Below are 47,946 nucleotides of genomic sequence, written 5' to 3'. Positions count from 1 at the left end.
GTTGTCATTGTTCGCGACTTTCGCGACGGCGTGATCGGTTCCAAGTTCGCCTATGAAGGCTGTTTCATCGCGGAATTGAGATCGTCGCTTTGCCTTGCGCGCCGCCGCGTTTCGCCACGCGGCTGACCCTGCCCGACCCCATCGGGCTGACGGGGGACATGCTGGCCGCGCTCGACCGGCTGGTGCCACGGCTGTGCGGGCTTTTGCGTGACAAGGGCCGCGGGGCGCGCCGGGTGCGCCTGCAGGCCTGGCGCGTGGACGATACGATGCAGTGGATCGAGGCGGGGCTGGCCCGTGCCGCCGACGTGCCCGACCGCATCCGCCCCCTGTTGGCCCACAGGGTGGACGAGATCGAGGCGGGTTTTGGTATCGAGATGCTGCGGCTGGAGGCGGTGCAGACCGAACCGCTGCATCACCGTCCCATGACGGGCCACATGGAGGCGGCCGAGCACGCGCGTGCGCGCCGCGACCGGGGCATGGCGGTGGAGGACCTGATCGGCCGGATCGGCGGGCGCATCGGCATGGAGGCGATCACCCGCCGTCACCCGGTCAGCAGCCATATCCCTGAAAAAACGGCGCAAGTTCTGGCCGCGGCGTGGTCGGGGCCGGCGGATGGCTGGCCGGCCCCGCCGGCCCCTCGCCCCCTGCTCATCTGGCGGCCGGAACCGGTGATGGCCCCCGATCGTCCGCGCCTGTCGTCCGAGTTCCGGTGGCGCGGGCGCACGCATCGGCTGGCCGCCGCGCGAGGGCCCGAGCGCATCGCCCCGGAATGGTGGCTGGACGAACCCGACTGGCGCAGCGGCGTGCGCGATTACTGGCAGGTGACCACCGAGGGGGGCGAGGCGCTGTGGCTCTTTTACGCCCACGGTGCCGCCAAGAGTTCGGGCTGGTTCTGCCAGGGCCGGTTCGCATGACGCGCCAGCCCCGGCATCCGCCGCTCAGAACGGCTTGCGCCACGCCAGCGTGAGCGACCAGTCGCGCTTGAGCTGGACGCCGTTGACATGCTGGTAGACAGGCACGCCCAGCTCCAGGCCGATCTTGTGCCCTCTCAGCGGGCCGTCCTGCGGCGAGAAATCCGCCGCCGCATAAAGGGCGACGCTCTGGCCGCCGTAGTTGAGCGGGTCGGCCCCTTGCGTTGGCATCACGATGGCCGGGTCGATGCCGTCTATGTGGCCCGCGCTCCGTGCCTCGATCCGGCCTGAAAGGCTGACCCAGTCGGCCGTCCTGTGGCTGATCCACGTCGTGGCGGTGGCCGCGTTGCCCAGCGTGTATCCCTCCTCGTTGCTGCCGAGCCGGAGCGTGGCGGAAAGCTGGCCGCCCCAGTTGAGCCGCCCGCGGCCGTCCTGCCATGTCAGGGCAGGGTGCAGGTCGAACGTGCCCGAGCCAAGCTGCATTCCGTACGCCATCCGCCCAATCATGATCCTGCCGGACGGTGACAGCATCGGGCCGGTTTCCGTGATCGATCCGGTTGGCAGGCTAAGCCCCAGGCCCAGAAGCAGGCTGCGCCGTCCCTGCCTGATCGCGCGATAGCGTGCCGACAACCTGACATCGCCCCAGCCCTCGGAGTCCATGCCGTTCGCGCCGAGGACGGTCGGACCGACTGGCCCGGCGAAGGTGAGCGACGTCATGGATTTCCTGATCCACGGCGCCATCGCACCGACAGTCAGGCGATCGGTCACGCCGTACATGGCCCCCACCATGTGCATGGTGCCCGTCATCTCGGTCGGCACGACCCGCAGGGTGGGCGGTTGGCCCGGCCGGCCGGAGAATCGGTTGGGCACCGTCGTGGCGATGAAGGTCGGGTCGAGATCGGTCGTGCCGGCCCTGTTGCCGCCCATGGCCATGTGCCCGGCGCGATAGGTCAGCACGAACTTGCCCTCCGGCAGGATGTGCCGCCCTTTCACGCCGACGGGACCGTGCATGTGATGACGCATGCCGCCCATCCCGCCGCCGGGTTGCGACATGTTCGATTCCATCGGCATTTCGGCCGAGGCCGTATTGCCGATCAGCCCGGCGCCGAGCACCAGGGCGAAAATCATTCGGGTTTTCATTGGTCTGTCCCTTTTTTCGGGTCCCCTCGCATGAGGCCCGGTATCTGACGTGTTCGATTCGAGAGGGTCAGGCCGAAAGGGGAGGCGCACGCGCCGGGTTGCCCGGGACCGTGCGTGCCGGAACATGCGCGGTGAACGGGACGGGCTGGAGACGGCCGGTCCGCCCGGTCCGCGCCATGGGTATGGCCGGAACGGGATCGGCCAGCGCCAGCGTTATGCCCAGAAACGGGCAGGTGTCGGCGGCCGGTGCGTCCGGTTCCACCGGCGTGCCGTCGAACGAGACGTAATGGATCTGCCCGCCCGAGCATATCGCGATCAGCCCCGGCTGCGGCGCGGCCACCACGAGCGGCGCCGCGATCACGCGCAGGGCCACGATCACTGCCAGCAGCAGCGACACGATGCCCCCTGTCAGGTGCCGGGGCTGCCGAAGGCGTGCGAACATGTCCACGGTGGTTTCTATTCCCGTCCCTGTCGCCCTTGTGGCGGGGTCAGGTGGCAAGCGAAAGCGGAAAAAGTGCCGCAGCCGGTCATTTGGCGCGCCGCTCGCGCCACAGCGCGAAGAGCCCGGCCCCGACGATGAGCGCCGCCCCCGCCGCGACGTTTGGCCGGATCGTTTCGTCGAACACCAGGATCCCGAGCGTGCTGGCAAAGACGAGCTGGAAATACGCGAAGGGCTGCACCGCGCTGGCCTCGGCCAGTTCGTAGCACTTGATGAGGGTGAAATGCCCAAGCGCCCCGGTCACACACAATGCCCCCATCCATGCCCAGTCGGTCCCGGTCATCGGTTCCCAGAACCACACGCCCACGGCGGTCATGGCCACCATGCCGACCGTCCCTGTCCAGAAGAAGCTGGTCGCGGCGCTGTCCCGCAGGCCGACGTAACGCGTCAGCAGACCGTAGAGCGCGAACATCAGCGCAGCGATGAGCGGCACCACGGCCTCGGGCTGGAACACGCCGAACCCCGGTTCGAGGATGATGGTCACCCCGACGAAGCCCACGGCGATGGCCGCCCACCGGCGCCAGCCTACCCGTTCACCCAGCACCGGGCCCGAAAGCGCGGCGATAAGCAGGGGGTAACAGGCAAAGACGGCGTGGCTCTCCACCAGCCCCAGCAGGGTGAAGCCCAACACCATGACGCAGATCTCCGCCACCAGCAGCACGCCGCGAAACGCCTGAAGCCAGGGGATCGACGTGGCCGCCGCCGCGCGGATGCCGCCCGCCTTGCGCCCGGCCACCGTGATCACGAAGGCTGCAAAGAACCAGTACCGGATCATCACCACCATGTAGACGTTGTATTCGCCGGCTAGATGGCGCGAGATGCCGTCCTGCACCGCGAAGATGAAGGTGGTGGTCAGCATCAGAAGGATGCCGGCGCGCGTGCTCTGATCGGTCATGCGGGTCCTTTCACGGCGCGTGTCATGTGCCGTTTCCGGCCATAGCCCGGGCTCCGCGTGACTTCAAATCCCGCCGCCGCCAGACCGCGACGCACCCCACCGGCCGCCGTGTAGGTGGCCACGGTTCCGCGCGGTTTGGTGTGCGCGTACACCTCCGACATCAGGGCGGGTTCCCAAAGCTCGGGGTTGCGGGCCGGGGAAAAGCCATCGAGGAACCATGCGTCGGCGGCGCCGCCCCATCGCGGCAGGGTCTCGCGCGCATCGCCAGTGACCAGACGAAAGCGCAGGTCCGACAGGATGATCTCGTCGCGGCCCCAGTGCGGTGCGAGTTCCGCGGCCAGGAGCGCCAGCGCCGGAAACGCGGCCTGCGCGCGCATCAGCTGCGGCGGGGCCATCGGGTAGGCCTCGAAACTTGTGTAGCGCAACACGCCCGCTGTGCCGTTGTTGCGCCAGAGGGCAAGCGCAGCCAACAGGTTCAGCCCCGTGCCGAAACCCAGCTCCGCGACATGGAACCCGTCGGTGAACCTGTCGGGCAGTCGATTGCCGTCGAGAAACACGTGCGCCGTTTCGGCGAGCCCGTCCTCGAGGCTGAAATACGGGTCGTCGAAACGGCGCGACACGGGCACATCGCCGTTGCGCCAGGCTATGTCGGCTTGCCCTTCTGTGTCGTCGCACATTGTCCCTGCCCCCCGCGTGCCGATATACATGCAGGTCCCGCCATGCGATAGGGCGGGTGACACTGCAAGGGAGAGCGGCCATGGAGCGGCCGGACATCACCGTTCTCGGCGCGGGCATTTTCGGGCTGTCCATCGCCTGGAGCTGCCTGAAGAGGGGTGCGCGCGTCCAGGTGATAGACCCGCATGGCCCGGGCGCCGGCGCTTCGGGTGGTGTCGTGGGGGCGCTTGCCCCGCACGTGCCCGAGAACTGGAACGACAAGAAGGCGTTCCAGCTTGACAGCTTGCTGATGGCCGGGAAGTTCTGGGCCGGGGTCGAGGCGGCCTCGGGGATCTCGCCCGGCTATGCCCGGCTGGGCCGTTTGCAGCCGGTGGTGGACGACCGCGCGTTGGAACTGGCCCGCATCCGGGCAGAGGCCGCGCGGGATCTCTGGCAGGGCCGCGCCGTCTGGGAGGTGGTGGCCCCCCCGTGCGATGGCTGGACGCCGGCCACACCGACGGGGTTCGTGATCCGTGACACGCTTTCGGCGCGGCTGCACCCGCGCCGCGCCTGCCAGTCCCTCGCCGGGGCGCTGCGCGCCGGCGGGGCGATGATCTTGCGCGAGGGCGCGCCCGTCGGCCGGGTGGTCCACGCTACCGGTGTTGCCGGACTCCGGGAACTTTCGGAGCATGCAGGGCGCACGGTGGGCGGCGCGGTCAAGGGGCAGGGGGCCTTGCTGCATTTCGCGGCAGCTGACAGCCCGCAGATATTCGCGGATGGCATCCACATCGTTCCGCACGCCGACGGTACGACGGCGGTGGGGTCCACCTCGGAGCGTGACTTCGATGCGCCAGACACGACCGACGCGCAGCTTGACGAGGTGATCGACCGCGCCATGCGGGCGGTTCCGGTTCTGCACGGCGCGCGCGTGGTGGAGCGTTGGGCCGGCCTGCGCCCCCGGTCCCGGTCGCGTGCGCCCATGCTGGGGCCGCACCCGCTGCACGAGGCCGAGTTCATTGCCAACGGGGGGTTCAAGATCGGGTTCGGCATGGCGCCAAAGATAGGGCAGGTCATGGCGGATCTGCTGCTGGAAGGGCATGACACGATCCCCGACGGCTTCCGCCCCGGGGCATCGCTGTAAGGGGGCGCGATGTCATGATGCCGCGCCTTGCGATCGTGCTGGTTGTCGCTCTCGCCGCGCCTGCGGCGCGGTCGGATGTCTCCGCCCCGGCACGTGACGGCACCCCGAGGGTCTGGATCGCACTTTCCGGCGAGAGGCTGTCGCTCGACGGGGTTGAATACCGCCTGCGCGGCGTGACCTGCCCGAACCCCGGGACCATGGCAGGGCGGCAGGCGAAGGCGCTGCTCAACACCTTCCTGCGGGGTGGACATGTCGTTTGCGACCTGCGCGGGACAACCGCGTCCTGCGCAAAGGAAGGGCGCGACGCCGCGGCCGGTCTGGTCGCCAGCGGCCTCTGCGAGCCGCGCGTGGCGCCGGAACCCCCGGGCGCGGGGCGGACCGTCATGCGCGGGGGGCGGGTTTCCCCCCGCCGCCCCGACAGTGCCACGGAACGCAGGCAGGCCTGTGATCCCGTCGGTCCCGGGGTGCGCTTCCGGTCCGTTGCACGCGCGTTTGCATGCTCTGCCGGTGTGCCGTTCAGCCTGTGCGAAGGCGTGAACGGCCTGCGCAGGGCGGGCCGGATCGTCGCGCCATCGGGGCGTTACCGCGCGACCGGGGATATCGCACCGTCCTACCGGCCCTTCGACTGTCCGTAGCGGTGTTTCATCCGGCGGTCGCGGTCATGCATTGCCGCCCGTCCGGCCCCCGGACCCAGGCGGTGCCATCTGCTTTCCAGCACAGCGTGGCAGCCTCGGAATGCATCAGGGGCGCCGTGGCGCGGAAATCGAATGTTCTTAGCCGCCCGAGCTGCCGTTCGGCCATGAGCATCAGAAGCTGCGCCAGAAGCGGGCCGTGAACGACGAGACCGGCATAGCCCTCCACCTGCCGCGCATAGTCGATGTCGTAATGGATGCGATGCCCGTTGAAGGTCAGCGCCGAGTAGCGAAACAGCGTGGTGGTGTCGAACGTGACGGTTTCGGACGTGTCCTCGTCGGCCGGCGCGGCCTGCGGCACGGGCGGTGTGGCACCGGGATCGGGGTCCTCCTGGTAGACCAGATCCTGCAACTCGGTCAGCGCGCGGCGGTCCCCCTGATGGATCTCGTGGCGCAGCGTGACGAAGCCGAGGGCGCCGCTGCGCCCCTGCTTCCTGGCGGTCTTTTCCACCTGCGTGATGCGCCGGGCCGGCACCCCGGCCAGTAGGGGCGACTCGAAGCGCAGCTGGCCGCCTGCCCACATCCGCCGCGGCAATCCCATGTCGGGTATCATGCCGCCAACGCTGGGGTGACCGTCGCGCCCAAGACGGCGGGGCGGTTGCGGATCCCAGAAATAGAGTTGGTGAAAGAAGGGCGGCATCGGGTCGCCGTCCTCCAGCGTTGGATCCTGGCCCAGAGTGGCCTGCATCGCGCGGGCGCGGGTCACGTCGAGGCGGTCGGTCAGGGATTGCGCGGTGCCTGTCATGCGGGCAGGGTAAGCGGGACCGTGATCCGCCACAATCCGCAAATCCCGTGCCGCGTCTTCGATCCCTCGACCATCTTGTGCTGACCGTGCGCGACATCGCCGCCACGCTCGCGTTCTACCGCGATGTCCTTGGCATGGAGCCGGTGACGTTCACCCCGGCCGGCGGCACCCCCCGCCACGCCCTGCGGTTCGGCGCGCAGCAGATCAACCTGCACCAGGCGGGGGCGGAGTTCCTTCCGCGGGCGGCGGCGCCGGGGCCCGGCAGCGCCGATCTGTGCTTTCTCAGCGATGCGCCGCTGGCCGACTGGCAGGCGCATCTGGCCACCTGCGGGATCGCGGTCGAGGAAGGACCGGTTCCGCGCGCCGGGGCGACGGGGCCGATCACCTCGCTCTACCTGCGCGACCCGGACGGGAACCTGATCGAGATATCCAACCCGGTGTGAGGGTCAGGCCGGCTCGCCGAAGCTCTCGGCGCTGAAACGCTCGAACGTCAGCGTATCGCTCCAGTGGCCGGGGGGCAGCCCAGCCTTCTGCTTGAGCGCGGTGACGAAATCCCGCGGGTCCGGCAGGCTGTCCCAGACCATCGGGAGGAAAACCCCGCGACGCGGACCATCCGACAGCACGAGCCCGTCCCGGCCCGGGGACAGCCGCGACAGCAGGTCGGTCTCGGTCCTGACACGCAAGGGGGCCGCCGGCGACAGAGTGGCGATCTTGAGGGTCACCCGCTCCAGCTCGTCCGCGGCCATAGGGGCGAAACGCGGGTCGTGGAAACCGGCCTTGAGCGTGTTGTCCACCACGTCCGTGACAAGTGGCTGACGCGGCACGAGCGAGCCGATGCATCCCCGCAATGCGCCGTCCTTGAGAAGAGTCACGAAGGCCGCGCCGTGGCCTTGCAAGGGATGGCCGAAATCCCCAACCGCGACCGATGTCGAGGCGCCCCCGGACAGACGCGCGGCGAGTGCCTGCCGCCCGGCCCGCAAGAGGGCGGCGCGATGCTCGTCGCCAAGAATCTCGTCCCTGCCGGTGTAGAGCGCCCATGCCCCGTACCCCACCGTTCGCGACGTGTCGCCGGTCACCTCTGCGCTGTTTGCCATGCCGAGCCGCTGCACGCGCAGACCGCGGCCGAAACCCGATTCCATGAACCCGCGGATCGCCGTGGCGCCGCAGGCATGCGCGCCGCCGATCCGATCATGATCGCCCGTTTCGATCAGGCGGGCGGTTTCCGCGTCATGCGCGTGCGCTGCGTCCCGCGTCAGGAAATGGCTCAGATCGCTGGACAGCACGAAGAGCGGCGGCGCCGTGTCCATGCCCGTCAGCGCGTCGACGATCTGCGCGACCTGTCCCGGCGCGGCACGCCCGATGACAAGGGGCACGACCATGGCGTCCGGATGCAGGGCATTCAGAAAGGGCAGCTGCGTTTCCACGCCATGCTCGCGGTCATGCGCGGCATCCTCGACATGGGCGAGACCGCGATCCGCCAGCGCACGCCGCGCGGCGGCGTCTATCCGGACATCGAACCCCGGCATGGCGTAACGGTCCTGCGACGGCATGGCGACGCCTTCGAAGGCGTGTTGGTGCGCTGGCGACAGCACCACGACCTGCCCCGGCGCCGCGTCGCGGCTTGCGGCCCACGCGGCGCCGGCCAAGCGCCCCGAAAAGGGATAGCCGGCATGCGGTGAAATGATGGCCCTTGGCGCAGCCGCGCCGGGCGCGGCCCCCGCGAGATAGCCCTTGACGGCCTCTTCCAGCTTTTCAGCGGTGGCTGGAAAGAACCGCCCGGCAACGGCCGGGTAGCGGGTCGATATGCGTGATGGTCTGTTCATTGTCTCGAGCGATACCTACATAGGAACGGACTATGGCGAAACAAAGCCCGGATTCGAATGCACCCTGCACGATACTGGACCAAGGAGGTCGACGGCCGCCTGAAATGCACCCTCTGCCCCCGTTTTTGCACCCTGCGCGACGGGCAGCGCGGCATGTGCTTCGTGCGGATGCGGCAGGGCGACGGCATGGTGCTTGACACCTATGGCCGCTCTACCGGTTTCTGCATCGACCCGATCGAGAAAAAGCCGCTCAACCATTTCCTGCCGGGAACGCCCGTGCTGAGTTTCGGAACGGCGGGCTGCAACCTCGCCTGCAAGTTCTGCCAGAACCACGAGATTTCCAAGAGCCGCGAGGTGGACAGCCTCGCCCACGAGGCAAGCCCCGAAACCATCGCCGGTGTGGCAGCGGGGCATGGCTGCGCCTCGGTCGCGTTTACCTATAACGATCCGGTGATCTTTCACGAGTACGCGCTCGACACCGCCCAGGCCTGCCGCGAGGCAGGGGTCAGGACGGTCGCAGTAACGGCCGGTTATGTCTGTGATGCGCCGCGGCGGGAATTCTTTCCCGCCATGGACGCTGCCAATATCGACCTCAAGGGGTTCACCGCGGAGTTCTATCGCAAACTCACGGGATCGGACATTGCGCCGGTATTGGAAACCATCGCGTACGCCGTGCACGAAACCGATTGCTGGGTCGAGTTGACGACCCTGCTGATCCCCGGCGAGAACGACGGCGATGCCGAGATCGAGGAATTGAGCCGGTGGGTGCTGGAAAGCTGCGGCGCGGATGTTCCGCTGCACTTCACCGCGTTCCATCCCGACCACAAGATGCTGTCGCACCAGCGAACGCCGGTCGAGACGCTGCTGCGCGCCCGTCGGATCGCGCGCGCCGCGGGGTTGAACCATGTCTATATCGGCAACGCGCATCACGCGCCGGCGCAGTCGAGCTATTGCAGCGGCTGCGGGGAAATGGTGATCGGGCGCGATTGGCATGAATTGTCGGAATGGCGGCTCGGCACGACCGGCGCCTGCACTGCCTGCGGCACGTCCTTTCCCGGTGTCATCGCGGGGCCGCCGGGGAACTGGGGCCGCCGCCGCCAAGCCGTGCGCATGGGGGCGCCTAGGTGACGCGCGCGCGCAGCGCGTCCATCTTGTTGCTCAGCACCTTCCGGTAGCGGTCATTGCCCAGATTGCCGTCGGCGTCGAATTCATCTGCCGCGGACGCCACGCACAGCATCGGGCCGGGCAGGATATCGGGCTGCAGCGGCACGAGGCAACTCATCACCATGAACTGCCCGGTCTCGCCGCCCGTGCGCCCTGCATTGGCGGACATCACGACCGTCGGCTTGTTCTTGAAGGTGGCGCCGCTGACCCGGCTGATCCAGTCGAACGCGTTCTTGAGCACGCCCGTGATCCCCTTGTTGTATTCGGGCGAGGAAATCACCACGGCGTCGGCGGCCCTAATCTGCTCCACGAGGGTATGGACCTTTTCGGGGATGCCATGGGCGTCCTCGAGGTCGCCGTCATAGAGCGGCAGGTCCAGGTCGGCCTCTGTCACTTCCGCCGGGCCAAAGGCGCGCACGGCCTCGCGCAGGAGCAAGCGGTTGTAGGATCCTTTCCGCAGCGAGCCGGAAATCGTGAGGAGTTTCGGGTCAGCCATTCGTTTCGTCCCTTTGCCTTCCTTTCCCTCCCATCAATGTGGAGGCGGCAGAGGCAATGGCAACCGCGCACACCGCACAGCGTGTGTGCGATGCCGGTGTCCGTTGGGCATCGGGCCGGTATGACGTGACCTACCAGTCTGTCGGCCCCTTGTCGGCGAAGGCGTCCACCAGAAAGTCGATGAACGCGCGCACCTTGGGCTGCGTGAAGCGGCCGGGCGGGTAGACGGCGTAGATGCCCTGTACCTCGTAGGGCAGATCCGGGATGACGTCGACGACCTGCTCGTCCTTCATCGCCTGCGCGTAGAGGAAACTGGGAAGGTAGGCGATACCAAGGCCGGAAATCGCGGCGTTCAGCAGGGACTGCCCGTCGTTGACCGACAGGCCGCCGGCGGTCCTCACCTGCCGCTTTTCGCCAGACGGGGCCGTGAGTTTCCACACCGAGCCGCCGGATTGGCTCGAATAATGCAGCAGCTTGTGCTCGTTGAGGTCATCGATCTTGGACGGACGGCCGTATTTCTGGATGTAGGCGGGGCTGGCGATCATGCGCTTGGTCGTTTCGGTGAGCTTGCGTGCGCGCAGCGTGCTGTCCTCCAGCTCGCCGATGCGGATCGCCATGTCGAAGCCTTCCGAGATCAGTTCGACATAGCGGTTGTTGAGCACCATGTTGACGGTGATGTCGGGATAGTCGGCAAGGAAGTGGCCTATGATCGGGCTGAGATGGTTCACCCCGAAATCAGTGGCCACGGAAATGCGCAGCAGGCCCGACGGGTCGGACTGCATCGAACTGACCAGCGCGTCGGCCTCGCCCGCATCGTTGAGAACCCGAAGGGCACGGTCATAGTAGGCCAGTCCGATCTCGGTGGGGCTGACTCGCCGGGTCGTGCGGTTCAGCAACCGCGCCCCGAGCCGCGCCTCGAGCGACGAGACGTGCTTGGAGACAGCGGATTTCGAAATTCCCATCTTGCGCGCCGCGTCGGTAAACCCGCCTTGGTCCACCACGGTCGCAAATGCCTCCATCTCGGTCAGGCGATCCATACTCGATACCTCTGTGCGTGTCGAACTTGGGCGGTTATCCCGCCAAATTCGGGCACAACTGCGGCGGCTGACCGACAATATCTGGGTTTTCCTTTGCATCGTTCGTGACACGGAAACGGTGGCGCCGCGCGCGCCGCCGTAAACATGATGCGGCCTGCCGGGTCACAGCATGGCGGCCACGCGCGTGCCCTGGTCGATGGCGCGCTTGGCGTCCAGTTCGGCCGCGACATCGGCGCCCCCGATCACGTGCACGTCGCGCCCCGCGGCTTCGAGCGCGTCCGCCAAGGACCGTTCGCTCAGCTGCCCGGCGCACAGCACCACGGTGTCCGCCTCGATCAGGCGGGGGTTTTCCCGCGACTCGCCGAAGCTGATGTGCAGCCCGTCGGCGTCGATGCGTTCGTAGTTGACGCCGGGGATCATCTCGACCTGTTTCATCCGTAGCGACAACCGGTGGATCCAGCCCGTCGTCTTGCCAAGCCGCTTGCCCGGTCGTTCGGCCTTGCGCTGCAACAGCGTGACCTGCCGGGCGGGGGGGTCGGGCCGCGGGCCTTCGGGGCACAGGCCGCTGCGGTGCCGGGCCGGATCGCACACGCCCCATTCCGCCTGCCATTCATCCAGTTTCACCGTCGGGCTTGTTCCCTCGTGGACAAGGAATTCCGCCACGTCGAACCCGATGCCGCCGGCGCCGACGATTGCCACGCGGGGTCCGACCGGGGCCTTGCCGCGCAGGACATCCGCGTAGCTGAGCACGTTGTCGCCGTCCTGCCCGGGGATGCCCGGATCGCGCGGCAGAACCCCGGTGGCGACGATCACCTCGTCGAAGCCGTCGAGCCGTGCCGGCGTCACGTCCTGCCCCAGCTTCAGGCGTATCCCGTGTTCGGCCATCATCGTTTCGTACCATGACACGAGGCCGTGGAATTCCTCCTTGCCGGGGATCTCGCGCGCCATGTTGAGCTGGCCGCCGATCCGCGTGTCGCGGTCGAAAAGCGTCACGTCATGGCCACGCGCTGCCGCCGTCATCGCCGCCGACAACCCCGCCGGGCCGGCGCCGACGACGGCGACCGTCTTGGCCGCGGCGGCGGGTGTTATCGTCAGTTCCGTCTCGTGACAGGCGCGCGGGTTCACGAGGCACGTGGAAATCTTGCCGCTGAAGGTATGGTCGAGACAGGCCTGGTTGCAGGCGATGCAGGGGGCGATCGTGTCGGCGCGGCCTTCCATCGCCTTCTTCACGAACTCCGCATCGGCGAGAAAGGGGCGGGCGAGATTGACCATGTCGGCCGTGCCCGAGGCGATGATGTCCTCGGCAAGTTCCGGCGTGTTTATCCGGTTGGATGCGATGACCGGAATGCCAACCTTTCCCATCAGCTTGCCCGTCACCCAAGTGAAGGCCCCGCGCGGAACCGAGGTGGCGATGGTCGGCACCCGCGCCTCGTGCCAGCCGATGCCGGTATTGATGATCGACGCGCCGGCGCGCTCGACCTCCTGCGCCAGCCGGATCACCTCGTCGAAGGTCGAGCCGTCTGGCACGAGGTCGATCATCGACAAACGGTAGATCAGGATGAAATCCGCGCCGACCGCGGCGCGGGCGCGGCGCACCACCTCCAGCGGCAGGCGCATCCGGTTTTCATAGGAGCCGCCCCAGCGATCCGTCCGCTGGTTGGTGTGTTTCACGAGGAACTGGTTGAGGAAATACCCCTCCGACCCCATGATCTCGACCCCGTCATATCCGGCCTCGCGCGCGCGGGCCGCCGCGGTGACGATGTCGCTTATCTGTTTCTCGATGCCGTCCTCGTCCAGCTCTTTTGGCGGAAAGGGCGAGATCGGGGATTTGACGGGGCTTGGACCAACGCAGTCCGGGCTGTAGGCGTAGCGGCCCGCGTGCAGAACCTGCATCGCGATCCGCCCGCCGGCATCGTGCACGCGGTCGGTGACGACGCGATGGTTCGCGATATCCTCGGCGGTGTAAAGACCCGCCGCGCCGGGAAACACGCCGCCCTCGGGGTTGGGTGCCATGCCGCCGGTGACCATCAGCCCGACATCCGCGCGGGCGCGCGTGGCGTAGAACTCGGCGACGCGGTTCCAGTCCTTCGTTTCCTCCAGCCCGGTGTGCATCGACCCCATCATGACGCGGTTCTTCAGCGTCACGTGGCCCAGGTCGAGCGGGGCGAGCATGTGGGGATATCGGGTCATTCAGGCCTCCGTCTTTGCGGAGGCATGATGGAGCGTGAAGCGTCCCTTGTCACCCGGAACGCCGCGTTAGCCGGGCGCGTTCGCGCTACTCCTGAAGCGATTCGACGTAATAGGTCAGCGCGAGCTTGCGCGCCTCGATCACCTCTTCGCCCATGATACCGGGGTAGTCGCTTCCAGATACGGCTTCCCGGCGGAAAACACTGCCCCAGACGGGCATCTTGATGCCGTGCGCCTGAACCTCGCGCTCGCCGCTGATCGTGGTATAAACCAGCTCGAACGGAAAGACGCCGCCGTTCATCTCCGACAGCTTGCGCAGGCTCGGCGGAGCCGCGTTGAACAGCGCCGCCACGGCCCCGTCGCCCTTGCCCGTCGGGCCATGGCAGGCCACGCAGTTCTCCTCGTAAAGGCGCTTTCCGAACGCCGTTTCCTGCGCCGTGACAGACGACGCGACGACCAGCGCGACAGACGAAAGCGCCGCGATGCGCGTGATTGCATCAATTCGAGGTGTCATGGCCGAACTCCAGTCTCCTGACCAAGCCTGTCTTCAAGGCTAGGAAACGAATGGATAACCGGCATTAACCCACGGCAAGCCGCGTCGTGCGCGGCGTCAAATGTCCTTCGCCAGCCTGAGCGCATCGTAGATCGCGGCGTGGGTGTTGCGGGATGCGACCGCGTCACCGATGCGGTAGAGACGAAAGCCCCCCGGACCGCCGGAGAGGGTCTGCGGCGCGCCCGCGACGAGCGCCTCGTAATCGACCGCGCCGAGGTTCTCGGACAATGGCTTGAGCTCGAAATAGAGGTCGTCCAGCGGGGTGATCCCGTGGTTGACCACCACCTGGTCCACCTCCCGCGCGCGCCGCTCCTCGGTGTAATCCGATCCCACGACCGCCTTCAGCCGGTTGCCGTCGCGTTCCACCCCGAGAAGGCGCCACGTGACCGTGAAGGTCACGTCCCGTGCCTGTAGCTTGCGCACGAAAGGCACGAAGGTGATCCCGGCCACCTCGGGCGAGGTGGCCTGATAGGGGCTCATGACCTCGACATTGGCGCCGGACTCGGCCAGCTTCTCAGCCGCCTGCAGCGCGGCGAAATCACCCGCGTCGTCAAAGACCAGGACGTTCTGGCCCGGTTTGGCATCGCCCGACAGGATGTCCCATGTGGACACCACGAGCTCTCCGCCCGTTTCCAGCGTATCGGTGTTGGGCAGGCCGCCGGTTGCGAGGATCGCCACGTCGGGGTCCAGCGCCAGAACGTCCTCCTTGCCCGCGAAGGTGTTGTAATGAAAGGCAACGCCGTGTTTCTCGCACTGCGCCACGCGCCAGTCGATGATCCCGCTCATGTCGGCGCGGCTCTTCGTCCGGGCTGTCAGCCGCACCTGTCCGCCCGGGCGGTCGGCGGCCTCGAACACGGTCACGTCATGGCCGCGCTCGGCGGCCACGCGCGCGGCTTCCAGCCCGCCGGGGCCGGCGCCGACCACGACCACGCGCTTGCGTGTCTGTGCCGGGGCGATCTCGTTCGGGATGGTCCGTTCGCGCCCCGTGGCGGGGTTGTGAATGCACAGCGCCGCCTCGCCCTGGTAGATGCGGCCGAGGCAATAGGTCGCGCCCACGCAGGGGCGTATGTCGTCCTCGCGTCCCTCTTCGATCTTCTTCACGATATGTGGCTCGGCGATGTGCGCGCGGGTCATGCCCACCATGTCCAGCAGCCCCTGTGACACCGCGTGCCGCGCGGTGGCGACATCGGCTATCTTGGCGGCATGCAGGGTGGGCAGGCCGACCTCGTGCCGCAGCCGGCCCGCGAAATCCAGATGCGGAGCAGAACGCATGCCCTGAACGGGGATCACGTCGGCCAGCGCGGCGTCGGTGTGGACGCGGCCGCGGATGACGTTGACGAAATCGGCCAGACCCTCGGCCTTGAGCCGGTTGGCAAGGGCGACGCCCTCCTCCACCGGTATGCCGCCGGGGGCGTCCTCGTCCGCGACCATGCGGATTCCGAGGACCAAATCGTCGCCGACCCGCGCGCGGCAGGCGCGCATGACCTCCATGGCAAAGCGGATACGGTTCTCGAAATCTCCGCCCCATGGCGCGCCCTGCGCGTTGGTGAGCTGGCTGATGAATTGATCCATCAGGTGGCCGTAGCATTCGATCTCGATCCCATCGAGGCCGGCATCCCGCATCCGTTCGGCAGCGTCGGCGTAGTCCGCGACGATGCGGGCGATGTCCCAGTCCTCGGCCACCTTCGGAAAAGCGCGGTGTGCCGGCTCCAGTCGCGGCCCGGCCCCCACCGACGGCAGCCAGTCGCCCGTGTCCCACCGTGTCCGGCGGCCCAGATGCGTGAGCTGTATCATCACCTTGCAGCCGTAGTCATGGCAATCGTCGGTGAGCTTGCGCATCCAGCCCACGACCTCGTCGCGATAGGCGAGGATGTTGCCGAAGGCGGGCGGGCTGTCGCGTGACACCACCGCCGAACCCGCGGTCATGGTCAGTGCCACGCCGCCTCGTGCCCGTTCCACGTGGTAGGCACGATAGCGGTCCTTTGGCATGCCGTCCTCGGTATAGGCCGGTTCGTGCGCCGAGATCATCAGACGGTTCTTCAGCGTCAGGTGCCTGAGCTGGTAGGGCTGGAGCAGCGGATCGGCCGACATGGCATCACCTCGTTGACGCGGCCCAGTCCCAGTACATGTCGCGCACGCGCCGCGTGACCGGGCCGACCTGGTATCGGGTTTCATCGAAGGCGGTGATCGGGGTGACCTTCATCATGTTGCCCGACAGGAACACCTCGTCGGCATCATGGAAATCCTCGAAGGTCATCACGGTTTCGTGGACGCGCACGCCGTCGGCGCGCAGGTTCTCGATATGGCGCGCGCGTGTGATGCCCGACAGGAACGTGCCGTTGGGGACGGGCGTGAACACCTCGCCGTCCTTGACGGCGAAGACATTGGCGGTTGCGGCCTCGGCCACGTTACCGAGCGCATCGGCCACCAGCGCGTTGGAAAAGCCCTTGTCGCGTGCCTCGGCCAGCATGCGGGCGTTGTTGGGATAAAGGCAGGCGGCCTTGGCGTTGACCACCGCGTCCTCCAGCACCGGGCGGCGGAAGCGAGTGCGCGTCAGCGTCGCAGCAGCATCGGGCGCGGCCATCGGGATTTCCTCCAGGCTGATGGCAAAGCCTGTCCGGCCGTCCTCCTTGGGAACGATGGCGGACATGCCGCCGTCGATGGCCCAGTACATCGGGCGGATGTAGACAGCCGACTCCTTCGGGTACATCTTTAGCCCCTCGTGGATGATCCCGACCATTTCATCGACGTTCACCGTCGGGGTGACCATCAGCGCCCGGGCCGAGGCGTTGACGCGCGCGCAGTGCTTGTCGAGATCAGGGGTCAGGCCATGCGCATAACGCGCCCCGTCGAACACGTTGCTGCCCAGCCAAGCGCCGTGATCGGCGGCGTTCATGACGGGGATATCCCCCTCGTGCCACGTGCCGTCGAAGTAAGTCTTGATGTTCGTGCCTGTCGGCATCCGTCGCTCTCCCTCGGAATCCCGGCGCAGCCTAGGGCGGGCGCGCGCGGGCGTCCAGCCTCGGTTTCGGGGGGCACGCCCGTCAGCATGCCCCGGTGTCGGGCTCCTGCTGGGTGATGCAATGGATGCCGCCACCGCCCGTGGCCAGAGTGGTGATGTCGACCATGCGGACGCGACGGCCGGGCAGGTGTTCCTCGAACAGTTCGCGCACGAGCCCGTCCTCGGGCAGGTTGTAGCGCGGCACGATCACGCCGTCATTGCACAGATAGGCGTTGACGTAGGAATCGCAGAAATTGTCGCTGTCCGTTTCGAAATCGAAGGCGTCGGGAATGTGCACCAGTTCCAGCGGACGGCCTCGCGCGTCCGTTTGCCCCTCCAGCGCGGCGATGTTCGCGGCATGGATGTCGCGCCACGGATGGTCGGGGCGGTCGTTGCCCTGCACCATGACGAGACCGGGGGCGAGGAACATGGCGATGCCGTCGACATGGCCATCGGTTTCGGTTTCCTCGGCATTCCCGGGCAGCCATATGACCTTGTCGCCGCCGAGCATCTCCTTGAGCTCGCTCTCGATATCCTCGATTGACCAGCCCGGGTTGCGGTTGGCATTGGGAAAGCAGCTTTTCGTGGTCAGGATGGTGCCCTCGCCGTCCACCGCGATGCCGCCGCCCTCGGCGACGAGGCCGGAGTCGAAGCACGGCAGGCCGACGGAGTCGAGAATCGCCCCCGCCACGCTGTCGTCGCCGTCATACGGGCTGTACTTGCCGCCCCACGCCGTGAAGCGGAACGATGCGCCGGCGCGGTGGCCCGCGCCATCGGTCAGGAAACAGGGGCCCGCGTCCCGGGCCCAGCTGTCGTCGATCGGGTGCACGAGCGTTTCAATGTCCGAGCCGAGCATGTCGCGCGCCTCGGCCTCGTCGTCTGCGCGCACGACCATCGTCACCGGTTCGAATTCGCGGACGGCATGGGCCACGTCCGCGTAATTCCGCCGCGTCGCCTGCATGTCCTCCCATACCTCGTCGCGGCAGGGCCACATCATCCATGTGCGCTTGTGCGGCGTCCACTCGGCGGGCATGAAGAAGCCCGATTGCCTTGGCGTAGGTTGGTCCGTCATGACCGCCTCCGTGTCTGTTGCCGCGTTCACCCGCGCAGGAGCCTAGCCGATAGGTGCAGGGGTGACCAGAAGACAGGGGGCGCGTGCAAGAACGGTCCTTTCCTTGCCGCGGCGGGTCGGTGAGTGCGCGCGCCGGCCCGGGCGGCGGCCGCCGGCGTCACTCGATCAGCCGGCGCGCGGATTTCCAAGTTTTCCTGACGGTCGCGCGCAGGTTCGTCTGCCCGTCCCGGTGGGCGCGCGCGTCCTCGGGCGAGACGGGGCCGGTGAGTTCCAGCAAGGTGGCCATCTGCCCGCGCAGCTGGCGCAGCTGGTCTTCGGTCAGGTCCTCGGGCCGTATCCCCTCCAGCGTCTGGATCGCGTTGCGCAGCAGGGCGCTGAGCCGCGAATAACCGATCAGACGGTCCCTGTCGCCCTTGAGCGTGTCTATCAGCGCCATGCTTGCCAGCGCGGTGTCGCGGGCATGTCCGGGGTCGCCGACGATGGAAAGCAACCGCTCGGCGGCGGCCGGTTCAAGCGGCCGGTTCTCGCCCTCGCGCTGGCGTTCGACGATGCCGTGATCCTCGGCAAGCGTGCGCAGCACCCAGTTCTTGATTGCCTGCGGGGCCGGTTCGGTAAAGGGAAAGTAGTGCATGATCTTGCGGTCGAGCCTCTGTCGCGCCTTGATCATCGCGAACCCGATGCGCTGCCACGCATCCGACAGGTGTGGCTTGGGCGTTGCCTCCAGCTGTGCCTGAAGCGCGACGAACGCCTCCTCGTGATCGGCCACGAGCGCGAAGTGACGCGGCTCGCCGATCCAGTCGAGATACTCCTCGGCCAGTGTCAGCTGGGCCAGTTCGCGGTCTATCTCGGCCGGGTCGGTGAAGCGGTAGGCCTCGATCACCGCGTCGCGGTTCATGTCGGTGACGTGCTGGCGCAGCTTCAGTCGGCGGTTGATCCAGCCGTAATCGAGTTTGAGATCGGGGGCCATCTGCAACGCCGCCTCGATGAACTCGATCTGGTGCTCGGTCAGGTCGCCCGGCAGCACGGCGGCCCGGACGCGGGAAAAGCTGTCATACTTGCCGGCGTCCCGGTCCAGCAGATCCCGCATCGCCGCAAGCCGCCGGTTGCCGTTGAGCACCACGCCGTCCTTGCGGATGAGCAGCGGGTCGGTCTGCCGGCCGTAACGTTCCAGCTCCGCGTAGATCGGGCCGCCGGGATCGCGTGCCTTTTCGATCAAAAGGGTGTGCAGCATCGCCTGCACCTCGGCGCTTTCGGCACGCGCCCTGAGGTCGTCGATCGTGGTTTCGCGCTGGCGCGCGGCCTCGGCGAGTTCTGACATCACGCGCCCGTTGTCCGCGCGGTAGACGACCCAGCTCTGGTCGAGCTCGACCACGGGAACCTCGATGTATCCTGTGTCGGCGGGGACGAACTGTGTCACCTCCCCGGCGGTCTCCAGCGCGTGCCGGATCGCCTCGGTCCGGTCCTGTCGCGACGGGACTTGCTGTTCCTGGTCCGTCATCGTGGCCACCCCCGCGCTCGAACGTCACGACTGTAAACCTAGAGACGGTGTGGCGGTGCCGCAAGGTTCGCAGGGCACGCGTACCGTGCCCCGTGCAGCGGATGACGGAACCTGGTCCTCGCCGGCATGCCGTTTCGTGCAACATCGTTCCGCGAACGTCCGCCAGAAAAGTCAGCATGGATGCGGGGTGCATGTTACGCTGTCGCCAAAGGCCGGTTTTTACAGGGAGGCAGACATGGTCAGTGATGGAGTGCGCACGACCCGGGGGCGCGGACGGCTTTTCGACAGCGTGCTTGACACGATCGGCGACACGCCTTCGATCCGCGTCAACAATCTCGCCCCGGAAGGGGTGGAGATGTACGTCAAGGCGGAAGCGTTCAACCCTGCGGCCTCGGTCAAGGACCGGCTGGCAATCGGCATCATCGAACGGGCCGAGCAGACCGGGGCGCTGAAGCCAGGCCAGACCGTGGTGGAGGCGACGAGCGGCAACACCGGTATCGGCCTGGCGATGGTCTGCGCGCAGAAAGGCTATCCCCTGGTCGTCACGATGGTCGAGACGTTTTCCATCGAGCGGCGGCGCCTGATGCGGATGCTCGGGGCCAAGGTGGTGTTGACGCCCAAGGCCGAGAAGGGTTTCGGGATGTATCGCAAGGCCGTGGAACTGGCCGAGCGCAATGGCTGGTTCCTTGCCCACCAGTTCGAGACAGAGGCCAACGCCGACATCCACGAGGCCACCACCGCGCAGGAAATCGTGGGTGATTTCGATGGTCATCGGCTGGATTGTGTCGTGACGGGGTACGGCACCGGCGGCACTGTGACGGGCATCGGCCGCGTTCTGCGCAAGCAGCGCCCGGAGACGCGGATCGTGCTGTCGGAACCGGCCAATGCCGCGCTGATCGGCAGCGGCACCCCGCAGGAGCGCAACGACAGGGGCGAGCCGTCGGCCAGCCACCCTGCCTTCGAGCCGCACCCGATACAGGGCTGGACGCCCGATTTCATCCCGCTGGTGCTGCAGGAAGCGATCGACGAGGGATATTACGACGACCTCATCCCCGTGGCCGGGTCCGACGGCATCGCGTGGGCGCAGAAACTTGCGGCGCAGGAGGGGATCTTTACCGGCGTCTCGGGCGGGTCCACCTTTTCCGTGGCGATGCAGCTTGCCCGGACGGCGGAGCCGGGAACCGTAATCCTCGCCATGCTGCCCGACACCGGGGAGCGATACATGACGACGCCGCTCTTCGAAGGGATCCCCGAGGGCATGACCGAGCAGGAGCGGGAAATTTCCCGTTCCACGCCCGGCTACCAGCTGGACTGAAGCGGGTCATCGCGCCGCGCCGGCCCCCAGCCCGAGCCGGCAGAGTTCGGTGTCGAGCGCGGACCAGTCCGCGACCTCCAGCCTGACCGGCAGTGTCAGCACCTTCTGGCGGAAACCGGTCGGAAGCCGCACGGCGTCCTTTTCCGTCGTGACAAGCTGTGCGCCCAGAAGCCTGGCCTCGTTTTCAAGGCGCGTCATCAAGGCGGGGGTGAGCGGCTGGTGATCCTCCAGCGCCTCGGCACGGGCGAGATCCGCGCCGAGGCCGCGCAGCGTGGCAAAGAACTTTTCCGGATACCCGATCCCGGCAAAGGCCAGCGCCCGAGTTTCCGACCAGTCCATGCCGGTTTGCAGCGGGGCCAGCCGGCCGGTTAGCATCGGCACTGTTATCCTGTCCCGCCAATCCGCCGCGAACCGTGCCTGCGCGGCGTCGGCACCGATGGAAAGCACCATGTCGGCGCGTGACAGCCCGGCGCAAACCGGCTCGCGTAGCGGGCCGGCGGGCACGCAACGCCCGTTGCCAAAGCCCTGCACGGCGTCGACGACCACGACCGACAGGGTCTTGGCCACGGCGGGGTTCTGGAACCCGTCATCCAGCACGATCACGTCGGCACCCGCGGCCACGGCCCGGCGCGCGGCGGCGGCGCGGTCCTTTCCGACGATCACCCGCGTGAACGCGGCGATCAGCAGGGGCTCGTCGCCAACATCCCTGTAACCGTGGACGGCCGGGTCGACTTCCACCGGCCCGTCCAGCCGGCCGCCGTGGCCCCGCGACACCACCACCGGCGACACGCCGCGATCTTGCAGGCGCTGGACGAGGGCGATCACCGTCGGGGTCTTGCCGGTGCCCCCGGCATTGAGATTGCCGACACAGATCACCGGCACGCCGGGCCGGAATTCCGGCGCGCGGCCGACACGGCGCGACGTGGCGCGGGCGTAAACTGCGCCGAGCGGCGCCAGTATCCTTGCCAGCACCCCGGGACGGTCGGGTGGATTGCTCCAGAACCCCGGCGCGCGCATCACGAAGCGGCCCGCGTGTCGAGCGCCTCGTTCACGACATCGACCAGCCGGTCCATGACCGCCGCGCCCTGCGTGGCCACGTCCCACGCCGCATGGGCCATCGCCGCGGACTGGTCCGGCGGAATGATCGACTGCACCGCCTGCGCAAGCGAAGCGGCATCCCGCACGATGCGCGCTGCCCCGGCCTCGGCAAAGCGGGAATAGGCGGGCAGATACGCCCGCACATTGGGGCCGTAAACGATGGCCGACCCGTGGGCCGCGGGTTCGTTGGGGTCGCTGCCATGCGCGCCCTCGCACAGCGACCCGCCCATGAAGGTGATCGGCGCGATCCGGTACCACAACCCCAGCTCTCCGGCCGTATCGGCGAGGATGACCTGTGTCGAGTCGTCGGGCATCCCGCCCTCCGACCACGTGACATACCTCAGCCCGGCGGTGTCGAGTGCATCGTGGAATGGCTGCGTCTCGCCGGGGTCGTCCGGCAGGATCACGAGCAGCACCCTGTGGGACATGCGCATGACGCGGGCATTCGCCGAAAGGACGGTGTCGATCTCGTCCGTCCGCAGCCGCGCGGCCAGCCAGACCAGCCTGCCGCGCAGAATACCGGCGAGTTCCTCGCGGTCTTCCTCCTTGTAGGGTAGCGGCTTGGATTCCTCGCGCAGCGTGCCGGTGACCACGATGGGCGTCTCGCGCAGGCCGATACGACGCCTCAGGTAGGTCTCGGTGGCTGTGTTGCGGGCCAGCACCATCGACACGCGCTTCAGCGCCTGTCGCGACGCGTCGGGAAGCCAGCGCCACCCGGGACGTGACAGGTGCGCCTCGTCCGCATCGACAAGGTAGAGAGGAATGCCCTGCCGGTGCGCGAGCGTCAGCAGCCCTGGGCGCAGGGCGCCACCGGCCCAAAGACAGATGTCCGGGCGCCAGTACGAGAGAAAGTCATTGCCGTTCGAGCCCGAGTCGTCGGGGAGGGGGGCCACGATGACATGCGTCGGCTGCGTCTCGCGCGGTTCCGCGCCCTTGTCGGATGTCAGCAGCACGTGCAACCCGGGGCGCAGGGCGACAAGCCGTTCGGCCAATTGCGCGGCGGCGTCGGCATGGCTCTGCTGCGTGGCGTGGAACCACACCAGCTCTCCCGGCGGGCGCGGCCGGTCCGGCGTCGCCCCGGCCCCTGCCCTGTTGCGGCCGGGCGCGAGGCGTGCGCCGAGGAGTCCCGCGCGCCCCATCGGTCTCAGCCGAATTCCTCGGTCGGAGAGGCGGCGGCCTCTTCGTCGCGCAGGCGGTGGAGGTGGGCGATGAAGTAGCGCATGTGCGCGTTGTCAACGGTGCGCTGTGCCTCGGCCTTCCACGCGTTGTAGGCGCTTTCGTAATCGGGAAAGATCCCGACGATATGCAGGTCGTTCACATCCTTGAAGACGTTGCGCGAGGGGTCTTTCAACTCCCCGCCGAAGACAAGGTGGAGCCGCTGGGCCATTGGGTGTCCTTTCGCGGGTGGAATGTCGGCGCGCAGGGTATTCCTTTGCCCCGCGGGGTCAAGCACGCGCCGGGCGGTCGGGCCGCGCAGCTTGACGGGCGATGAGAAACCGGCCAGTCAGTGAACGTCAGCCGGAGACCACGTGGATGCGCAGACCGTTCCTGATCCTGCAATTGCGGCCCGAGACCGAGGCGGCCGATGACGAGTTCGCCGCGATCCTGCGCAAGGGCGGGCTGGAGCCGGACGAGACCCGGCGCATCCGGCTGGACCGGCAGGGATTGCCCGGCGACCTTCGCCTCGACGAGCATGCCGGCGTGATCGTGGGGGGTGGCCCCGGCTGCGTCAGCGACCAGCCAGAGGAGAAAACCCCGCTCGAGGCCCGGATCGAGGCCGATGTGCTGTCACTCATGCCCGCCATCGTCGAGGCGGATTTCCCGTTTCTTGGGTGTTGTTACGGTATCGGCATCCTCGGCAGGCACCTTTCCGGCGACGTTAGCAAACGGGCCTACTCCGAACCTGTCGGCACGTCGGCCTGCGAGGTGATGGCCGAGGGCAAGGAGGACCCGCTGCTGGAAGGCGTGCCGACAGCCTTCGATGCGTTCGTGGGCCACAAGGAGGCGTTACAGGCCCTGCCACGTGGATGCCGCCACCTTGTCCGGTCCGATGCCTGCCCCTACCAGATGGTGAAATACGGCCAGCACGTCTATGCCACACAATTCCACCCCGAGGCCGATGCCGACGGGTTCGAAACACGGATTCGCATCTACCGAAACAAGGGCTACTTTCCACCCGATACCGCGGACGAGCTGATCGCGATGTGCCGCCGTGCCGACATTTTCGCCCCCGAGATGGTTCTGCGCAACTTCGTCAGGCGGTACGGGTAGGCCGTACGCCGACCCGGTATCAGATACGCAGGAACGGCTGGGCCATGCGCGGCATCCACGACCGGAATTTCAGCGGCGCATCGGTGGCTGCAAGGCAGATGCAGTCGGCGCCGATGTCGGCCACGGGCGTGTGATCCACCTCTTCGTCGGCAACCTCGATGTCGCCGGGGCCGAAATGATCGATCTCGTCATCGAAAGCCCCCTGCAGCACGAGGGTCAGCTCTGTTCCCGCGTGTCCGTGATCTGGCACCGCGGCCCCTGCGGGGATGTACAGAAGCCGTGCGGTGGCATCGGGGGCGGTGGGCAGGATGGCCTGCTTGACCCCCATGCCGATGGGGCGCCAGCGCACGGCATCCAGATCCCCGCCTACGTACTCCTGAACGGGCGAGGGCAGCACACCCTTGGCCCGGGGCGCTGCCGGCCGTGCCGTGGCGGCCTGCCCGCCGCCCGCCTCGATCATGGCCAGTGTTGCCTCCAGGCTGCCGTCGGACATATCGGTGGCTGGCGCAGCTTCCACGAGGGCGCCGCCCAGCGCGTCGAACGCGCCAAGCCGGGCGCGGCACTCGTCGCACATCGAGATGTGCACAGCCACCGCCAGGCTGAACGCCTCCGGCAGCGTGCCTGCGGAATAGGCCATCAAAAGCCCGTCGGTCAGGTGGTGCTTTATCGTGTCTTGTTTCATCGTCGTCTACTTCATCGCGTGGCGGAGCCGGTCGAGTGCCAGCCTGATTCTAGATTTGATCGTGCCGAGGGGAAGGCCCGTCTCGGCGGCGATTTCGCTGTGGCTCAGATCACCGAAATACGCCTTTTCGATCAGTTCCTTCTGTTTGGGCGGAAGCGCCGTTATGGCATCCTCCAGCTTCCTGCTTTCCTGTTGCAGGGCCAGGATGTCCTCCTGGTCGGGCTCGTCCTCGGGCCCCCAGGGCAGATCCTCGGGTTCCGGGCGCTTCATCTTGCGCAGCGCGTCGATCTTCCGGTTGCGCGCGATCGTGAAGATCCACGTGGCCGCGCTGGCGCGCGCAGGGTCGTAGAGATGCGCCTTTTGCCACAACGTCGCCATCACCTCTTGCGCACATTCCTCCGCGAGCCCGGCATCCGCACCCGATCGCATCAGGAACGCCTTCACGCGCGGCGCGAAATGCCGGAACAGCGCCGCGAACGCCTTTCTGTCCTGGTGGTCGCGGATGCGGATGATGCATTCCGACCATTCCACGCCCTGATCGTCTGTTTCGTCCTTCACAGTCACCGGATCCGATACCGTTCGTTGCCGCCGCCCCCGGGTAACATGACCGGTTGGACGAGGCGAGACCAGCAGGTCATCGAACGGTGCGTCACCATTGTACATGATCGAGATACGCCCGGCGTTCACGGCCGGATCACAGCAGGGCAACAATTTTTATTGTCATCCGATCCCTTGCGGGGTGCGTAACCACCCCGATTGCAACAACAAGAAGCGGGTCAGTCGAATAATGCCGTTTGAAAGTGCCGCGCCGATGCGCAAGCAGATCGCCGTGATTGGCGCGGGGGTTTCGGGGATGGGGGCAGCTTATGCGCTCGCGCCGACACATGATGTTACGCTGTTCGAGTCGGAACCGAGGCTGGGCGGTCACGCGCGGACCGTCATGGCCGGCAAGCGGGGCGACCAGCCGGTCGATACCGGGTTCATCGTCTTCAACTACGCCAACTATCCCAACCTTTCGCGGATATTCGACGAGCTCGATGTTGCGGTCACGCAAAGCGACATGAGCTTCGGGGCGTCTGTCCGGGGTGGCCGGGTCGAGTACGGCCTGCGCGGCGCCGGGGCATTTTTCGCGCAGAAGCGCAACGCCGCCAACCCGTTCATGTGGGCGATGCTGCGCGACATATTCCGCTTCAACGCCCGTGCTGTCGAGATGTCCAGCGCGCATCCCGACCTCACCATCGGTGCGTTTCTCGATGCCCTTGGCATGGGCCGGTGGTTCCGCGACTATTACCTTTTGCCCCTGACGGGCGCGATCTGGTCCACCCCGACGCGGCAGGTCGAGGCGTTTCCGGCACAGGCGATGGTGCGTTTCCTGCACAACCACGGTTTGCTGAGCTATGACGGGCAGCACCAGTGGTATACCGTGGCCGGGGGCTCGACTGCATATGTCGAGCGTTTGGGGCGGGCCCTGCGCGCCCATGGGGCGCAGGTGCGGCTGGGCTGCCCGGTTCAGGCGGTGCGGCGTACCGGGCAGGGTGTATCGGTGCGGGTGCCCGGCGCCGACTGGCAGCATTTCGACGAGGTGATCTTTGCCACCCATTCCGACGTCACCCTGTCGCTGCTGGCCGACCCTTCCGAGGCGGAGCGCCGGGCGCTCGGGGCGGTGCGATACCAGCCCAACGACGTGGTGCTGCATGCCGACACGTCCGTGATGCCGCGCCGCCGGGCGGTCTGGTCGTCGTGGAATTACTCCGAAAGCCCGGCAAAGCGTGACGGCCAGATCGACATCACCTACTGGATGAACAGCCTGCAGCCCATTCCGCGGGATGATCCGCACTTCGTGACGCTCAACTCCAACCGCCCGATCCGCGAGGAGCTGATCTATGACCAGGTCACGCTCAGCCATCCGGTCTACGACCTTGCCGCGCTCGAAGCGCAGCGAACGGTGCGGGAGATGAACGGCGCCCGCGGCACATGGTTCTGCGGCGCATGGCTGCGCGACGGATTCCACGAGGACGGTCTGTCGACCGGGCTGGAGGCCGCCGAGGCGATCCTTGCGCGCGACACCGTCGCACTGGCGGCGGAATGACGTCTGTCGATCATATCCCCGGCCACACATGGCACGGCCGCAAGGGCGCGGTGGACAACGCGTTCCGCTACGGCATCGACTACGTGCTTCTGGATGCAGAGGCAGATGTGCAGGGGCCGGCCGGGTTCGGCCGCAACCGCCGCGCCCCGGTGTCGGTGCGTGATGTCGATCACGGCGGCCCGCCCGGCGCGGGGCGTGGCGCGGCGTGGGTGCGCGAGGTGCTCGCGGCGCGCGGCCTGCCGGCCCCGGCGCGGATAGAACTGCTTGCGCAGCCGCGTGTCCTCGGCCACGTGTTCAACCCGGTCGCGTTCTGGATTTGCAGGGACGAACAGGGCGACGTGCCGTTGGTGATCGCAGAGGTGACCAACACCTATGGCGACCGACATTCGTATCTTTGCCACCGTGACGACCTCGCCCCGATCACGGCCCGGGACAGGCTGACGGCGGACAAGATCTTTCACGTCTCGCCGTTCCAGAGGATCGAAGGTCGTTACCAGTTCCGATTCGACCTGCGCGCCGACAGGATCGGCATCTGGATCGACTTCACCGGCGGAAACGGTGGCGTGACGGCGACGCTCGTGGGCCGACGCAAGCCCCTGACGAGCCGGGGTTTGCTGACGGCCTGTTTGCGGCGGCCGTTCGGGTCCCGCCGGGTGCTGGCGCTCATCCACTGGCAGGCGCTCAAGCTTTGGTGGAAAGGCGCCCGGTTCCGCGCCCGTCCCGCCCCGCCGACGCAACAGGTCAGCCGATGAATGCCGCGCCCCGTCTTCCCGCCTTTGCGGTGTTCGCCGCCATGCTGGCGGCGGCTGGCCTGCCACTCTATATCCATGCGCCCAAGTTCTACGTGGATGCGCATGGCGTGTCGCTCGGCGCGCTCGGCACGGTTCTGTTCGGATTGCGGCTTCTGGATGTCGTGCAGGACCCCCTGCTGGGGAGGCTCGCCGCGGCATTGCAGGCGCGGCGGGGCGTATCGGTCGCCATCGGGGTGTGCGTCATGGCGGCGGCCATGGTCGGCCTGTTCGCGGTCACGCCGCCGATCGCCCCGCTTGCATGGTTCGCGGTCATGATGACGCTGATCTTCTCTGGATTCAGCTATCTCACGATCTGTTTCTATGCCGAAGGCGTTTCCTCTGCCGGACGAATGACGGGGCAGGGGCACCTAAGGCTTGCACGCTGGCGCGAGACCGGGGCGTTGCTGGGCATTTGCGCGGCTGCTGTCGCGCCGGTTCTGATCGGCGGTTACGGCATATTCGCGCTGGCCTTCGCCGTGCTCGCGGCCGGTGCCGTGCTCGCGATGCGGCACGAGTGGCGCGGTGCGCGGATCGGCGGCGGCGCGGGTTTTTGGGAGGTTCTGGGCGATCCGGTCGCGCGGCGGCTGCTGCTGGTTGCTCTGGTCAACGCGGCGCCGGTCGCCGTCACGTCGACCCTGTTCCTTTTCTTCGTGGAAAGCAGGTTGCAGGCGCCGGGGCTGGAGGGTCCCTTCCTGCTGATCTTCTTCCTGTCGGCGGCGGCCGCCGCCCCCGTCTGGGGCCGACTGGCCGAACGGGCAGGGGAACGCCGCGTTCTGCTATGGGCCATGGTCATGGCGATCGCGGCCTTTGGCTGGGCCGTTGCGCTCGGCGCGGGCGATGTCTGGGCCTTCGGGATCATCTGCGTGGTGTCCGGCGCCGCCGTGGGCGCGGACATGACCCTTTTGCCTGCCATGTTCGCCCGACGGATGGAGGCGGTATCGCCCGGGGCGAGCGAGGCTTTCGGGCTGTGGTCCTTCGTCTCCAAGTTCACGCTGGCGCTGGCGGCGGTGACGCTTCTGCCCCTGCTGGAGGCGGGTGGTTTTCGCGCGGGCGCAGACAATTCCGCCGGTGCGCTGTGGCTGCTGAGCCTGCTCTATGGCGGGCTGCCCTGCGTGCTGAAACTGATGGCGATCGGGTTCCTGGCCACGACGCGTTTCGGAGAAAGGGGTGTGCCCGCATGACGTGGCTTTTATGGTTCGTGTTCGGGGTTTTCGCCGCGCTGGCGGGGGTGGTGGTCTGGCAGCGCACCGCCGGTTTCGCGGCGCAAACGACAGCCGACTACGCCGGGCAGGAGCCGCGGATCGACTTGCGGGCCCATCTGCGCGGGCCGATCAAGTGCGAGGGGGTCATTTACGGTCCGCTCGGGCGCGTCGCCTCGCGTTTCGTCGGGGACTTCGAGGCAGAATGGGACGGCAACCGCGGGATCATGCGCGAGCATTTCCTCTATGACAGCGGCAACACGCAGGATCGGGAATGGCGGCTCGAGCTTGGTAATGACGGGCATATCCGTGCCGACGCGGACGATCTGGTGGGAACGGGGCTTGGCCAGCAGGAAGGTGCGGCCGTCAAGCTGAGCTATCGCATCCGCCTGCCCGAGGAGGCCGGCGGCCACGTGCTTGGCGTGACCGACTGGATGTATCTCGCGCCGAACGGGGTTATCGTGAATCGCAGCCAGTTCAGGAAGTTCGGCATAAAGGTGGCCGAGCTGGTGGCAACGATGCGGCGGGTGGATACGGTTTGACGGGGTTTGCGGGCAAACGCTATTGGCTGGTCGGGGCGAGCGAGGGGCTCGGCGCGGCGCTCGCGGCGCGGCTGAGCGCGGAAGGTGCCGACCTTGTGCTTTCCGCGCGCAACCGTGACCGTCTCGAGCAGTTGGCCGAGAATCTTCCCGGCCAGGCCGGTGTCGTCACGATGGATGTGCGCGACGACGACAGCGTTGCACAGGCCGTGCAGGAGGCGGGCGATGTCGATGGCATCGTGTTTCTCGCCGGCGTCTACTGGCCGATGTCGGCCAAGCAATGGGACCTCGATCACGGTGTGGCTATGGCCGACGTGAACTTCACCGGCGCATTCCGGGTGCTGGGCCGCGTCGTGCCGCGCATGGTCGAGCGTGACGCGGGGCATGTCGTGATCACCGGATCGCTGTCGGGGTTCCGCGGCCTGCCCGGCGCCGTGGGGTACGGCGCGTCAAAGGCCGGCGTCATGTCGTTGGCCCAGACCCTGCGCGCGGATCTTTGGCGTACGGGGGTGCGGGTGCAGCTCGCCAATCCCGGTTTCATCAAGACGCGCCTGACCGACAAGAACGACTTTCACATGCCCTTCCTGATGTCGCCCGAGCGGGCCGCCGACGAGATGATGGCGCTGATGCGCAGCAAGACCGCCTTTGACCGGCATTTCCCGCGTCTTTTCAGCCTTGTCTTCCGCTTGTCGCGGGTTCTGCCAAACTGGGCCTACTACAGGCTGTTTGCGTAAGATCAAGGTTTGCCCTTAACCTTGGTGGCAAGACTGGCCGTCGTACATGGGAACGGGAGACACGCGATGCTCGACATAAGCACATACAAGATCGCGCAGGTCATCCTGATGGCACGGGAACTCGACCGCGCCGAGGGAGAGTTGCGCGGTTTCATCGACAGGCTGACCGAGGAGGAGCAGGCCAGCCTTGTGGCGCTGATGTGGATCGGACGGGGCAGTTTCGGCGCCGACGAGCTGGAAGAGGCCAAGAGGACGGCGGCGGAGGAGGCGACCACGCCGACGGCCGATTACCTTCTGGGTTCGCCGCATCTTTCGGATCACCTCGAGAACGGGCTGGACGAGCTGGGTATCTCGGTGGTGGAGGAGGAAGACGATCTGGTGCGCCGGGGATGAAACCGGCGCGCGCAAGCGCGGGACCGTCCCGGACATGACAGGCGATCTGGAATGCCGGGTCTCGGATATTTCGCTTGCGCCGGGGCTGACCTGGTGCGCGGGGTGGTTCGCGTTGTGCAGGCTCGATCCCGGGACACTGGCCATTGGCGAGCCGGCCTATCACCAGAAGACGTGGTGCTATCTGCTCCGGGATGGCGAGGAGGCTCTTCTGTTCGACACGGGGTCGGGTCGGCGCCCGATCGCGCCGGTGCTGGCGCGGCACGCGCCGTCCCGTGTGCGGGCGTTTCCTTCGCACATGCATTTCGACCACCTCGGCGGCGCCGAGGCAGCGGGGCCACTGCTGGTCGCGGATCTGCCGTGTCTGCGCGCGGCCGAGCGCGACGGGCGGCTTATCCCGCCGGAGACCATGCATCTTGGCCATTACGAGGGCGTGGCACCCCCCGTTCTGCGCGTCGCGGGCCGGGCGCGGCCGGGTGATTTCCTGCGTATCGGGGCGCGGCGGGTGCAGGTGCTGCATACACCCGGCCATTCGCCGGACTCGGTCTCGCTTTGGGAACCGGCGCGCGCCCGCCTATACGCGGCGGATTTCCTCTATCCCGGCGAGCTTTACGCGCATACGCCGGGGGCGTCCCTGCCGGACTACCTGGATAGCCTGGAATACCTGTTGGACCTGTTGCCCGAAGAGGTTGAAATCCTGGGCGCCCACGGTGTGACCGAGGGCGGGGCCGATGACGTGCCGCGATTGGGGCGCGCGGATCTGGTGGGGTTGCACGACGCTGTTGCGGCACTGCTGGAAACCGCACCGCGGGACGGTGCGTGCCCGGTCAATGCGCGCATGACGCTCCTGCACTCGGCCGAGAGCTTCACCGCGTCACCGGGCAGGCACGGCCCCTAGAGGTGATCCACGACCTGTAGATGTTGCGCCAGCCGGTCGACCTCTCCCAGCAGGCGCTTGACGAGTTTCGGGTCGTGCGGCGCGGGGGTGACACCGGCGGGGATCTCGTGGTGCTGCACCGCCTCGACCACCATCGAGAGCGGGATCGACACCAGCCGTGCCATGGCCGTGCCGCGCGCGTCGCCCCAGGCATCCATGACATAGGTCTTGTGCCAGACGGTGCGGCCCTCGCGCTCCGCCTTCAGCGACACGCACAGCACGACGCGGTCCGGTTCGCCATCCTCATAGGCGTTCTCCTGCCAGAACTGGTCCGACATTTCCCGCAGCCGCGCCTCGCCGGCCTCGCCCTCCAACGTCTCGATCTCGGCAAAGACATCCGCCCATGCCTCTGACCAGCCGTTCAGCCTGAGCGTGCCGCGCACGAATTCCTTGACGCGCCAGGAAGGGTCGAAGCGGTAATCCTCGATGAAGGGGATGCTGTCGCGGTTCGGATAGACCTCGAAGGTCTCTGGCTCCGGCAGCGGCGCGGTGTAGCTGGAAATGGCGTCCCACGGCCGGGCGACCTCCAGCTCGGTGAAGTTGCGGATCGACCGCGAGGGCGAGCGCAGCGCCTTGAGAACGCCGAGCGGCGACCAGCTGAACTTGTAGCGGAAGGGGTTTGGATGCTTCGGGATTCCCCCGCAATAGGACGTGAAGGAAAGGTCGTTTTCGGGGTCGTAGGCATCCGAGCTGCGGTAATCATCCACCAGGTGATGCGCCATCAGGTGGTCGATGCCGGGGTCGAGCCCCACCTCGTTGACCGCGCAGACCCCGCGCAAAAGAGCCTTGGCATGCAGCTCGCGCATCTCGGGCGAGATGTAGGAGGACGAGACGAAATGCGCCCCCTTGTTGATGCACATCTCTGCCAGCGGCACGTGCCAGTCGCCGGGCAGCATCGACACCACCACGTCGCCCTCCTGCGTTTCGGCCGACAGCGCGTCGAAATCGAAGACGGCGATCCGGTCGGTGAGATCGCCCACCGCCTCGCGCGCCTTTTCGACGGTCCGGTTCCAAACCTTGACGTCATGGCCCGCCCCGATCAGGCGGCGCAGGCCGGGAATGGCCGAAAGGCCGGTGCCGCACCAGTGGATCGTCATGCTCATACCTCCTCGATGTGTTTGCGGAAAGTTGCCTCGGCGCGTGCCCAGACCCCCGAATCCAGCTTGTCCAAGCGCATCAGCGAGGGCAAGAGCTGCGCCGCGAAGTCTTCGGACGACTCCCGCGGCAGCAGCGAGGGCAGGTTGTCGATCGCCATGATGTCGAGCGGCGGATCGTCATGGACCCGCGTCACCGGCGCGGCCCAGCTGGTGGCGTGGTCGTATACCGGCACCGGGTTGTAGTCGCTGTCGGGATCGCAGGCAATGTCGCCCACCACGGTCAGACGGCGCTCTGCGGTCAGCGCAGGGGACGGCACGAAGACAGGCGTGCCCGGCCGGGCGAGAATGCAGTTGAAAAAGATGTCGTGGGCGAGGATTTCCGGAAAGGGGCCGCCGTGGCGCGTTTCGTCGATGTCCCACCGTGTCGGCGCGATGCCCATGGCCTCGCAAAGGTCCGCGGCACCGGTGCCGACCCGGCCGAGCGCACCGATCACGATCGCCGTGGGCCGTGCATCGCCCGCCGCGTCCAGGTCGCGGCGCAGTTCGGACAACAGCGCCTCCTTGTCGGGCCATGTCGCCACCGGCGGGCAGATCCCGCCCTGCCGCTGTGCGGCCCATGCCTTGAGCGAGACCGCTGCGCCGGCATAGCCCGCCCAGTAGCCGAAGGCCGCCACGCGCCGACCGTCGCCGTCGGTGAGGTATTCAAGGTCGTAGAGCGTGCCGCCCCCGGCCTTGAACCGCTCCAGCAGCCGCCGCCCGGTGTGCTGACCCTTGTACGCGTGGCCGAACATGATGTGCCGATGGGGCAGGGGCGTGCCGTCATCGGGCAGTTCCTTGAGCCCCAAGATGATCGCGTCACGCGGCGCGTCGGGCCAGCTGCCGGCGGGGGCGATATCGCAGCCCGCCGCGGCATAGTCGCCCGCCGGCAGGATGCGCGTGGCGCTTTCCTCCACCGTCACCCGGACCCCCCGGGTAACCAGTGCCCCCGCCCCCTCGGGCGTGAGGCCTGTCCGCTCCTCGTTCGGGCGCTGTTCCGCGCGCACCCACAGATGTGTCATGGCCGTCTCCGTCAAATGAATGTTCGCGCATGCGCCCGGTCGGGCGCGTCGAGGTGCGGCGTGGCGTTGAACGTGCCCACCATCAGCATTCCGTGGACGTATTCCAGCCGGTGCAGCGAGCTGTTCATGACCTGCAGCATCACCTTGGCCATGCCGCCGTTCTCCAGCCCGAAGGCATGGCGCATGACCATTCCGATCACACCGCCGGAGGTGACGACGAGCACCCGTCCGTGCCCGTCGCAGAGCTCCTCGATCAGCGCCGTCACACGGTCGGCGAAATCACCGAACCGTTCCGGCACGCCGTCGATGGCATCGCGCGTCCAGTGGTCGATCACCTGGGGCAGGTAGCGGGCGAATTCACTGGCGTCCCGCGGCGCGGGAATACCGTGCTGCGCCTCCATCGCCGCGGACAGCGAGAAATAGTTCAGCTCGTTCAGCCGCGGGTCCTGCACGTTTATCCGGTAGCCCATGGCGTGCGCGGTGTCGGCCTGGCGGGTCAGCGTGCCGGTGATGACACGGTCGAAATGCGGGTTCGTGGCACGGAAATGCGCGCCCAGCCAGCGCGCCTGTTTCCGCCCCAGATCCGATAGCTGGTCATAGCTGGCCTCGTCCGCGGCATGGCTGTTCGCCTGCCCGTGTCTCACCAGTACGATTTCCGCCACGCTCGCCCTCATCCGCAGTTCGGGCGGCACACTAGCGCCCGGCGTGCCCAGTTGAAAGCGGTATGCGGCCCCCGTGGCCGGCGGGATGTAACCGATTGGAAACGCCGTGCCGCGATGGTGGCGCAAATCCGCATGCAGGTGTCGGGATTGGTGGACCCCATCGTTTGACTAGATGGTGTAACATGTCCGGCAAAGGAGGCGCGCCAATGTCCGAAACGATCCGATTCACACTGGATGGCAAGGAAGTCGAGGCCGAGGCAGGGCAGACGATCTGGGAAGTGGCCAATGGCCGCGGTCTGAAGATCCCGCATCTGTGCCACAAGCCCGCGCCGGGCTATCGCCCCGACGGCAACTGCCGGGCCTGCATGGTCGAGATCGAGGGCGAGCGCGTCCTTGCCGCCTCCTGCATCCGCGAGGCCAAGGACGGCATGGTCGTCAGGACCGATACCGAACGCGCCGAGAAGTCGCGCAGAATGGTGATGGAACTCCTTCTGGCCGACCAGCCTGCGCAGGAAGAAGCGCACGACAAGTCGAGCCATCTGTGGGACATGGCGGCGCTCAACGGGGTGGCCGGCAGCCGCTTTCCGGCGATGGAGAAGGACCGGGTTCCGCTGCTGGACGACAGCCACGTGGCGATGCGCGTCAACCTCGATGCCTGCATCCAGTGCAACCTGTGCGTCCGGGCCTGCCGCGAGGTTCAGGTCAACGACGTGATCGGCATGGCTGGCCGCGGGCATGACAGCTTCCCTGTGTTCGATTTCGACGACCCGATGGGCGAGAGCACCTGCGTCGCCTGCGGCGAATGCGTTCAGGCCTGTCCCACCGGCGCGCTGATGGAGGCCACGGTCGTCGACGACAATCAGGTCGGCGACAGTGCCGATTACGACCGCGAGGTCGAGAGCGTCTGCCCGTTCTGCGGCGTGGGTTGCCAGGTCAGCCTCAAGGTCAAGGACGACAAGGTAAAGTATGTCGACGGCATCAACGGGCCGGCAAACGAGGGGCGCCTCTGCGTCAAGGGGCGGTTCGGCTTCGACTACATCCACCATGACCACCGCCTGACCAAGCCGCTGGTCCGGCGCGCGGACGCGCCCGCCAAGGGGCTGAACGTGGACCCGTCGAACTGGCAGGATTTCTTCCGCGAGGCGAGCTGGGACGAGGCGCTGGATGCCGCCGCGCGCGGCCTCAAGCGGCTCAAGGATGACTATGGCGGAAAATCGGTGGCAGGCTTTGGCAGCGCCAAGTGCACCAACGAGGAGGCCTACCTGTTCCAGAAGCTGATCCGTCAGGGCTTTGGCCATAACAACGTGGATCACTGCACGCGGCTGTGCCATGCCTCCAGCGTGGCCGCGCTGATCGAGAACGTGGGCTCGGGCGCCGTGACGGCGACCTTCAACGAGATCGAGAACGCCGACGTGGCCATCGTGATCGGCGCCAACCCGGTGGAGAACCACCCCGTCGCTGCGACGTATTTCAAGCAGTTCACCAAGCGCGGCGGCAAGCTGATCGTGATGGACCCGCGCGGCGTGGGCCTGCGCCGCTTTGCCACCCACATGCTGCAGTTCAAGCCGGGCACGGACGTGTCTATGCTGAACGCGGTGATGGCCACAATCGTCGAGGAGGGCCTCTACGACCAGCAGTACATCGAGGCATTCACCGAGAACTGGGAGGCCGAGAAGGAGCACCTCGCCCAGTTCGCACCCGAGAAGATGGAGGATATCTGCGGCATCCCGGCCGAAACGCTGCGCGCTGTGGCGCGCGATTTTGCCGGGGCGAAATCGGCGATGATCTTCTGGGGCATGGGCGTGTCACAGCACATCCACGGAACGGACAATTCGCGCTGTCTGATCAGCCTCGCGCTGATGTGCGGGCATGTGGGGCGTCCGGGCACCGGGCTGCACCCGCTCAGGGGGCAGAACAACGTGCAGGGCGCCTCCGATGCCGGGCTGGTGCCGATGTTCCTGCCCGACTACCAGTCGGTGACCGATGACGGGGTGCGGCACGCCTTTGCCGAGGTCTGGAATTCCGGTGACTTCAGTGACGAGAAGGGACTCACCGTCACCGAGATCATGGACGATGTCCATGCCGGCAACATCCGCGGCATGTACATCCTCGGCGAGAACCCGGCCATGTCGGACCCGGATGTCGACCATGCCCGCGACGCGCTGGCCAAGCTGGACCATCTGGTGGTGCAGGACATATTCCTGACCGAGACCGCGAACTATGCAGACGTCATCCTGCCGGCCTCCGCCTTCTTCGAGAAGTCGGGCACGGTGACCAACACCAACCGGCAGGTACAGATGGGCCGGCCGGCGGTGTCGCCGCCGGGCGAGGCCCGGCAGGACTGGGCGATCACCGTGGAACTGGCGCGGCGGCTGGGGCTCGACTGGCGCTATGACGGCCCGGCGGACGTGTTCGCCGAGATGAAGCTCAACATGAAGTCGCTAGACAATATCACGTGGGAGCGTCTTGAGCGCGAGAACGCGGTCACCTATCCCTCGACCTCGCCCGAGGACCCCGGGCAGGCCATCGTGTTCGGCGACGGGTTCCCCCGGCCGGAGGGGCGCGCCCGCTTCACCCCCGCCAGCATCATACCGCCCGACGACGTGCCCGACGCCGATTACCCGATGATCCTGACCACGGGCCGGCAGCTGGAACACTGGCACACCGGGTCGATGACGCGGCGGGCCAGCGTTCTGGACGCCGTGGAGCCCGAGGCGAGCTGTTCCATGCATCCCTCGACGCTGCGCCGGATGGGGGTGGAGCCGGGCGGGCGCGTGCGGCTTGTCACCAAGCGCGGGCAGGTCGAGATCATGGTGCGCGCCGACCGCGCGGTCGCGCCGGACATGGTGTTCATGCCGTTCGCCTATGTCGAGGCGGCGGCGAACATCCTGACGAACCCTGCCATCGATCCCTACGGCAAGATTCCCGAGTTCAAGTTCTCGGCCGTGCGTGTCGAGGTGGTCGATCCGGCGGCGGTCGCGGCCGAGTAGGGGGGCGTCACCGCCACGTGACGTCCCCGAGAAAGATGTATCCCGCGCCGTAGATCGTCTTGATCAGGCGCGGGTTCTTGGGATCCTCGCGCAGCTTGGTGCGCAGGCGGGAAATGCGGACATCCATCGCCCGGTCAAAGCTCTCGCCGGCCGCCCCGCCGAGGGCCTCCTGCATCGCCTGTCGCGAGATGAGCCGCTTGGGGCGTTCGAGGAAGAGCCGCAGCACTTCGCCCTCGGCCTGGGAAAAGGGTGTTTCGGTTCCGCTCTCGTCTTCCAGCGCATAGCGGTCGAAATGGGCGGTCCAGCCGTTGAAACGGGCGGTGTCGCCGGTGTGCGCGGCGGCTGTGTCTCTCCGCAGGCGGGCACGAATGCGGGCCACCACCTCGGCGGGATCGAACGGCTTGATGATGTAGTCGTCGGCGCCCAGTTCCAGCCCGGTCACGCGGTCCTGCACCTCGGCCCGGCCCGAGATGATGATCACCGTCGCCCCCTGCTCCAGCGCCAGCCGGTGCACCAGCGTCAACCCGTCGCGGTCCGGCAGCGAGAGGTCGACAAGGCAGATATCCGGCCGTGTCTGGCGGATCGCCGCCTCGAACTCGGTCGCACGGGAAAAGGCCATCGTGCGAAACCCCGCCTCCGACAGCGCGTCCGACAGCATCGCGCGGATTGCCGGCTCGTCATCGAGGATGGCGATCAGGGGCGCGGTCACGATCCGCCCCCGTCCAAGGTGGCCGAACCGAGGATGCCGGCAAGTTCCGCCGCGGCGAAGGGTTTGCGCAGCACTGGAACGCGCGCGACGGCCGCCTTGTGCAGCGGGTCGTCGGGCGGCAGAGAGGTCATCAGACAGGCCGGTGGATGGTCGCGGGGCAGGGTTTCGAGCAGGTCGAGCCCGGTTTCGTTCCCCTCAAGGGAAATGTCCGACAGGATCGCGGAAATCTCGGGCAACTGCGCGATCAGCATCCGCGCCTCTTCGACCGTGGTGGCCTCGATCACGCTGTGGCCGGAGTCCCGCAGCATTCCGCGGATCGTGTCCCGCAGGTCGGGGCTGTCCTCGACCAGCAGCACGAGGCCCGGCCGCTTTTCGGCCTCTGCCTGCCTGAGCGGAAGGCGTATCGTCACGCGCCCGCCCGTGTCGGAATTGCCGAGGTGCACGCGCCCCCCTGCGAGCTTCGTCATGTCGTACACCATCGCCAGCCCCAATCCAGAGCCTTCGCCGCCCTTGGTGGTGAAAAACGGCGCCAGCGCGTTTTCCAGCGCCTGCGCGGAAAATCCCGGCCCGGTATCCTCTACGGTGAATTCCAGCCAGGTGTCGCGCACCGCCCGCGCGGTGAGCGTGATCCGCCCCGACGCGCCGCAGGCATCGCGCGCGTTGATCACGAGGTTCAGAAGCGAGTCCTGCAACATGCCGGGGTCGAGCCGGTAGGCGGCCGCCGCCGTCAGGTTGTTGACCGACAGGCGGACACCTTCCGGCATGGTGGACAACGCCATGGTTTCCAGATCGCGCAGGAAAATGCCCAGGTTCGTGGGCCGCGGCTCGTGTTCGCGGGGGCCGGTCATCGTCGCGATCCGGTTCAGCAGGCTGCCGCCCCGCCGTGCGGCCGAAACGGTGCCGGCGATCAGGCCGCCGGCCTCGTCCGGCAGATCGAGGCGTTGCAGCTTGGACTGCATGCCAAGGATGATGGTCAGCAGGTTGGAAAAGTCGTGCGCAAGCCCGCTGGTCAGCTGCGCGGCCATCTCGCGGCGCCGGGTCTGCTGCAGGGCGGCGCGCGTCTGGGCCTCTTCGGTGACATCCATTGACAGGATATAGACACCGCCCTGGTCGTCGTCGGGGGTAAAGGCCACGCGAATCCGGCGCGAGCTGGGGTCGTGCGTGAACTCGAAAACCGAGGGGCTGCCGGAAAACGCGGCGTCGAGACGCTCGCGGATGGCCGCGTATGCCTCGGGCCCGAGCGCGTCCTCGATGGGCAGTCCCACGATATCCGAGCGCGAGCCGGGCATGATCGTGCTCAGCCGCCGGTTGGAATAGGTGTATCGCCGATCGGCCCCGACATGGGCAATGTGGGCGGGCATCATCTCGGTCGTCAGGCGGGTACGTGCCTCGGACGCGGTAAGACGGCGCTGCGCCTCTTCCAGCGCCGTGATCGTCGCCTCCAGTTGGCGGTTGGTTGCGGCGAGTTCCTCGGAATGGCTCAGCAGCTGGTCGGACAATTCCTCGGACCGGGCGCGAAGGAGCGTCTCCTGCCGCTTGACCCGCGTGATGTCGGTGTAGACGGTCACCCACCCGCCCTCGGGCAGCGGGGAGCCCTCGACCGAGATGGTGCGCCCGTTGGCGCGGGTGCGCTCCATGTAGTGCGGTCTGAACGCCCGCGCGGTTTCCACCCGGGCGCGGATCGCCTCCTCGATATCGTCAACCGGGCCATATTCGCCGCGCGTGACAAGGTGCCGGATCGTGTCCTCGAAGCGCGCCCCCGGCGTCACGAGCATGTCGGGCAGGTCGAACATCTCCTGGAAACGGTGGTTGCAGACGGCAAGCCGCAGGTCGCGGTCGTATATCGACAGGGCCTGCTGTATGAGGTTGAGGCCCGCCATCGTCATGGCGGCGGTATCTGTTGTCTCGCGGGTCATGGTCCTCAACTCCTCGTTCATGGCTAGCACCGCCCACGGGCGTCGAAAAGGGGGCTTGGCGGTGTTACAATTCGTTGGATTCACGCAATCATCAGGAAAGAGTTGACGGCGACCGTTCCTCTCACGCTCTATTGAAGGCGTGACTCGCCTCAGGGCGATCTGTTCGCACCGCGAACAAAGGGAGGAGAAAACTTGGCCACGTCGTCACAGGCGGCGGATGGACTGGCGTCCATCCCGGCGCTGTTGCAGCGCAACGCGAGCCGTTACGCAGATCGCCCAGCCTATCGCGAAAAGGAGTTCGGCATCTGGCAATGCTGGAGCTGGGCGGACGCCGAGAAAGAGATCGAGGCGCTTGGGCTGGGGTTCCTGAACCTCGGTGTGAAAGAGGGCGATTTCATCGCGATCGTGGGCCGCAACAGGCCGCATTTCTACTGGTCGATGGTCGCCGCGCAGTCGGTGGGCGCCATTCCCGTGCCGCTCTACCAGGACGCCGCGGCCGAGGAGATGGCCTTCGTGATGGAGCATTGCGGCGCGCGCTTCGCCGTGGTCGAGGACCAGGAACAGGTCGACAAGCTGATCGAGATACAGGATGAGCTGCACCAGCTGGAGCACATCATGTACGTCGATCCGCGCGGCCTGCGGAAATACGATCACCACAAGCTGCACCGCTTCACCGACATCCAGGAACAGGGGCGGGCATCCTACTACGAGTTCATCGAGGACCTGACGGCGCGGCGCGAGAAGCTGGACTATGCCAGCACCTGCGTGATGCTCTACACCAGCGGCACCACCGGCAAGCCCAAGGGCGTGGTGCTGAGCAACCGTAACATCATCGAGGCCTCCAAGTCCTCGGCAGAGTTCGACAACCTGACCGAGCACGAGGAGGTGCTGGCCTACCTGCCGATGGCATGGGTGGGCGATTTCATATTCTCGATCGGGCAGGCGTACTGGTGCGGCTTTTGCGTCAACTGCCCCGAGAGCCCCGACACGATGCAGACAGACCTGCGCGAGATCGGGCCGACCTACTACTTCGCGCCGCCGAGGGTGTTCGAGAGCCAGCTGACCAACGTGATGATACGTATGGAGGATGCTGGCCGGGTGAAGCAGTGGCTTTTCCACCATTTCATGGACCACGCGCGCAAGGTCGGTCCGGCGATCCTCGATGGCAAGAGCGTCAGCGGGTGGGACCGTCTCAAGTACGCACTGGGGCATGTGCTGGTCTACGGACCGCTCAAGGATACGCTCGGCTTCGGGCGGGTGCGGGTCGGATACACCGCCGGCGAGGCGATCGGGCCGGAAATCTTCGAGTTCTACCGATCGCTCGGCATAAATCTCAAGCAGCTTTACGGCCAGACCGAGGCCAGCGTCTTCATCACGTTGCAGCCTGACGGCGAGGTGCGCAACGACACGGTGGGTGTCCCCGCCCCGGGCGTCGAGGTCACCGTGGATGAGAACGGCGAGGTCTGGTACCGCGGCGCGGGGGTGTTCGAGGAATACTACAAGAACGCCGAGAGCACGCAGAAGACCAAGACACCGGATGGCTGGGTGGCTACGGGCGACGCCGGCTTCTTCGAGGAGGGCAGCGGACACCTGCGTATCATCGACCGCGCCAAGGACGTGGGCAAGATGGCCGATGGCAAGATGTTCGCCCCGAAATACGTGGAGAACAAGCTCAAGTTCTTCCCCAACATCCTCGAGGCGGTGGTCTTTGGCAACGACCGGTCGGAATGCACCGCTTTCATCAACATCGACCTCAACGCGGTGGGCAACTGGGCGGAGCGCAACAACATCGGCTACGCGTCCTACCAGGAGCTGGCCGGCCATCCCCGCGTGCTGGAAATGATGCGCGAGCATGTCGAGGAAGTGAATGCCAGCCTCGCCGAGGACCCGATGCTGGCCCATTGCCAGGTGCACCGCTTCGTCGTGCTGCACAAGGAGCTGGATGCCGACGACGGCGAGATCACCCGCACGCGCAAGGTGCGCCGCGGCGTGGTGTCGGAAAAATACGAGGACCTGATAACCGCGCTCTACGATGGGTCGGAGGAGGTCTCCACCACCACCGAGGTGACCTACGAGGACGGCCGCAAGGGCCATATCAGCGCGACGCTGAAGATTTGCGAGGCGAAGGTGGTGCCTGTGGACGCGCCGCGCAAGGAGGCGGCGGAATGATGGCCATGACATACAAGGTGCCGATGAGCTTTCGACCACTCGGTCTTTGGGCAATAGCTTTGATAGTTATTGGGGCGCTGTGGGCGTTGTATGCCCCGAATTGTCTAGGCACGTCATTTTCATATGTGGCCATTTTTGGAGCGGGCGTATTTTGCTTTATTTTTGGCACTTTCTTTGGACTAGGCGCATCGGGTTCAAACGGAGATCAACTCATTGGCACCAGCCGCAGTGAACAGGACTCCGGTTACTCTGACATTCTCCGGAGCAATGTTTGGTTGACTATGATTTATGCATTTCTGTTCGGCTGGGTGGGATTGATTATGTCACTAATTACGGTCGGTTCGGGGTGGATGCTCGGCATCCTAGCTTGCTTTAACGTTTTGCCGGAGCTCGGTGACTATCGTTGCATTGAATGTCAGGGGATGAAGTAAATGCTTGACGCCTCAGAAGGCTACACCACCGAGGACGGCCGCACCATCGGCGGCGTGGTGATGGAGATGAAGAACATCACCCTGCGCTTCGGCGGGGTGGTGGCGATCAAGGACATCTCGTTCGACATCCGCGAGGGCGAGATCCGCGCGATCATCGGGCCGAACGGCGCGGGCAAGTCCTCGATGCTCAATGTCATCAGCGGCTTCTACAACCCGCAGGAGGGCGAAGTCTGGTACAAGGGGCAGAAACGCCCGCCGATGAAACCCTACCAGGTGGCGCGGCAGGGAATCGCACGCACCTTCCAGAACATCGCCCTGTTCGACGGGATGAGCGTGCTGGACAACATCATGACCGGGCGCATCCGTCACATGGAGGCGGGGCTGCTTGCACAGGCGATCTGGAAGGGCAAGGCCGAGCGCGAGGAAGTCGAGAACCGCGAGGTGGTGGAAAAGATCATAGACTTCCTCGAAATCCAGAACATCCGCAAGACGCCGGTGGGCCGCTTGCCTTACGGCCTGAAGAAGCGGGTGGAGCTGGCGCGCGCACTGGCCGCAGAGCCGTCCATCCTGCTGCTGGACGAACCGATGGCGGGCATGAACGTCGAGGAGAAGGAGGACATGTCGCGCTTCGTTCTGGACGTGAACGACGAGTTCGGCACCACCATCGCCCTGATCGAGCACGACATGGGCGTGGTGATGGACCTCAGCGACCGCGTCGTGGTGATGGATTACGGCAAGAAGATCGGCGACGGCACGCCGGACGAGGTGCGGGGCAACCAGGCCGTCATCGACGCCTATCTGGGGGTGGCGCATGACTGAGGTGAACCGCGCGCCGCGGCTGAAATAGGAGGATGCACATGCCTGAGCAGTTGCTATGGGGAATGGAGGTGTTCCTGAACGGGCTGATGGCGGGTGTGCTCTACGCGCTCGTGGCCCTCGGCTTCGTGCTGATCTTCAAGGCCAGCGGCATCTTCAACTACGCGCAGGGGGTGATGGCGCTCTTCGCGGCGCTGACGCTGGTGGGTATCATGGAGGGTCAGGTGCCCTTCAGTCACCTGATCAACGCCATCTTCGGCACCGAGATCCATCATTTCGGCTGGCACGTGCCGGCGCTTCTGGCGATCGTTCTGACGATGGGGGTGATGGTCGTGCTGGCTTGGCTGATCAACAAGCTCATCTTCCAGCACCTTGTGAACCAGGAGCCGATCATCCTGTTCATGGCCGCGATCGGGCTGGCCTATTTCCTCGAGGGGTTCGGCGACATGATGTGGGGCGCCGACATCAAGGAACTCGATGTCGGGCTGCCACAGGGCATCAACGCGACCATCGAGGAAGTGACCTACCAGATCTTCGGCTACGGCTTCTTCATCGACAATCTCGACCTCGTGGCGACGGGTGTGGCGGCGCTGCTGGTCATCGCGCTGGTGATCTTCGCGCAATACACCAAGCAGGGCCGTGCGATGCGCGCCGTGGCCGACGACCACCAGGCGGCGCTGAGCGTGGGCATCTCGCTCAAGTTCATCTGGGTGATGGTCTGGTCGCTGGCGGGGTTCGTGGCGCTGGTCGCAGGCATCATGTGGGGCACCAAGTCGGGCGTGCAGTTCTCGCTCTCGCTGATCGCGCTCAAGGCGCTGCCGGTGCTCATGCTGGGCGGCTTTACCTCGATCCCCGGCGCCATCGTCGGCGGGCTGATCATCGGGGTGGGCGAAAAGCTTTTCGAGTTCTGCTTTGGCCAGGGGGCCTGTTTCGGCTGGTCCCTCGGTGGGGCCACGGAGAACTGGTTCGCCTACGTTCTGGCGCTGATCTTCCTCGTCTTCAGGCCTCAGGGGCTCTTCGGCGAAAAGATCATCGAGAGGGTGTAAGGCATGATCCACAAATCGCGCATCGGTGTCGTCTGCATTGACTGCCAGACCGCGGACCTGACGGGGGCGATGGCGTTCTGGTCGCGCATGCTGGGCATGGATGCCGAGCTTGACGAGCGGGGGAAATACGCGATTTTGGGCGGACATGCGGGGCACCCCAAGGTCCTTTTGCAGGCCGTGGACCATGCGCCGCGCGTCCACCTGGACATCGAGACGGATGACATGGAGGCCGAGCGCGACCGGCTTGCCGATCTCGGCGCGGTGGAAGTTGCCCGCATCAACGAATGGATCGTCATGGAGGCGCCGACCGGGCATCGCTTCTGCCTCGTCGCGCCGCAGGGCGACGACTGGCCCGGCGACGCGGCCGAATTCGGGGGAAAGGGCGGATGACCAAGCTCGTCGCCATCGTCAACGTCGTGGCCTGGGCAGGGTTCTGGGCCTTTGGGTACCTCGCGCTGTCTGCCGAGGTAGACGACACCGCCCAGATGGTGACGGCCGCGGTTCTGGCCGCCCTCGGCGGGGGCGTCGGGATGCTCGCCTATTTCTGGCTGGTGCGCCATTCCGAGGCGACGGGCTATGCCAAGGCGCCCAACCGCGCCGTGAAACAACAAGACGAAGAAACCGGGGAGGAAAGCTGAGATGTTCTATCGCGAGGCCGGTGATTTCAAGACATCCTATGTCGCCGACGGCCAGACCTTCCCGATCAAGTTCGACCGCTACCGTTACTATGCGGTGCTTGTCGCGGCGTTCGCCGTGGTGCCGTTCGTCATCAACGACTACTGGGTGAACGCGGTCTTCCTGCCCTTCCTGATCTATTCCATCGCCGCGATCGGCCTGAACATCCTGACCGGCTATTGCGGGCAGGTGAGCCTTGGTACCGGCGGTTTCATGGCCGTGGGGGCGTATGCCTGCTACAAGCTGATGACCGCGTTTCCCGACGTGAACATCTTCTTTCACGTGATCCTCGCGGGGGGCGTGACGGCAGGGGTCTGCCTGCTCTTCGGTTTGCCGAGCCTGCGGATCAAGGGTTTCTACCTCGCGGTGGCCACGCTGGCGGCGCAGTTCTTCCTGGTGTGGCTGTTCAACCGCGTGCCGTGGTTCTACAACTACTCTGCCTCGGGCCAGATCACGGCGCCCGAACGCACGATATTCGGCTTTCCCGTCACGGGCGCCGAGACAGCGCCGTGGGTGGCCTATCTTTTCTGCCTCGTCTTCACCGTGGCCAGCGCCATCGTCGCCCGCAACCTCACCCGCGGCATGGCGGGGCGGAAATGGATGGCGATCCGCGACATGGACATCGCCGCCGAGATCATCGGGGTCAATCCGCTGAGGGCCAAGCTCTCGGCCTTCGCGATCTCGGGCTTTTTCGTGGGCATCGCCGGGGCGCTGTTTTTCGCCGTCTACCTCGGCGCCGTCGAGGTGGGCGAGGTCTATGGCATCAACAAATCGTTCCTCGTGCTCTTCATGGTGATCATCGGCGGGCTGGGCTCGATCTTCGGCAGCTTCGCGGGCGCGGCCTTCCTCGTGTTGCTGCCGGTTCTGCTCAAGAACGTGCTGGTGGGCACGCTCGGCTGGCCCACCGACCTCGCCGCGCATCTGGAATTCATCATCGTCGGCGCGCTGATCATCATCTTCCTCGTGGCCGAGCCCCACGGGCTGGCACAGCTTTGGCGCGTGGCAAAGGAGAAGCTGAGACTTTGGCCCTTCCCGCACTAGGGACGGGCGAGGGTAAGGGGCGCGCCGCCCCCGAAAAGAACCGTCGGAGAAACCAAGGGAGGATATGAACCGATGAAACTGAAACTTCTCACAGCAGCCGCTGCGGCCGTGATGGCTGCCGCACCGGCGCTGGCGGAACTGAAGATCGTGGATACCAGTTACCGCACCGGCCCTTACGCCGCGAACGGCATCCCGTTCTCGGACGGCTACCAGGACTATTTCACGCTGCTCAACGAACGCGACGGCGGCATCGGCGGGGAAATGATAAACCTCGTCGAGTGCGAAACCGGCTACAACACCGAGAAGGGCGTGGAGTGCTACGAATCCACCAAGGGTGGCGGGTCGCTCGTCTACCAGCCGCTGAGCACCGGTATCACCTACCAGCTGATCCCCAAGGCCAGCGCCGACGGCATCCCCCTTCATACCATGGGGTATGGCCGCACATCCGCCAAGAACGGCGCGGTGTTCGAGTGGGTTTTCAACTACCCGGCAAATTACTGGGACGGGGCGAGCCACGCGATCACCCACATTCTCAACGAGAATGACGGCGATATCAGCGACAAGACGGTTGCGCTGGTCTATCACAACTCGGCCTACGGCAAGGAACCGATCCGCACGCTTGAGAAACTCAGCGAGAAGCACGGCTACGACCTGACCCTGCTGCCCGTCGATCACCCCGGGCAGGAACAGAAGTCGCAGTGGCTGCAGATTCGCCGCGAGAAACCGGATTACGTCATCATGTGGGGCTGGGGCGTCATGAACCAGGTGGCCATCCAGGAAGCGGTGAACATCCGCTTCCCGATGGAGAATTTCATCGGCATCTGGTGGTCTGGCTCCGAGAACGACGTCAAGGCCGCCGGCGCGGATGCCGATGGCTACAAGGCGCTGACATTCCACAATCTGGGCTCCGACTACCCGGTATATGACGACATCCAGGAATACGTCGTCGACACCGGGAACGCCGCCGGCGCGGGCGACCAGATCGGCACGGTGCTTTACAACCGTGGCATGTACGCGGCGATGCTGGCCGCCGAGGCGATCAAGACCGCGCAGGAGATGCACGGGGTATCCAACATCACCGCCGCGCAGATGCGCGACGGCATGGAAAACCTTGTCATCACCGAGGAGAAGATGGCCGCGCTCGGGCTGCCCAACTTCGGTCCCGAATTCGAGGTGACCTGTGAAAACCACGGCGGCGAGGGCTACGGCGCGGTATCGCAGTGGAATGCCGAGGCGGGCGAGTTCGAACTGATCACCGACTACTACCAGTCGGACCAGGAGATCATCCAGGAACTGGTCGCGGAAGACTCGATGAACTACGCCGAGGAGAACGACATCGACCTGCGCTGCGACTGACCGCGGCGTGAGACCCCCGGCCGCGGCACGAGCGGCGGCCGGGGGGAACGAGTATTTTTGGCAAGATGAAGACCGGGCACGGCCACGCGCCGCCCGCCCCGCCAGGAGGCACGGGAATGCTGGATGCAGGACGGACCGAGGAGACGCTTCTCGAGGTCAACAACATAGAGGTGATCTACAACCACGTGATCCTCGTGCTGAAGGGGGTGAGCCTCTCGGTGCCCAAGGGCGGGATCACGGCGCTGCTTGGCGGCAACGGCGCCGGCAAGACCACCACGCTCAAGGCGATCTCCAACCTGCTGCATTCCGAACGTGGCGAGGTGACCAAGGGCAACATCCGCTACCGCGGCGAGAGCGTGCAGGACCTCGCCCCGTCCGACCTGGTCAAGAAGGGCGTCATCCAGGTGATGGAGGGGCGTCACTGTTTC

Annotated in this window: 48 protein-coding genes (1 of these 48 running past the window's edge); 24 read left to right on the top strand and 24 right to left on the bottom strand. The window is 66.5% G+C overall.

All coding sequences use genetic code 11. The annotated features are described in order from the left end of the window. Positions 1–89 precede the first annotated feature (89 nt). Positions 90–914, top strand: a complete 825-nt coding sequence (locus tag ACH13J_RS02730) for a hypothetical protein (RefSeq protein ID WP_397541773.1) — start codon at positions 90–92, stop codon at positions 912–914. Positions 915–938: 24 nt separating this feature from the next. Here ACH13J_RS02730 and ACH13J_RS02725 read toward each other — a convergent pair whose 3' ends face one another. The 4 genes from ACH13J_RS02725 to mnmD form a co-directional block, all read right to left on the bottom strand. Further along, positions 939–2,051, bottom strand: coding sequence for a transporter (locus ACH13J_RS02725; protein WP_397541772.1), 1,113 nt, complete (start codon positions 2,049–2,051; stop codon positions 939–941). A 67-nt stretch (positions 2,052–2,118) separates the two neighbouring features. Continuing rightward, on the bottom strand, positions 2,119–2,493 hold the full coding sequence (locus ACH13J_RS02720; protein WP_397541771.1) for a hypothetical protein: 375 nt from the start codon (positions 2,491–2,493) through the stop codon (positions 2,119–2,121). 85 nt (positions 2,494–2,578) lie between these two features. Then, positions 2,579–3,445, bottom strand: a complete 867-nt coding sequence (locus ACH13J_RS02715; RefSeq protein WP_397541770.1) for an EamA family transporter — start codon at positions 3,443–3,445, stop codon at positions 2,579–2,581. Continuing rightward, complete coding sequence (gene mnmD, locus ACH13J_RS02710) at positions 3,442–4,122, bottom strand: tRNA (5-methylaminomethyl-2-thiouridine)(34)-methyltransferase MnmD (protein WP_397541769.1); 681 nt, start codon at positions 4,120–4,122, stop codon at positions 3,442–3,444. The genes ACH13J_RS02715 and mnmD overlap by 4 nt, the downstream gene beginning before the upstream one ends. 80 nt (positions 4,123–4,202) lie before the next feature. Between mnmD and ACH13J_RS02705 the strand changes: the two genes are divergently transcribed. After that, entirely contained in the window at positions 4,203–5,240 is a 1,038-nt protein-coding gene (locus ACH13J_RS02705; RefSeq protein ID WP_397541768.1) for an FAD-dependent oxidoreductase, read from the top strand. Positions 5,241–5,254: 14 nt separating this feature from the next. Then, a complete protein-coding gene (locus ACH13J_RS02700) occupies positions 5,255–5,875 on the top strand; it encodes a hypothetical protein (protein WP_397541767.1) in 621 nt (206 codons plus the stop codon). Between the two features lie 7 nt (positions 5,876–5,882). On the opposite strand, the gene ACH13J_RS02695 is transcribed toward ACH13J_RS02700, so the two are convergent. Then, positions 5,883–6,677 carry an acyl dehydratase gene (locus tag ACH13J_RS02695; protein WP_397541766.1) on the bottom strand — a complete coding sequence of 265 codons (795 nt, stop codon included), beginning with the start codon at positions 6,675–6,677 and terminating at the stop codon, positions 5,883–5,885. 47 nt (positions 6,678–6,724) lie between these two features. On the opposite strand from ACH13J_RS02695, the gene ACH13J_RS02690 reads away from it, so the two are divergent. Continuing rightward, entirely contained in the window at positions 6,725–7,120 is a 396-nt protein-coding gene (locus tag ACH13J_RS02690; RefSeq protein ID WP_397541765.1) for a VOC family protein, read from the top strand. A gap of 3 nt (positions 7,121–7,123) precedes the next feature. Here ACH13J_RS02690 and amrB read toward each other — a convergent pair whose 3' ends face one another. Next, positions 7,124–8,500 (bottom strand): AmmeMemoRadiSam system protein B, encoded by a 1,377-nt coding sequence (gene amrB, locus ACH13J_RS02685; RefSeq protein WP_397541764.1) that lies wholly within the window; start codon positions 8,498–8,500, stop codon positions 7,124–7,126. A gap of 57 nt (positions 8,501–8,557) precedes the next feature. Between amrB and amrS the strand changes: the two genes are divergently transcribed. Then, on the top strand, positions 8,558–9,628 hold the full coding sequence (amrS, locus tag ACH13J_RS02680; RefSeq protein WP_397541763.1) for an AmmeMemoRadiSam system radical SAM enzyme: 1,071 nt from the start codon (positions 8,558–8,560) through the stop codon (positions 9,626–9,628). Here the strand turns inward: amrS and ACH13J_RS02675 are convergent. The 8 genes from ACH13J_RS02675 to ACH13J_RS02640 form a co-directional block, all read right to left on the bottom strand. Further along, positions 9,621–10,160 carry an NAD(P)H-dependent oxidoreductase gene (locus ACH13J_RS02675; protein WP_397541762.1) on the bottom strand — a complete coding sequence of 180 codons (540 nt, stop codon included), beginning with the start codon at positions 10,158–10,160 and terminating at the stop codon, positions 9,621–9,623. The two genes, amrS and ACH13J_RS02675, sit on opposite strands and share 8 nt — an antisense overlap. A gap of 130 nt (positions 10,161–10,290) precedes the next feature. Then, on the bottom strand, positions 10,291–11,196 hold the full coding sequence (locus ACH13J_RS02670; protein WP_397541761.1) for a LysR substrate-binding domain-containing protein: 906 nt from the start codon (positions 11,194–11,196) through the stop codon (positions 10,291–10,293). 162 nt (positions 11,197–11,358) lie between these two features. Next, a complete protein-coding gene (locus ACH13J_RS02665) occupies positions 11,359–13,386 on the bottom strand; it encodes an FAD-dependent oxidoreductase (RefSeq protein WP_397541760.1) in 2,028 nt (675 codons plus the stop codon). Between the two features lie 85 nt (positions 13,387–13,471). Continuing rightward, positions 13,472–13,897 carry a c-type cytochrome gene (locus ACH13J_RS02660; protein ID WP_397541759.1) on the bottom strand — a complete coding sequence of 142 codons (426 nt, stop codon included), beginning with the start codon at positions 13,895–13,897 and terminating at the stop codon, positions 13,472–13,474. A gap of 96 nt (positions 13,898–13,993) precedes the next feature. Further along, a complete protein-coding gene (locus tag ACH13J_RS02655) occupies positions 13,994–16,027 on the bottom strand; it encodes an oxidoreductase (RefSeq protein WP_397541758.1) in 2,034 nt (677 codons plus the stop codon). Between the two features lie 4 nt (positions 16,028–16,031). Continuing rightward, the gene (locus tag ACH13J_RS02650) at positions 16,032–16,898 is read right to left on the bottom strand and encodes a branched-chain amino acid aminotransferase (protein WP_397541757.1); all 867 of its coding nucleotides are present in this window, start codon (positions 16,896–16,898) and stop codon (positions 16,032–16,034) included. 82 nt (positions 16,899–16,980) lie between these two features. Then, positions 16,981–18,009: an agmatine deiminase family protein gene (locus tag ACH13J_RS02645; protein WP_397541756.1), complete on the bottom strand. Its 1,029-nt coding sequence runs from the start codon at positions 18,007–18,009 to the stop codon at positions 16,981–16,983. A gap of 157 nt (positions 18,010–18,166) precedes the next feature. After that, entirely contained in the window at positions 18,167–19,507 is a 1,341-nt protein-coding gene (locus ACH13J_RS02640) for a hypothetical protein (RefSeq protein WP_397541755.1), read from the bottom strand. A gap of 235 nt (positions 19,508–19,742) precedes the next feature. Between ACH13J_RS02640 and ACH13J_RS02635 the strand changes: the two genes are divergently transcribed. Beyond that, positions 19,743–20,822: a pyridoxal-phosphate dependent enzyme gene (locus tag ACH13J_RS02635; protein ID WP_397541754.1), complete on the top strand. Its 1,080-nt coding sequence runs from the start codon at positions 19,743–19,745 to the stop codon at positions 20,820–20,822. Between the two features lie 6 nt (positions 20,823–20,828). Here ACH13J_RS02635 and lpxK read toward each other — a convergent pair whose 3' ends face one another. From lpxK to ACH13J_RS02620, 3 genes are read right to left on the bottom strand one after another with little or no spacing between them, the layout of a single operon-like run. After that, the gene (lpxK, locus tag ACH13J_RS02630; protein ID WP_397541779.1) at positions 20,829–21,839 is read right to left on the bottom strand and encodes a tetraacyldisaccharide 4'-kinase; all 1,011 of its coding nucleotides are present in this window, start codon (positions 21,837–21,839) and stop codon (positions 20,829–20,831) included. Then, on the bottom strand, positions 21,839–23,059 hold the full coding sequence (locus ACH13J_RS02625) for a glycosyltransferase N-terminal domain-containing protein (protein WP_397541753.1): 1,221 nt from the start codon (positions 23,057–23,059) through the stop codon (positions 21,839–21,841). Before ACH13J_RS02625 ends, lpxK begins: the two co-directional genes overlap by 1 nt. A 5-nt stretch (positions 23,060–23,064) precedes the next feature. Then, positions 23,065–23,307: a DUF4170 domain-containing protein gene (locus tag ACH13J_RS02620; RefSeq protein ID WP_397541752.1), complete on the bottom strand. Its 243-nt coding sequence runs from the start codon at positions 23,305–23,307 to the stop codon at positions 23,065–23,067. A 146-nt stretch (positions 23,308–23,453) separates the two neighbouring features. Here ACH13J_RS02620 and ACH13J_RS02615 point away from each other — a divergent pair, with 146 nt between their 5' ends. After that, positions 23,454–24,191: a glutamine amidotransferase gene (locus ACH13J_RS02615; protein ID WP_397541751.1), complete on the top strand. Its 738-nt coding sequence runs from the start codon at positions 23,454–23,456 to the stop codon at positions 24,189–24,191. A 19-nt stretch (positions 24,192–24,210) separates the two neighbouring features. Here the strand turns inward: ACH13J_RS02615 and ACH13J_RS02610 are convergent, their stop codons facing one another. After that, positions 24,211–24,873 (bottom strand): ChrR family anti-sigma-E factor, encoded by a 663-nt coding sequence (locus ACH13J_RS02610; protein ID WP_397541750.1) that lies wholly within the window; start codon positions 24,871–24,873, stop codon positions 24,211–24,213. 6 nt (positions 24,874–24,879) lie between these two features. Next, positions 24,880–25,431 (bottom strand): sigma-70 family RNA polymerase sigma factor, encoded by a 552-nt coding sequence (locus ACH13J_RS02605; protein WP_397541749.1) that lies wholly within the window; start codon positions 25,429–25,431, stop codon positions 24,880–24,882. Between the two features lie 229 nt (positions 25,432–25,660). On the opposite strand from ACH13J_RS02605, the gene ACH13J_RS02600 reads away from it, so the two are divergent. From ACH13J_RS02600 to ACH13J_RS02570, 7 genes are all read left to right on the top strand, one after another. Next, positions 25,661–26,962 (top strand): FAD-dependent oxidoreductase, encoded by a 1,302-nt coding sequence (locus ACH13J_RS02600; RefSeq protein ID WP_397541748.1) that lies wholly within the window; start codon positions 25,661–25,663, stop codon positions 26,960–26,962. Continuing rightward, positions 26,959–27,714, top strand: coding sequence for a DUF1365 domain-containing protein (locus tag ACH13J_RS02595; protein ID WP_397541747.1), 756 nt, complete (start codon positions 26,959–26,961; stop codon positions 27,712–27,714). Before ACH13J_RS02600 ends, ACH13J_RS02595 begins: the two co-directional genes overlap by 4 nt. Then, entirely contained in the window at positions 27,711–28,934 is a 1,224-nt protein-coding gene (locus ACH13J_RS02590) for an MFS transporter (RefSeq protein WP_397541746.1), read from the top strand. The genes ACH13J_RS02595 and ACH13J_RS02590 overlap by 4 nt, the downstream gene beginning before the upstream one ends. After that, positions 28,931–29,494, top strand: coding sequence for a DUF3833 family protein (locus ACH13J_RS02585; protein WP_397541745.1), 564 nt, complete (start codon positions 28,931–28,933; stop codon positions 29,492–29,494). Before ACH13J_RS02590 ends, ACH13J_RS02585 begins: the two co-directional genes overlap by 4 nt. After that, complete coding sequence (locus ACH13J_RS02580) at positions 29,491–30,225, top strand: SDR family NAD(P)-dependent oxidoreductase (protein WP_397541744.1); 735 nt, start codon at positions 29,491–29,493, stop codon at positions 30,223–30,225. Before ACH13J_RS02585 ends, ACH13J_RS02580 begins: the two co-directional genes overlap by 4 nt. A gap of 66 nt (positions 30,226–30,291) precedes the next feature. Then, entirely contained in the window at positions 30,292–30,618 is a 327-nt protein-coding gene (locus ACH13J_RS02575) for a DUF3775 domain-containing protein (RefSeq protein ID WP_397541743.1), read from the top strand. Between the two features lie 34 nt (positions 30,619–30,652). Next, positions 30,653–31,513: an MBL fold metallo-hydrolase gene (locus ACH13J_RS02570; protein WP_397541742.1), complete on the top strand. Its 861-nt coding sequence runs from the start codon at positions 30,653–30,655 to the stop codon at positions 31,511–31,513. Here the strand turns inward: ACH13J_RS02570 and ACH13J_RS02565 are convergent. From ACH13J_RS02565 to ACH13J_RS02555, 3 genes are read right to left on the bottom strand one after another with little or no spacing between them, the layout of a single operon-like run. Further along, positions 31,510–32,649, bottom strand: a complete 1,140-nt coding sequence (locus ACH13J_RS02565) for a saccharopine dehydrogenase C-terminal domain-containing protein (protein WP_397541741.1) — start codon at positions 32,647–32,649, stop codon at positions 31,510–31,512. The genes ACH13J_RS02570 and ACH13J_RS02565 overlap by 4 nt on opposite strands. 2 nt (positions 32,650–32,651) lie before the next feature. Next, the gene (locus ACH13J_RS02560; RefSeq protein WP_397541740.1) at positions 32,652–33,707 is read right to left on the bottom strand and encodes a saccharopine dehydrogenase; all 1,056 of its coding nucleotides are present in this window, start codon (positions 33,705–33,707) and stop codon (positions 32,652–32,654) included. Between the two features lie 11 nt (positions 33,708–33,718). Continuing rightward, positions 33,719–34,369, bottom strand: coding sequence for a histidine phosphatase family protein (locus ACH13J_RS02555; RefSeq protein ID WP_397541739.1), 651 nt, complete (start codon positions 34,367–34,369; stop codon positions 33,719–33,721). 206 nt (positions 34,370–34,575) lie between these two features. Between ACH13J_RS02555 and fdhF the strand changes: the two genes are divergently transcribed. Further along, positions 34,576–37,359, top strand: coding sequence for a formate dehydrogenase subunit alpha (gene fdhF / locus ACH13J_RS02550; RefSeq protein WP_397541738.1), 2,784 nt, complete (start codon positions 34,576–34,578; stop codon positions 37,357–37,359). A 7-nt stretch (positions 37,360–37,366) separates the two neighbouring features. Here fdhF and ACH13J_RS02545 read toward each other — a convergent pair whose 3' ends face one another. Further along, complete coding sequence (locus ACH13J_RS02545) at positions 37,367–38,068, bottom strand: response regulator (RefSeq protein WP_397541737.1); 702 nt, start codon at positions 38,066–38,068, stop codon at positions 37,367–37,369. Next, entirely contained in the window at positions 38,065–39,984 is a 1,920-nt protein-coding gene (locus ACH13J_RS02540) for a hybrid sensor histidine kinase/response regulator (protein ID WP_397541736.1), read from the bottom strand. Before ACH13J_RS02540 ends, ACH13J_RS02545 begins: the two co-directional genes overlap by 4 nt. A 192-nt stretch (positions 39,985–40,176) precedes the next feature. Between ACH13J_RS02540 and ACH13J_RS02535 the strand changes: the two genes are divergently transcribed. The 9 genes from ACH13J_RS02535 to ACH13J_RS02495 form a co-directional block, all read left to right on the top strand. Then, entirely contained in the window at positions 40,177–42,153 is a 1,977-nt protein-coding gene (locus ACH13J_RS02535; RefSeq protein ID WP_397541735.1) for an AMP-binding protein, read from the top strand. Then, on the top strand, positions 42,150–42,584 hold the full coding sequence (locus ACH13J_RS02530; RefSeq protein ID WP_397541734.1) for a hypothetical protein: 435 nt from the start codon (positions 42,150–42,152) through the stop codon (positions 42,582–42,584). Before ACH13J_RS02535 ends, ACH13J_RS02530 begins: the two co-directional genes overlap by 4 nt. After that, on the top strand, positions 42,585–43,403 hold the full coding sequence (locus ACH13J_RS02525; RefSeq protein WP_397541733.1) for an ATP-binding cassette domain-containing protein: 819 nt from the start codon (positions 42,585–42,587) through the stop codon (positions 43,401–43,403). 38 nt (positions 43,404–43,441) lie between these two features. Next, positions 43,442–44,446 carry an ABC transporter permease subunit gene (locus ACH13J_RS02520; RefSeq protein ID WP_397541732.1) on the top strand — a complete coding sequence of 335 codons (1,005 nt, stop codon included), beginning with the start codon at positions 43,442–43,444 and terminating at the stop codon, positions 44,444–44,446. 3 nt (positions 44,447–44,449) lie between these two features. Next, on the top strand, positions 44,450–44,836 hold the full coding sequence (locus tag ACH13J_RS02515; RefSeq protein ID WP_397541731.1) for a VOC family protein: 387 nt from the start codon (positions 44,450–44,452) through the stop codon (positions 44,834–44,836). Continuing rightward, positions 44,833–45,084 carry a hypothetical protein gene (locus ACH13J_RS02510; RefSeq protein WP_397541730.1) on the top strand — a complete coding sequence of 84 codons (252 nt, stop codon included), beginning with the start codon at positions 44,833–44,835 and terminating at the stop codon, positions 45,082–45,084. Before ACH13J_RS02515 ends, ACH13J_RS02510 begins: the two co-directional genes overlap by 4 nt. Position 45,085: 1 nt before the next feature. Beyond that, positions 45,086–46,162 carry an ABC transporter permease subunit gene (locus tag ACH13J_RS02505; protein ID WP_397541729.1) on the top strand — a complete coding sequence of 359 codons (1,077 nt, stop codon included), beginning with the start codon at positions 45,086–45,088 and terminating at the stop codon, positions 46,160–46,162. A gap of 72 nt (positions 46,163–46,234) precedes the next feature. Beyond that, positions 46,235–47,518 carry an ABC transporter substrate-binding protein gene (locus tag ACH13J_RS02500; protein WP_397541728.1) on the top strand — a complete coding sequence of 428 codons (1,284 nt, stop codon included), beginning with the start codon at positions 46,235–46,237 and terminating at the stop codon, positions 47,516–47,518. A gap of 116 nt (positions 47,519–47,634) precedes the next feature. Then, positions 47,635–47,946, top strand: the beginning of a protein-coding gene (locus ACH13J_RS02495) for an ATP-binding cassette domain-containing protein (RefSeq protein WP_397541727.1). It continues 513 nt past the right edge of the window; 312 of the gene's 825 nt are visible here — the first part of the coding sequence; its start codon is at positions 47,635–47,637; its stop codon lies off the right edge, out of view.

The organism is Roseovarius salis (assembly GCF_044472985.1).
GTDB lineage: Bacteria > Pseudomonadota > Alphaproteobacteria > Rhodobacterales > Rhodobacteraceae > Roseovarius > Roseovarius salis.
This window is presented reverse-complemented; position numbering and strand designations above follow the sequence as displayed.

Excerpts from the sequence above, each read along its gene's own strand:
- ACH13J_RS02725 (WP_397541772.1), bottom strand. The coding sequence starts at position 2,051 with ATGAAAACCCGAATGATTTTCGCCCTGGTGCTCGGCGCCGGGCTGATC.
- ACH13J_RS02720 (WP_397541771.1), bottom strand. The coding sequence starts at position 2,493 with ATGTTCGCACGCCTTCGGCAGCCCCGGCACCTGACAGGGGGCATCGTG.
- ACH13J_RS02715 (WP_397541770.1), bottom strand. The coding sequence starts at position 3,445 with ATGACCGATCAGAGCACGCGCGCCGGCATCCTTCTGATGCTGACCACC.
- mnmD (WP_397541769.1), bottom strand. The coding sequence starts at position 4,122 with ATGTGCGACGACACAGAAGGGCAAGCCGACATAGCCTGGCGCAACGGC.
- ACH13J_RS02705 (WP_397541768.1), top strand. The coding sequence starts at position 4,203 with ATGGAGCGGCCGGACATCACCGTTCTCGGCGCGGGCATTTTCGGGCTG.
- ACH13J_RS02700 (WP_397541767.1), top strand. The coding sequence starts at position 5,255 with ATGATGCCGCGCCTTGCGATCGTGCTGGTTGTCGCTCTCGCCGCGCCT.
- ACH13J_RS02695 (WP_397541766.1), bottom strand. The coding sequence starts at position 6,677 with ATGACAGGCACCGCGCAATCCCTGACCGACCGCCTCGACGTGACCCGC.
- amrB (WP_397541764.1), bottom strand. The coding sequence starts at position 8,500 with ATGAACAGACCATCACGCATATCGACCCGCTACCCGGCCGTTGCCGGG.
- amrS (WP_397541763.1), top strand. The coding sequence starts at position 8,558 with ATGCACCCTGCACGATACTGGACCAAGGAGGTCGACGGCCGCCTGAAA.
- ACH13J_RS02675 (WP_397541762.1), bottom strand. The coding sequence starts at position 10,160 with ATGGCTGACCCGAAACTCCTCACGATTTCCGGCTCGCTGCGGAAAGGA.
- ACH13J_RS02670 (WP_397541761.1), bottom strand. The coding sequence starts at position 11,196 with ATGGATCGCCTGACCGAGATGGAGGCATTTGCGACCGTGGTGGACCAA.
- ACH13J_RS02665 (WP_397541760.1), bottom strand. The coding sequence starts at position 13,386 with ATGACCCGATATCCCCACATGCTCGCCCCGCTCGACCTGGGCCACGTG.
- ACH13J_RS02660 (WP_397541759.1), bottom strand. The coding sequence starts at position 13,897 with ATGACACCTCGAATTGATGCAATCACGCGCATCGCGGCGCTTTCGTCT.
- ACH13J_RS02655 (WP_397541758.1), bottom strand. The coding sequence starts at position 16,027 with ATGTCGGCCGATCCGCTGCTCCAGCCCTACCAGCTCAGGCACCTGACG.
- ACH13J_RS02650 (WP_397541757.1), bottom strand. The coding sequence starts at position 16,898 with ATGCCGACAGGCACGAACATCAAGACTTACTTCGACGGCACGTGGCAC.
- ACH13J_RS02645 (WP_397541756.1), bottom strand. The coding sequence starts at position 18,009 with ATGACGGACCAACCTACGCCAAGGCAATCGGGCTTCTTCATGCCCGCC.
- ACH13J_RS02640 (WP_397541755.1), bottom strand. The coding sequence starts at position 19,507 with ATGACGGACCAGGAACAGCAAGTCCCGTCGCGACAGGACCGGACCGAG.
- ACH13J_RS02635 (WP_397541754.1), top strand. The coding sequence starts at position 19,743 with ATGGTCAGTGATGGAGTGCGCACGACCCGGGGGCGCGGACGGCTTTTC.
- lpxK (WP_397541779.1), bottom strand. The coding sequence starts at position 21,839 with ATGCGCGCGCCGGGGTTCTGGAGCAATCCACCCGACCGTCCCGGGGTG.
- ACH13J_RS02625 (WP_397541753.1), bottom strand. The coding sequence starts at position 23,059 with ATGGGGCGCGCGGGACTCCTCGGCGCACGCCTCGCGCCCGGCCGCAAC.
- ACH13J_RS02620 (WP_397541752.1), bottom strand. The coding sequence starts at position 23,307 with ATGGCCCAGCGGCTCCACCTTGTCTTCGGCGGGGAGTTGAAAGACCCC.
- ACH13J_RS02615 (WP_397541751.1), top strand. The coding sequence starts at position 23,454 with ATGCGCAGACCGTTCCTGATCCTGCAATTGCGGCCCGAGACCGAGGCG.
- ACH13J_RS02610 (WP_397541750.1), bottom strand. The coding sequence starts at position 24,873 with ATGAAACAAGACACGATAAAGCACCACCTGACCGACGGGCTTTTGATG.
- ACH13J_RS02600 (WP_397541748.1), top strand. The coding sequence starts at position 25,661 with ATGCCGTTTGAAAGTGCCGCGCCGATGCGCAAGCAGATCGCCGTGATT.
- ACH13J_RS02595 (WP_397541747.1), top strand. The coding sequence starts at position 26,959 with ATGACGTCTGTCGATCATATCCCCGGCCACACATGGCACGGCCGCAAG.
- ACH13J_RS02590 (WP_397541746.1), top strand. The coding sequence starts at position 27,711 with ATGAATGCCGCGCCCCGTCTTCCCGCCTTTGCGGTGTTCGCCGCCATG.
- ACH13J_RS02585 (WP_397541745.1), top strand. The coding sequence starts at position 28,931 with ATGACGTGGCTTTTATGGTTCGTGTTCGGGGTTTTCGCCGCGCTGGCG.
- ACH13J_RS02575 (WP_397541743.1), top strand. The coding sequence starts at position 30,292 with ATGCTCGACATAAGCACATACAAGATCGCGCAGGTCATCCTGATGGCA.
- ACH13J_RS02570 (WP_397541742.1), top strand. The coding sequence starts at position 30,653 with ATGACAGGCGATCTGGAATGCCGGGTCTCGGATATTTCGCTTGCGCCG.
- ACH13J_RS02565 (WP_397541741.1), bottom strand. The coding sequence starts at position 32,649 with ATGACGATCCACTGGTGCGGCACCGGCCTTTCGGCCATTCCCGGCCTG.
- ACH13J_RS02560 (WP_397541740.1), bottom strand. The coding sequence starts at position 33,707 with ATGACACATCTGTGGGTGCGCGCGGAACAGCGCCCGAACGAGGAGCGG.
- fdhF (WP_397541738.1), top strand. The coding sequence starts at position 34,576 with ATGTCCGAAACGATCCGATTCACACTGGATGGCAAGGAAGTCGAGGCC.
- ACH13J_RS02540 (WP_397541736.1), bottom strand. The coding sequence starts at position 39,984 with ATGACCCGCGAGACAACAGATACCGCCGCCATGACGATGGCGGGCCTC.
- ACH13J_RS02530 (WP_397541734.1), top strand. The coding sequence starts at position 42,150 with ATGATGGCCATGACATACAAGGTGCCGATGAGCTTTCGACCACTCGGT.
- ACH13J_RS02525 (WP_397541733.1), top strand. The coding sequence starts at position 42,585 with ATGCTTGACGCCTCAGAAGGCTACACCACCGAGGACGGCCGCACCATC.
- ACH13J_RS02520 (WP_397541732.1), top strand. The coding sequence starts at position 43,442 with ATGCCTGAGCAGTTGCTATGGGGAATGGAGGTGTTCCTGAACGGGCTG.
- ACH13J_RS02515 (WP_397541731.1), top strand. The coding sequence starts at position 44,450 with ATGATCCACAAATCGCGCATCGGTGTCGTCTGCATTGACTGCCAGACC.
- ACH13J_RS02510 (WP_397541730.1), top strand. The coding sequence starts at position 44,833 with ATGACCAAGCTCGTCGCCATCGTCAACGTCGTGGCCTGGGCAGGGTTC.
- ACH13J_RS02505 (WP_397541729.1), top strand. The coding sequence starts at position 45,086 with ATGTTCTATCGCGAGGCCGGTGATTTCAAGACATCCTATGTCGCCGAC.
- ACH13J_RS02500 (WP_397541728.1), top strand. The coding sequence starts at position 46,235 with ATGAAACTGAAACTTCTCACAGCAGCCGCTGCGGCCGTGATGGCTGCC.